The organism is Hugenholtzia roseola DSM 9546, assembly GCF_000422585.1.
GTDB lineage: Bacteria > Bacteroidota > Bacteroidia > Cytophagales > Bernardetiaceae > Hugenholtzia > Hugenholtzia roseola.
The window spans coordinates 1-57,671 of record NZ_KE383884.1 but is presented as its reverse complement, the minus strand read 5'-3'; the positions used below and the strand labels follow the sequence as shown (position 1 = coordinate 57,671).

The 57,671-nt window shown below is 40.8% G+C and carries 45 protein-coding genes (1 of these 45 running past the window's edge); 13 read left to right on the top strand and 32 right to left on the bottom strand.

Annotation, left to right across the window (positions count from 1 at the left end):
• Positions 1-7,011, top strand: the 3' portion of a protein-coding gene (locus G500_RS0117035; RefSeq protein WP_027003436.1) for a lamin tail domain-containing protein. Its footprint begins 573 nt before the window's first position; 7,011 of the gene's 7,584 nt are visible here — the last part of the coding sequence; the start codon falls outside the window, past its left edge; the stop codon is at positions 7,009-7,011.
• Between the two features lie 127 nt (positions 7,012-7,138).
• Here the strand turns inward: G500_RS0117035 and meaB are convergent, their stop codons facing one another.
• From meaB to G500_RS0117010, 4 genes are all read right to left on the bottom strand, one after another.
• Positions 7,139-8,125, bottom strand: coding sequence for a methylmalonyl Co-A mutase-associated GTPase MeaB (meaB, locus tag G500_RS0117025; RefSeq protein ID WP_027003435.1), 987 nt, complete (start codon positions 8,123-8,125; stop codon positions 7,139-7,141).
• Positions 8,126-8,184: 59 nt separating this feature from the next.
• Positions 8,185-9,501 (bottom strand): UDP-N-acetylglucosamine 1-carboxyvinyltransferase, encoded by a 1,317-nt coding sequence (murA, locus tag G500_RS0117020; RefSeq protein ID WP_027003434.1) that lies wholly within the window; start codon positions 9,499-9,501, stop codon positions 8,185-8,187.
• 77 nt (positions 9,502-9,578) lie between these two features.
• Positions 9,579-10,367, bottom strand: a complete 789-nt coding sequence (locus tag G500_RS0117015) for an alpha/beta fold hydrolase (protein WP_027003433.1) — start codon at positions 10,365-10,367, stop codon at positions 9,579-9,581.
• A 22-nt stretch (positions 10,368-10,389) separates the two neighbouring features.
• Complete coding sequence (locus G500_RS0117010) at positions 10,390-11,910, bottom strand: BatD family protein (RefSeq protein ID WP_161626152.1); 1,521 nt, start codon at positions 11,908-11,910, stop codon at positions 10,390-10,392.
• Positions 11,911-12,075: 165 nt separating this feature from the next.
• On the opposite strand from G500_RS0117010, the gene G500_RS0117005 reads away from it, so the two are divergent.
• Positions 12,076-12,285 (top strand): hypothetical protein, encoded by a 210-nt coding sequence (locus tag G500_RS0117005; RefSeq protein WP_035757871.1) that lies wholly within the window; start codon positions 12,076-12,078, stop codon positions 12,283-12,285.
• On the opposite strand, the gene queG is transcribed toward G500_RS0117005, so the two are convergent.
• The 3 genes from queG to G500_RS0116990 all read right to left on the bottom strand — a co-directional run bounded on the left by queG (position 12,248) and on the right by G500_RS0116990 (position 14,341).
• Positions 12,248-13,240 (bottom strand): tRNA epoxyqueuosine(34) reductase QueG, encoded by a 993-nt coding sequence (queG, locus tag G500_RS23945; protein WP_051203781.1) that lies wholly within the window; start codon positions 13,238-13,240, stop codon positions 12,248-12,250. The genes G500_RS0117005 and queG overlap by 38 nt on opposite strands.
• A 47-nt stretch (positions 13,241-13,287) precedes the next feature.
• Complete coding sequence (locus G500_RS0116995; RefSeq protein WP_027003430.1) at positions 13,288-13,683, bottom strand: hypothetical protein; 396 nt, start codon at positions 13,681-13,683, stop codon at positions 13,288-13,290.
• Positions 13,684-13,765: 82 nt separating this feature from the next.
• Positions 13,766-14,341, bottom strand: coding sequence for a hypothetical protein (locus tag G500_RS0116990; RefSeq protein WP_027003429.1), 576 nt, complete (start codon positions 14,339-14,341; stop codon positions 13,766-13,768).
• A gap of 345 nt (positions 14,342-14,686) precedes the next feature.
• Here G500_RS0116990 and G500_RS0116980 point away from each other — a divergent pair, with 345 nt between their 5' ends.
• Entirely contained in the window at positions 14,687-17,311 is a 2,625-nt protein-coding gene (locus tag G500_RS0116980) for a tetratricopeptide repeat protein (RefSeq protein WP_027003428.1), read from the top strand.
• Between the two features lie 129 nt (positions 17,312-17,440).
• Here G500_RS0116980 and G500_RS0116975 read toward each other — a convergent pair whose 3' ends face one another.
• The 22 genes from G500_RS0116975 to G500_RS0116855 form a co-directional block, all read right to left on the bottom strand.
• Entirely contained in the window at positions 17,441-18,160 is a 720-nt protein-coding gene (locus G500_RS0116975; RefSeq protein ID WP_027003427.1) for a hypothetical protein, read from the bottom strand.
• A 511-nt stretch (positions 18,161-18,671) separates the two neighbouring features.
• The gene (gene kbl / locus G500_RS0116970; protein ID WP_027003426.1) at positions 18,672-19,859 is read right to left on the bottom strand and encodes a glycine C-acetyltransferase; all 1,188 of its coding nucleotides are present in this window, start codon (positions 19,857-19,859) and stop codon (positions 18,672-18,674) included.
• Positions 19,860-20,014: 155 nt separating this feature from the next.
• Positions 20,015-20,404: a CRISPR-associated protein Csx20 gene (csx20, locus tag G500_RS0116960; RefSeq protein ID WP_027003425.1), complete on the bottom strand. Its 390-nt coding sequence runs from the start codon at positions 20,402-20,404 to the stop codon at positions 20,015-20,017.
• A 46-nt stretch (positions 20,405-20,450) separates the two neighbouring features.
• Positions 20,451-21,551, bottom strand: a complete 1,101-nt coding sequence (gene cmr6, locus G500_RS0116955; RefSeq protein WP_027003424.1) for a type III-B CRISPR module RAMP protein Cmr6 — start codon at positions 21,549-21,551, stop codon at positions 20,451-20,453.
• Between the two features lie 12 nt (positions 21,552-21,563).
• On the bottom strand, positions 21,564-21,944 hold the full coding sequence (locus G500_RS0116950) for a type III-B CRISPR module-associated protein Cmr5 (protein ID WP_027003423.1): 381 nt from the start codon (positions 21,942-21,944) through the stop codon (positions 21,564-21,566).
• 6 nt (positions 21,945-21,950) lie between these two features.
• Positions 21,951-22,916 (bottom strand): type III-B CRISPR module RAMP protein Cmr4, encoded by a 966-nt coding sequence (gene cmr4, locus G500_RS0116945; protein WP_027003422.1) that lies wholly within the window; start codon positions 22,914-22,916, stop codon positions 21,951-21,953.
• Between the two features lie 185 nt (positions 22,917-23,101).
• Positions 23,102-23,551: an IS200/IS605 family transposase gene (gene tnpA / locus G500_RS0116940; protein ID WP_027003421.1), complete on the bottom strand. Its 450-nt coding sequence runs from the start codon at positions 23,549-23,551 to the stop codon at positions 23,102-23,104.
• 129 nt (positions 23,552-23,680) lie between these two features.
• The gene (locus G500_RS0116935) at positions 23,681-24,781 is read right to left on the bottom strand and encodes a hypothetical protein (RefSeq protein ID WP_027003420.1); all 1,101 of its coding nucleotides are present in this window, start codon (positions 24,779-24,781) and stop codon (positions 23,681-23,683) included.
• Positions 24,781-25,944: a type III-B CRISPR module-associated protein Cmr3 gene (gene cmr3 / locus G500_RS0116930; RefSeq protein WP_027003419.1), complete on the bottom strand. Its 1,164-nt coding sequence runs from the start codon at positions 25,942-25,944 to the stop codon at positions 24,781-24,783. Before cmr3 (G500_RS0116930) ends, G500_RS0116935 begins: the two co-directional genes overlap by 1 nt.
• Positions 25,944-27,785, bottom strand: a complete 1,842-nt coding sequence (gene cas10, locus G500_RS0116925; protein ID WP_027003418.1) for a type III-B CRISPR-associated protein Cas10/Cmr2 — start codon at positions 27,783-27,785, stop codon at positions 25,944-25,946. Before cas10 (G500_RS0116925) ends, cmr3 (G500_RS0116930) begins: the two co-directional genes overlap by 1 nt.
• Before the next feature lie 125 nt (positions 27,786-27,910).
• On the bottom strand, positions 27,911-29,020 hold the full coding sequence (cmr1, locus tag G500_RS0116920; RefSeq protein WP_027003417.1) for a type III-B CRISPR module RAMP protein Cmr1: 1,110 nt from the start codon (positions 29,018-29,020) through the stop codon (positions 27,911-27,913).
• Positions 29,021-29,106: 86 nt separating this feature from the next.
• Positions 29,107-29,634, bottom strand: a complete 528-nt coding sequence (locus G500_RS0116915; RefSeq protein ID WP_154657206.1) for a hypothetical protein — start codon at positions 29,632-29,634, stop codon at positions 29,107-29,109.
• Between the two features lie 11 nt (positions 29,635-29,645).
• Positions 29,646-30,827: a type III-B CRISPR module RAMP protein Cmr6 gene (cmr6, locus tag G500_RS0116910; RefSeq protein ID WP_027003415.1), complete on the bottom strand. Its 1,182-nt coding sequence runs from the start codon at positions 30,825-30,827 to the stop codon at positions 29,646-29,648.
• Positions 30,824-31,195 carry a type III-B CRISPR module-associated protein Cmr5 gene (gene cmr5, locus G500_RS0116905; protein ID WP_027003414.1) on the bottom strand — a complete coding sequence of 124 codons (372 nt, stop codon included), beginning with the start codon at positions 31,193-31,195 and terminating at the stop codon, positions 30,824-30,826. The genes cmr6 (G500_RS0116910) and cmr5 overlap by 4 nt, the downstream gene beginning before the upstream one ends.
• 4 nt (positions 31,196-31,199) lie before the next feature.
• Complete coding sequence (cmr4, locus tag G500_RS0116900; protein ID WP_027003413.1) at positions 31,200-32,228, bottom strand: type III-B CRISPR module RAMP protein Cmr4; 1,029 nt, start codon at positions 32,226-32,228, stop codon at positions 31,200-31,202.
• An 89-nt stretch (positions 32,229-32,317) separates the two neighbouring features.
• On the bottom strand, positions 32,318-33,508 hold the full coding sequence (locus G500_RS0116895) for a hypothetical protein (RefSeq protein WP_027003412.1): 1,191 nt from the start codon (positions 33,506-33,508) through the stop codon (positions 32,318-32,320).
• A 24-nt stretch (positions 33,509-33,532) separates the two neighbouring features.
• Positions 33,533-34,633, bottom strand: a complete 1,101-nt coding sequence (cmr3, locus tag G500_RS0116890) for a type III-B CRISPR module-associated protein Cmr3 (RefSeq protein ID WP_027003411.1) — start codon at positions 34,631-34,633, stop codon at positions 33,533-33,535.
• Positions 34,630-36,621, bottom strand: coding sequence for a type III-B CRISPR-associated protein Cas10/Cmr2 (gene cas10, locus G500_RS0116885; protein WP_027003410.1), 1,992 nt, complete (start codon positions 36,619-36,621; stop codon positions 34,630-34,632). The genes cmr3 (G500_RS0116890) and cas10 (G500_RS0116885) overlap by 4 nt, the downstream gene beginning before the upstream one ends.
• Before the next feature lie 8 nt (positions 36,622-36,629).
• The gene (gene cmr1 / locus G500_RS0116880; protein ID WP_086047948.1) at positions 36,630-37,703 is read right to left on the bottom strand and encodes a type III-B CRISPR module RAMP protein Cmr1; all 1,074 of its coding nucleotides are present in this window, start codon (positions 37,701-37,703) and stop codon (positions 36,630-36,632) included.
• Between the two features lie 123 nt (positions 37,704-37,826).
• Positions 37,827-38,501: a CRISPR-associated endonuclease Cas6 gene (locus G500_RS0116870; protein ID WP_027003407.1), complete on the bottom strand. Its 675-nt coding sequence runs from the start codon at positions 38,499-38,501 to the stop codon at positions 37,827-37,829.
• A 228-nt stretch (positions 38,502-38,729) separates the two neighbouring features.
• On the bottom strand, positions 38,730-39,341 hold the full coding sequence (locus G500_RS0116860; RefSeq protein WP_154657205.1) for a hypothetical protein: 612 nt from the start codon (positions 39,339-39,341) through the stop codon (positions 38,730-38,732).
• Between the two features lie 318 nt (positions 39,342-39,659).
• Positions 39,660-41,777: an OmpA family protein gene (locus tag G500_RS0116855; RefSeq protein ID WP_051203777.1), complete on the bottom strand. Its 2,118-nt coding sequence runs from the start codon at positions 41,775-41,777 to the stop codon at positions 39,660-39,662.
• Between the two features lie 319 nt (positions 41,778-42,096).
• Between G500_RS0116855 and G500_RS23940 the strand changes: the two genes are divergently transcribed.
• From G500_RS23940 to G500_RS0116805, 7 genes are all read left to right on the top strand, one after another.
• Entirely contained in the window at positions 42,097-42,348 is a 252-nt protein-coding gene (locus G500_RS23940; protein ID WP_035757862.1) for a hypothetical protein, read from the top strand.
• A 4-nt stretch (positions 42,349-42,352) separates the two neighbouring features.
• Entirely contained in the window at positions 42,353-44,806 is a 2,454-nt protein-coding gene (gene lon / locus G500_RS0116840) for an endopeptidase La (protein ID WP_027003404.1), read from the top strand.
• Positions 44,807-45,206: 400 nt separating this feature from the next.
• The gene (locus G500_RS0116830) at positions 45,207-46,781 is read left to right on the top strand and encodes a BamA/TamA family outer membrane protein (RefSeq protein WP_027003403.1); all 1,575 of its coding nucleotides are present in this window, start codon (positions 45,207-45,209) and stop codon (positions 46,779-46,781) included.
• A gap of 88 nt (positions 46,782-46,869) precedes the next feature.
• Positions 46,870-49,191, top strand: a complete 2,322-nt coding sequence (locus G500_RS0116825; RefSeq protein WP_027003402.1) for a T9SS type A sorting domain-containing protein — start codon at positions 46,870-46,872, stop codon at positions 49,189-49,191.
• Between the two features lie 267 nt (positions 49,192-49,458).
• Positions 49,459-50,235 (top strand): MotA/TolQ/ExbB proton channel family protein, encoded by a 777-nt coding sequence (locus G500_RS25215; RefSeq protein ID WP_161626151.1) that lies wholly within the window; start codon positions 49,459-49,461, stop codon positions 50,233-50,235.
• A gap of 98 nt (positions 50,236-50,333) precedes the next feature.
• Complete coding sequence (locus tag G500_RS0116810; protein ID WP_027003400.1) at positions 50,334-50,732, top strand: ExbD/TolR family protein; 399 nt, start codon at positions 50,334-50,336, stop codon at positions 50,730-50,732.
• Positions 50,733-50,801: 69 nt separating this feature from the next.
• On the top strand, positions 50,802-51,416 hold the full coding sequence (locus G500_RS0116805) for an IMPACT family protein (RefSeq protein WP_027003399.1): 615 nt from the start codon (positions 50,802-50,804) through the stop codon (positions 51,414-51,416).
• Between the two features lie 101 nt (positions 51,417-51,517).
• Here the strand turns inward: G500_RS0116805 and G500_RS0116800 are convergent, their stop codons facing one another.
• Together G500_RS0116800 and G500_RS0116795 are read right to left on the bottom strand one after the other, a co-directional pair.
• Entirely contained in the window at positions 51,518-52,459 is a 942-nt protein-coding gene (locus G500_RS0116800) for a class I SAM-dependent methyltransferase (RefSeq protein WP_086047946.1), read from the bottom strand.
• Positions 52,460-52,541: 82 nt separating this feature from the next.
• Positions 52,542-54,860 (bottom strand): peptidylprolyl isomerase, encoded by a 2,319-nt coding sequence (locus G500_RS0116795; protein WP_027003397.1) that lies wholly within the window; start codon positions 54,858-54,860, stop codon positions 52,542-52,544.
• Positions 54,861-55,160: 300 nt separating this feature from the next.
• Here G500_RS0116795 and cas1 point away from each other — a divergent pair, with 300 nt between their 5' ends.
• From cas1 to cas2, 3 genes are read left to right on the top strand one after another with little or no spacing between them, the layout of a single operon-like run.
• On the top strand, positions 55,161-56,180 hold the full coding sequence (cas1, locus tag G500_RS0116785; protein WP_086047945.1) for a CRISPR-associated endonuclease Cas1: 1,020 nt from the start codon (positions 55,161-55,163) through the stop codon (positions 56,178-56,180).
• 16 nt (positions 56,181-56,196) lie between these two features.
• Positions 56,197-56,670 (top strand): hypothetical protein, encoded by a 474-nt coding sequence (locus tag G500_RS0116780; protein ID WP_027003395.1) that lies wholly within the window; start codon positions 56,197-56,199, stop codon positions 56,668-56,670.
• Between the two features lie 12 nt (positions 56,671-56,682).
• Positions 56,683-56,979, top strand: a complete 297-nt coding sequence (cas2, locus tag G500_RS0116775; RefSeq protein WP_027003394.1) for a CRISPR-associated endonuclease Cas2 — start codon at positions 56,683-56,685, stop codon at positions 56,977-56,979.
• Positions 56,980-56,994: 15 nt separating this feature from the next.
• Here the strand turns inward: cas2 and G500_RS0116770 are convergent, their stop codons facing one another.
• Entirely contained in the window at positions 56,995-57,564 is a 570-nt protein-coding gene (locus tag G500_RS0116770; RefSeq protein ID WP_027003393.1) for a DUF3109 family protein, read from the bottom strand.
• Positions 57,565-57,671: the final 107 nt, after the last annotated feature.

Below are 57,671 nucleotides of genomic sequence, written 5' to 3'. Positions count from 1 at the left end.
AAAATTTATGCCAACGGCGTTTTGCAAGGTAGCGTTACGGAAAATACTTACACAAATAGTAGTTTTTTTGGGGTTAATTATCGTTATTCTGCCAACGCAAGAAGAAATGATTTTATACTTGATTTTGTTACGATTCAGCCTTATATCGACAATACGCCTCCTACGCTTTTGAACGTGCAGGGAGCTTCGCCCAATCAAATTGTACTGACTTTTGATGAAGATATTGAACCTAATTCTATACAAGTTTCAGATTTTTCTGTGAATTTGGGACTGGGGACACCCCTAACAGCAACGTTGGAAGTGGGAAGCACTGATAAAATTAGGCTTACATTTGCAAATAATTTTACGACGGCTACAAACTATACTATTACGGTTCAGAATGTAAATGACATTTTTGGTAATACAATTCTTACTACAAATCAAAATTTTAGTTTTAATGACAATTTGCCTCCTATCATAAGCGAACTAACAGTTACCTCGCCTTCGAGTTTAGATGTACTTTTTTCGGAAAATGTAGAACTACTTTCGGCACAAAATGTAGGAAATTATACCAAAAATTTGGGTGTCCCTAATCCCGTTTCAGCGGTTCGAGATGCTGCCAATCAGCGTTTGGTGCATCTGGTTTTTTCCGATAATTTTGCAGCCAATATTACCCACACTTTGACGGTCAATAATGTAGCCGACCAAAATACAAATGCGATAACGATTCCCGTAAATGCAAATTTTGTTTATGATACCCAACGCCCTGATGTCTGTGTTTCTGGTTGTGTGATACCACTTTCTAATAACCAAATTTTAGTACAATTTTCCGAACCTGTGGAGCTTATCTCTGCCCAAATTGTCAATCATTATGAATGGCTGGGCTTTGGTTTTCCTACTTCGGCGATACGAAATCCCAACAATTTTTCCCAAGTAACGCTCTCATTTTCAGGGACTTTCGTACCGCAAACGCCTTACGAATTGCGCATCAGAAACGTAACAGACTTTTTGGGCAATGTCATGACAACGCGCACACGTGCCTTTGTTTATGACCCATTGCCGCCTTCGGTATTGAATCTAACTATTTTAAATAACAATACGTTAGAATTACAATTTTCTGAACTATTAACACAGGCTACGGCTGAAAATATTGCCAATTATACCCTCAATAACGCCATTGGAAACCCCACTACGGCGACGCTTTTGCCGTTTGATGCAACACGTGTGCGGCTCTTTTTTGCAGGGGGCTTGGCTGATGTTGGCAACTACATTCTAACAGTAGAAAATGTAACAGATTTAACTAATAATCCGCTCTCGCCTGCCCAAAACCTACCTTTTTCTACCCAAATCCCAAGCATTGCCAAGGCAGAGCCGCTGGCAAATAACCTATTAAGGGTTACTTTTTCAGAACCGATTACCAACGCAACGGCTCAAAATGCAGCAAATTACAATGTTAGTGGAATAGGGATTGCGATAAATGCAGTACAAGTAAGCCCTGCCGTTGTAGAACTTACTTTTAGTAACAATTTTGCTATTGGTACAAGTTACAGCCTAACGGTGCAAAATATTCAAGATTTATTTTCAAATACTTTAATAAGCCAAACTAAAAATTTTGTCTATCAACCGCGTATTGTGTCGGTTACGCCTATCACGCCTACTCTAATAGATGTACTTTTTAACTATCCTCCTGTTCCTATTTCGGTTCAGAATGCGGCTCTATATGAAATTGACAATGCCATTGGCACTGCGCTTGCGGCAAATCTTGATGCGAACAACAACCAACTTGTGCATGTGGCGTTGGGGGCTGCGCTTGCACCGAACACAAATTACACCTTAGATGCGGGCTATTTTGATTTACAAAATGAAGAAATTGCGCCGCGTTCCACACACACTTTCAACCTCGACAACGCGCCGCCTACGGTTACACAGGTGCGGGTACTTTCTGATAATAGTTTAGAAATTACTTTTTCAGAAGGTGTAGAAAATACAACGGCTTTGGCTTTCAATCACTATCAGGTAGCAGGCTTTGGCTTGCCTACTGCCACTACTTTTTTAGCAAGCAATAGGATAAGAGTAGTTTTTAATCAAAATTTTGGTTTCGGAATTACTTATAGTATTACCATTTCTAACGTGCGCGATTTGGAAGGCAATCCGATGGTAGCACAGACAATAGCTTTTAGCCGTCCGCCCGTACCACCTGCCAACTCGCTCATTATCACAGAGTTAATGGCTGACGAAGTGCCACAAGTTGGGCTTCCTGCCACTGAATATCTCGAAATTTATAACGCCTCTAATACCGCTCAAAACCTTTTTGGGGTGCAGGTTGGTACAAGTTCGCTTTCTACCATTCAAGCCGATTTTGTTTTACAACCTAATCAATATGTTGTACTTTGCCCTCAAACTGCCCTCGATAGTTTTGCCGTTTATGGCAATGCCATCGCACTTTCGCCTTGGCGTGCCTTGACTAATACCAGCGGAACAGTTCGCATAGTAGGGGCTGATAATAGTTTGATTTCACAACTAAATTATTCCGATTCTTGGTATCAAGATGCGACAAAAGAAAATGGCGGCTGGTCTTTGGAAATGATAGACCTCACGCCTCCTTGTTATACACGCGAAAATTGGCGTGCCTCTCTCGACCCTTTGGGTGGAACGCCTGCCACACAAAATTCCGTTTTTGGCGACAACCCCGATAATATTGCGCCCCAACTATCGGAATTGGTTATTATCCCAAATGATACCCTGCTTCTTACCTTTTCTGAAAGCATAGATAGTTTGCTTTTGGTCAATACGGCTTTTTATAGTCTAAATAATGGACTTTCTGTAAGTCAAATTTTTTATCTTTCGCCTACACAGGTGCGCCTCAAACTCAATGCGACTCTTAACTCCGACTTAGTTTATACACTGACTATCAATAACTTAGCCGACTGTGCAGGCAACGCGCAGCCGATTGTACGCGAATTTGGGATAGGTGCAACTCCGCAGTTATACGATATTATTATCACTGAAATTATGGCGGACGAAGACCCCCAAGTAGAGCTTCCGAGAGCAGAATATTTGGAAATTTTGAACAAAAGTTCAAATCCTATCAATTTAGCTACAATTCGCCTCTTTGATGCTACCTCATCTGTTATTTTACCAAACTATCTTATCTTACCAAATCAATACCTAACCCTAACAGCCACAAGCCGCGTAGATAGCTTTTTGGTACAAAACATCAATGCAATAGGCGTATCTAACTTTCCTTCTCTTAATAATTCGGGTGAGTTATTGCGCCTTATGCGAACTAATGATAGTGCTTTGGTTTTTAAAGTGGATTACAAGTCTTCGTGGTATCAAGATGCGACAAAGGCAAATGGCGGTTGGTCGTTAGAGATGATTGATATAAATAACCTTTGTGGCGAAGCCCAAAATTGGCGTGCCTCGATTGACGCGCGAGGTGGCACGCCTTCGCAAGTCAATTCCGTAGCGGCTTCTAATCCCGACACAGAAGCTCCGCTTTTGGTTGAATTTTCCTTTGAAACAGAGGTAAGATTACGCCTTGTTTTCAACGAAAATGTGGATAGCTTGGCTTTCATGACACTTTCAAATTATAGCTTTAATCCAAATTTGAATATTAGCGGATTAGAATATCAAAATCCGAAAGAAATTGTATTGCTATTGGGCGCAGCACCGAATAGCAGTACAATTTATACCCTGACTATCAATAACTTAGTAGATTGTGCAGGAAATAGTTTGTCCCAAACGCTGCAAGTAGGGCGAGGACGAAGCCCCCAACGCTATGAAATTTTGATAACGGAACTTATGGCAAGGGAAACGCCGCCTGTGGGCTTGCCAGCAGTTAAATACATTGAAATTCACAACGTTACGGACGATTTACTTTCGCTTGATGGCGTTACGATACGCGATAATAGCAGTGTGGGCAGGTTGCCGAATCGAGTTTTGTTGCCAAATAGTTACATTATTCTAACTACTACTACGCGCGTGGATAGCTTTGCAGTGCGTGGCATAGAAGCGGTAGGTGTACCGAGCCTTCCTACGCTTACTTTTTCGGGCAAAACGATTGCGCTTTACAATTCACAAAATGCTCTTATTCAAGAAGTTAGCTATTCAGACACTTGGTATAGAGATGCAAATAAGGCGAATGGCGGTTGGTCTTTGGAAATGATAGACTTGAACAATGTCTGTGAGGGAGCGCAAAATTGGCGTGCTTCACAAGACCCTTTGGGCGGAACGCCTGCACGTGCTAATTCGGTGGCTGCACCCAATCCCGATACAACGCTACCTTTTGCAGAGCGTTTTGTGTTGGTTTCGGATACTGAACTTGATGTAATATTTTCCGAAAAAATAGACAGTTTGAGTTTGGTAAATTCCGCTCACTATCAGATTCAAACAGGTATTAGTATTAACCAATTAGTTTGGATAAATAACAATACGGTGCGCCTACGATTTTCGCCTGCTTTGGCAGAAAACATACTTTATAGGCTTGTGATAAGCGCGGAAATTGCGGATTGTGCAGGTAATAGGGCGGCTTCGGAAAAGGTCTTCGAGTTTGGAAAAGGGGTAGTGCCTGCTGCCTACGAACTTTTGATAACTGAAATTATGGCAGACCCTACGCCTACTGTGGGGCTTCCTGCGCGTGAGTATCTCGAAATTTACAATCCTACGGATAAAATTCTTGCTTTGGGGCAGGTGATGATAGTAGATGGGAGCAATACTACACTACTTCCTGACGAAATTTTGATGCCCAACGAATACTTAACCATTTGTGCCACTTCTTCGGCTGCCGAATTGCGCGATTTTGGGCGCGTTTTAGGGGTGAGCCGTTTTCCTTCTCTGACCATTGCAGGCAAGTTATTAAAACTACAAACTATCTCTGGTGCTTATTTGTATGAAGTTTTTTATTCTGATACTTGGTATGGCGATGTGGCGAAAGAAGAGGGGGGCTGGTCTTTGGAAATGATAGACCCTACTAATTTTTGTGGGGAAGCTCAAAATTGGCGTGCTTCAATAGACCCTTCGGGCGGTACGCCTTCGCGCCAAAATTCGGTCTTTGCGCCTAATCCTGATACAGAAGCTCCTCAAATACAGTCGCTTACGCTTAGTGAAGATAGAAATGCGCTGCTGATTGTGTTCAATGAAAAAGTAGATTCGCTCTCTGCCCTTAATCCTGCCCATTATAGCATAGACAACAACCTAAGCGTTTTGCAGATAGAATGGCTTTCTGCCAAATCGGTACGCCTATTTTTAAGTCCAGCGGCGGCAGCAGAAGTGTTATATACCCTAACTATACAAAATATACGCGATTGTGCCGAAAATACACAAATGCAGAGCCTTGTTTTTGGCGCAGGTGCAAGTCCTTCTTTTGGGGAACTCTTGATTACAGAAATTCTACCTGACCCCTCGCCTGTGGTAAGTTTGCCTGAAAGTGAATACATAGAACTTTACAATCCTACAAATAAAATTATTTCTTTGAATGGTGTTAGTCTTTTTGATGGAAATAATAAAATTGTATTGCCTCCTTTGGTTTTGTTGCCACAGGAATATTTGCTACTTGTACCCAACTCTGTTCGCAATCAGTTCCTATCTTATGGAAAAGTGGCAGGGCTTACTACTTGGCTTTCGCTGACCAATTCGGGCAAACTATTGCGCCTTTCAAATGCAGCCGAAGCGTTAGTATTTGAAGTTACCTATTCTGATGCTTGGTATGGAGATGCGGAAAAAAAGGAAGGCGGTTGGTCTTTGGAAATGATAGACCCCTCGCAGTTCTGCATAGAGCGCGAAAACTGGACGGCTTCGCGTGATGCAAGAGGTGGTACGCCTGCTCAAAGAAATTCGGTGTATGCCCTTTCGGGTGATAGGATTCAGCCCAAACTTTTGCGTGCAGAAGCGATTGATAATCAAAAGATTAGACTCATTTTTGACGAAAAATTAGATAGTCTACAAATTGCTTTTGCACAAATAGAAATCGCGCCTTTGATGCCTATTTCGGCGCAGTATGTAGAAAATGGAAACTGGAAAAATTTAATCATAGAACTATCTGCCCCCCTTCAAACGCGCACACGTTATGAGGTTCGGTTGCAAAATCTTACCGACTGTGCAGGCAATTTGGTGAGCGATTTGGCAAACTCCGCCTTTGTGGTTTTGCCCGAAGCGGCAGAAATTGGCGATTTGCTCATCAATGAAATTCTATTTAATCCGCCCACTTTTGGTGTTGATTTTGTAGAAATTTACAACCATAGCGATAAGTTTATAGATTTGAAGGGCTATAAAATCGCCAACACAAATTTAGATGGAAATGCGACAAATCCGAGTTCGCTCAATACCATTCGCAATCTTAGCAGCGAAACGCTTATTTTAGCTCCGCAGGCTTATATTGCCCTTACTTCGGATTCTTTACAACTTTTAAATCAATACCCGAATGGAAATAGGGCAGGTTTTTGGCAAATGTCCTCGCTTCCGTCTTATTCCGACGAAGAAGGCGAAGTTGTTTTATTAGATTTTCAAGACAAGGAGTTAGATAGATTTCGCTACCATGAAGATTTCCATTTTGATTTAATACGCGACCAAAATGGCGTTTCTTTGGAGCGCATAGATTTTGAAGCTCCCACCAATGACCCCAATAATTGGCACTCTGCGGCTTCTACCGTAGGTTTTGGAACGCCAGCCTACCGCAATTCGCAGGCAAAAGAGCTTGAAAATCAAGGTATTTCACAAGATTGCTTTCGGGTAGAAGGGGAGGTCATTACCCCTGATGCTGATGGGGTGAATGATTTTGCTCAAATTTTTTACGATTGCAATGTGCAGGGTCAGATGGTAAATATTTCGATTTATGATGCCATGGGGCGCAAGGTTCGCGATTTGGTACAAAACCAATTAGCTGCCACCAGCGGTTTTATCACTTGGGACGGCACTGATAATCGAAGCCAAAAAGTGCGCGTTGGTTATTATCTTTTATTGATAGAATTGTACGATTTGAACGGTTCGGTGCAATATCTGAAAAAGAAAATTGCAGTGGCGGCAAAATTTTAGACCCAAAAAATCAGACCCAAATTTTAGACCCAAAAAATCAGACCCAAATTTTAGACCCAAAAAATCAGACCCAAATTTTAGAAAAATAAAATTAAAAAAGCAGAAAAGAAAAGCAAAAAAAAGTCAACTATTCAAAATATTTCCTTAGCAGTGTTTCGGCAGCAAGCATGGGAGGCGTTTTGCCAGCCCTTACCTGTTCCTCCACAATTTCGAGGCTATTTCTGATGCTTTCATTTTGATAAAAGTGGCGTTGTAGTTCCTCATTGATGGTAGCTTTAAACCATTGTAGGTTCTGATTCTGACGGTTGATGTGCCAAAATCCATTGTTTTGTGTAAGGGTCTGATAATTTTGGATATGCTGCCAAATGCTTTCGAGGTTGCTTTTTTCTAATGCCGAACAGGTGAGTGCCTCTGGAATCCAACTGCCTTGATGGGGGGGGAAAAGATGCAGGGCGCGTGCATAATCGGCACGTGCTTGCTCGGCGCGAAGTTGGTTTTCGCCATCGGCTTTGTTGATAACGACCAAATCTGCCATTTCCATAATGCCGCGTTTGATACCTTGCAATTCGTCGCCTGCGCCTGCCAACATAAGCAGCAGGAAAAAATCGGACATCTCTTTTACTGCCGTTTCCGACTGCCCCACGCCTACGGTTTCTATCAAGATGACCTCGAAGCCTGCCGCTTCGCAAAGTAAAAGCGTTTCGCGTGTCTTGTTGCTCACGCCGCCCAAAGAATCGCCTGCCGCCGAAGGGCGAATGTAGGCGTTGGGGTTTTGCGACAAGACCTGCATGCGCGTTTTATCGCCTAAAATGCTGCCGCCCGACCGCTGACTGCTGGGGTCTATTGCCAAAACCGCCACTTTTTTCTGTACCTTTTCTATCAAAAAACTCCCAAAACTTTCTATAAAGGTACTTTTTCCTACCCCCGGTACGCCTGTAATACCGACACGCAACGATTTGCCCGTATGGGGTAGCAGGGCTTGTAATATCTCTTTTGCTAAGAGTCTATCAGAAGTCAAGCGGCTTTCTACCAGCGTAATGGCACGACTTAGAATCGAAATATCAAAGGCTAAAATGCCTTCTATGTATTCTGTGGCGGTGAGGCGTTTTCTCATTGGGTTTAAAATCCTATGCAAAGGATAGGAAAAAGTGGTTTAGGTCTTTATTTTTAAAATTAGTCTTCTTCTATGCGTTTGATGTTTGCCCCCAAAGCGTTCAGACGCGCATCGATGCGTTCATAACCCCTATCAATTTGTTCGGCATTGCGGATAATGCTTTTTCCTTCCGCAGAAAGGGCAGCCATCAGAAGGGCTACGCCTGCCCGAATATCTGGCGAGGTCATTTGAATACCACGCAAGGCATGTCGCCTATCCAAGCCAATGACGGTGGCGCGATGGGGGTCGCATAGGATAATTTGCGCTCCCATGTCGATGAGTTTATCTACAAAGAAAAGGCGGCTTTCAAACATTTTTTGGTGTATCAAAACTGTACCCTTTGCCTGTGTCGCGACTACTAAGGCTATCGAAATCAAGTCGGGGGTGAAATTAGGCCAGGGCGCATCATAAATGGTCATGACCGAGTTATCGATAAAGGTTTCGATTTGATAGTGTGGCTGTGCAGGAACAAAAATGTCATCACCTTGAATTTGGGTCTGAATCCCCAACTTTTTAAAGACATCGACAATCATACCCAAGTGCGGCACACCTGCATTTTTTATCGTGAGTTCGGAAGCCGTAAGAGCTGCCATGCCAATAAAACTGCCTACTTCAATCATATCAGGAAGCATCGTATGGGTAGTGCCGCCCAGATATTCTACGCCCTCAATTTCCAAAAGGTTAGAACCTACGCCGCGAATGTTTGCTCCCATGCGATTGAGCATGCGGCAGAGTTGTTGTAAATAGGGTTCGCAAGCGGCATTGTAGAGTGTCGTTTTCCCTTTTGCCAAAACTGCCGCCATTAGCACATTGGCTGTGCCTGTAACAGAGGGTTCGTCTAAAAGGATATGCGTGCCTGTGAGTTCTTGCGCTTCTATTTGGTAGAATTGCGTGTCGGCGTGATAGGTAAACTTTGCCCCTAATTTTTCTAAGCCGCGAAAGTGTGTATCGAGCCTGCGTCTGCCGATTTTATCGCCGCCGGGTTGGGGTAGGCAGGCTTTTCCGAAACGCCCCAAAAGCGCACCAATAATCATGACCGAACCGCGCAAGGCACTGCCCTGTTTTTTGAAACTACTTTCTGAAAGGTAGTCTAAATTGATGTCTTTGGCTTCGAAGCGGTAACTATTGGGCGCAAGTTTTTCTACCAAGACCCCAAAACTTTGTAACAATTCTATGAGCTTTCGCACATCTAAAATGTCGGGAACGGCATGCACCGTTATCGGTTCGGGCGTGAGCAATACGGCGCACAAGATTTGTAGGGCTTCATTTTTTGCCCCCTGTGGCGTGATGCTGCCACTAAGTTTGGCGTTTCCTGTTACTTCAAAAGTGGTTTTCACAAAAGATAAGAGGTATAAAGTAGGGAAAAGTTGTTTTTATGATTTTGAGTACCATGTTGAGATTTTTAAGCCTCTTTTTAAGCCTTGTCGCCCTTCAAAAAAGGTATCAAAACTTCCAAAAAGGCTTGCGGGGCTTCGGCGTGAATCCAATGTCCTGCCTGCTCGATGGTCTTGATTTGCGCCTGTGGGAAAATTTCCTCGATAAGGGGGTAGTCGCGCTCCTGAATGTATTTGGATTTGCCGCCGCGCATAAAGAGGGTAGGTTGCTGCGCTCCTGTGTTCCTACCTACGCCTTCCGAAATGGCTTCTATGTAGGCAGTCAGGACGGGCAAATTGATGCGCCAAACGAAGCCTTCCTTGTTTCTATCTAAGTTTTTGAGCAAAAATTGGCGGGTATCGGCTTCCTCTACAAAGGCTGTCAAGATGTTTTCTGCCTCTTGGCGCGTTTCTATTTTTTTCAAATCTATCGCCGCCAGACCTTCCAAAATCCTATCGTGATGCACCGCATAGCCGCGCACAGAAATATCGACGACGACTAATTTTTGATAGGCTTGCGGATAAAAGGCGGCAAATTGAATCGCCACTTTGCCCCCCATAGAGTGTCCGACGATATAGGGATTTTCTATTTGATGCGCCTCTATAAAGTCCATCAGGTCGTGCGCCATGTCGTCATAGGTATGAGAGGGTGCGTGTGGTGAGCGTCCGTGATTGCGCAAGTCGAGGATAAAAACGCGAAAACCAGCCTCCGCTATTTTTTTGGCTAAGGTCTGCCAATTATCCAAAGAGCCAAAAAGCCCATGCAGAATCAGAACAGAGGGCGCGTCCTTTTCGCCAAAGACTTTGTAATTGAGGTCGAGTCGAGTCATGTATGAAAATAGAGTTTAAGGCTTATTCTTTTTTTCTTTTCCGAAGCCCCAACACAAGGGTCAGGAGCAGGAGCGAACCCAGCACGCCATGCACGACATAGCCTTCCCACTTAAAGCCTTCGCGCTCGCGAATTTGGCGGTCTGCGTCATGGATTTTGTCGTAAAAAGCACCTAAGTCGCTTGAAGCTATCGCCTTATTTTTGAGGCTCTCGCCTGTGATATTGAGCATCTTATTGGCGCGAAGGGTATCATAGACCTGCTTTTCGGGATTGAAGAAGACCCACTCAAAGTAGTCGCCTAACTGAAAAGTGCCTGCTTCTTGTGGTATGATATAATAATTAAATTCTTTACGCCCTACAATATTATTGCCTACCCTGCGCACCGATTGGGAAATATTGGGGTCATAAAATTCGAAGTAGGCTTGCGGCTTTACCGTTGGCTTGCTTACGGTTGCGATATTGCCTTCGCCTTCTATAATAAACTGATATTCAACACTTTCTCCTGTTTGGGCAGAGGTCTTGGAAATGTTCTCACGCAAGAAATAATTGCCTACCGCCACTTGTTCGCGCAAAGGGTGTGCAGGTAGGGGCTTGACTTTTACCTTTTTGGGCTGACTGGTGTAGGTCTTAAAATCTTCCTGCATCTTGATTCGCCCTCCCCAAGAGGCTTGATTGGCGACCTTGTATTTCATCATCTTGAAGTCTATGCTCGGAATTTCTATCGTTTCGGTATTGATAGGAAAGAAAGACGATTTGAGCAACTTATACTGACGGTAGCCTTTTCCATTGATTTCTACGGGTTCGGGTATGATTTGCGTGATTTGGAAGCTCTCTTCTAAGCAGCTTTTGGGAGTAATTTTTTGCTTGATTTGTTCTATTTGCTCGTTGAGTTCAAAAAATTGTAGGGGCGCGACGCTATTATTTGCCACATAAAAAGCAATGGTCATGACAAAGCCCTCGCCTACATACACTTCTTCTTTGTTGGTGGTGATGGCAAAAAAAGCATCATCTTTGACATCGAGGTACTCTATTTCTTCGGGTTCTTCTAAGCCAAAAAAAGCAGCAAAGGGGTCATAACCCTTGTTGGGAGCTTGCTTGGCAGGAGCTACGACATCAATGGTTGCCCCTGCAAAACGCACCTCCTCACCATTGACCGTTAGGGTAAAGGGTTTGAGAAAATAAGTGCCTACACGTGGCGCACGGTAGAGTTGTGTAAGGGTATTGCGCTGACTCACCTGCCCATTGATGATGTTCATAGAGGTAGAGCTGCTTGTGCCAGCTTTGTCTAAGCCGCCAATTTCAGGGAAATCGCTGCAACTTTTTATCTTTTCCCCATTTACTGTAACATTCAATTCCAAGTTCTCGTTTAAAGCAATGCGCGACTTTGTAACATTTACACTGATTTGCGCTGAAAGCCCTCCTATGCAAGAGAACCCTAAGCAAAGTAGCCAAAATCCTAACCTCCTGCTTTTTCCCAAAATAGAGAAAGGCAACACAAGGAAAAGGCTGCTAACAGTGCGGAAGCAAAAGGCTAAGGTCGTCATTTTCAACGCTATTTTTTTGAAGGCTTGTCTCATTTTTCTTTGTGATTCAATTTTTTTTACCTATATTGCGATTAGGCAAAGATACGAAAAAGTCGGTTCTCTGACATCTGTACCTTTTCCTAATATTTCATAAAAAACCAATACACACACTAAACAAAGATTGCTATGCTCGAGTACCAAATGATGATTTTAGAGAAGGTAAGTTTTGATAAACACCTCTTTGAAAAAGAACTACGCAAGAGTCTTAGCTTGCTCAATACCAACGATTTGCTCGAACTGCGCAAATGGGCTTCTGCTCGTTTTGAAAGGCAGTACCCCGAAATTTTGAGGAAGATTTTTATGCACCCGCTTCAGGTTTCCCGTCTGGAGGCGTAACCTGTGCAAAGGTATCAATAAAATCGAGATTGCGCTTCAAACCCGACCACTTCGTCCTTTTGAGGGCAGAACCCACAAACAGACGCTCGAAACTTTCTTCATGCCAAGCCTGCCATTCCTTGCGTGCCTGCACAGAAAGTGCCTGCACCCCTTCCGAAGGCAGAAAATCGGGTTCTTGATGCGGCTTACTGCGACGATTCCATGGACACACATCTTGGCAAATATCACAGCCGAATACCCAATTTTGAAACAATCCCCCCATATCGGCGGGGATTTCTTTTTTTAGCTCGATGGTGAAATAAGAGATACAACGGCTACCATCTACTACATAAGGCTCTACGATTGCCTCTGTTGGGCAGGCATCAATACAAAGGGTACAATTTCCACAATAATCGCGAATCGGACTATCATATTGAAAGGACAAATCGCAAATAATTTCGGCTAAGAAGAAAAAACTACCCTCTTTTTTGGCAATCAGGTTGCTATGCTTGCCCTGCCACCCAATACCTGCTTTTTTTGCCCAAATTTTATCCATGACGGGGGCAGAATCTACGAAGGCACGTCCTACAAAGTCGCCGAAACGCGCTTGTAGTGCCTGCATCAGGCTATTGAGCTTTTTTTTCACTACCTTATGATAATCCTTTCCGTAGGCGTACTTCGAAACGCGATAGGGCGATTGGGCATCAAAAAGTTCTTTTTCGGGGAAATAGTTGTAGGAAAGCGAAATGACCGTTTTTGCCCCTTCCACTAAAAGGCGTGGGTCTAAACGCTTCTCAAAATGATTTTCCATCCACTGCATTTCGCCCTGTTTTTGTTGGGCAAGCCACTTTTCTAAGCGTGGAGCTTCTTCTTCCAAAAAATCGGCTTGGGCAATGCCACAATGCAGGAAGCCCAATTCGCGTGCCTTTTCTTTGAGCCAATCGCTATCTGCTTGAAGTTTAATGGGGTTTGCCATTTAAAACATAAATTGAAGTAATAAATTAAAACACAAATGGAAGGCAGCTATTTCCAATTATTATTTTGCTTGCAGACTTCTTCGAGCGAGCCTTTGTAGGCTGTTAGCACCTCTTTGGGGTCTTTTGCCTCTATGAAATCTACCAAAATTTCGTCTGCTGCCTTATTGATGTATTTCCAACCTTGCTTGCAGATTTTTTGTAGCACCTTGTTCACGCCTTTTTTCTGACGAATTGTAAAAAGTAAGGTAAAATAAACTTCTTCTACCTCTATGTAAAGTCGAACCTGCTGCCCATAAGTGCCGTCAGGCAAGACGCTGGCTTGCAGGTAGGTAAAGCGGTTTGGTAGATGCTGCAACTCCATAAAATAGGCAAGACGCTGCTCCTGCGTGGCGAGGGCTTTGAGCGTGGCTTGGGTTTCGGTCAGATGGGCAAGTTTTGACATGGCTTGTGTCGTAATTTTTGGTTAAGATAAGATTAAAAACAAAGCGAATGAAATGTATTTAAAGTGCATTTCAGAAATTTGTCTAAAAATATTTCCTATTAAATACTTCCGAACCAATAAGGGCGCGTTTGGCATCATCTAAATTGCTAAAAATGCGCGTGTTGTGGCTCTTGTTTTTAGGCAAAGCATATTCTTTGAAACGCCTGCTTTTCTTGTTTTTGTTTAAATTTTTCACCACTTTTTTCAATACCTTTTCCTGACTGCCATCTTTATTGAGATTTTTAGGGATAGACTTGCTATTGTATTGATGTGGGTCGTTCATCTTTTCAATCGCAAACTGTTTGCGCAAAGGCAATTCTTTTCTATCTTCTACAATGGGTTTGGGGCGTTCAAAGGGTTTGAGCCATTCTCGTAATTTCACTTCGAGCTTCACAGGCTCTACTTCTTCCTCTTCGGGTAGGAGGTCGAAATCCTCTTGGGGGGCGAAATTGCGCATAGGGGCAGCCCTTTCCGTCGGTTGAGTGCGCTCGATGGCAGGACGCGGCAGGGCAATATTGCGCTCTGGCTTTTCTTCTAAGGCTTTGAATCTGCGATAAATTTGGATAATAAAGACAACGAAAATAACCAAAAAAGTAGTTAGAATCAGAAAAGGCAACATAAAAGAGCGGTTTTGAATCGGAAAATAAAGAAAGGTAGCGGCTGCCAAGCAAAATCAACCTAAAAATAGGCATTTCTGCTAAATCCTACAAACTTTGTGTGCAAAAAATACAGCGCGTCTTTTGATAATTTCCTAAAAAAATAAAAATACGGCTCCAATAGCAGCGGAAAGAGAAGTCAAAATAGGGGTAGGTGCAACATTTTTCGTCTTTTTTGCATCATGACAAGCAAAGCCTTGCCAAACTTCGACAAAGGCATTTGCAGGATAGGATTTTTTGTTTAAATTTGGTTTTCCAACCTATTGCCCCTCCTTATTTTTACCCTTCTACCAATAACACACCGCTGCATGAGGCGTTTTGAAAAGTTTTCTTGGGTGCAATTTTCGCCCTTCAAAACGAAATTTTTATCTAATCTTTTCACTCAAAAAGAGGACAACCGTTTTTTTACAACAACCGTAAAACGCTTGCCCCTTCTTTTTGCCTGCGTCCTTTTCTTTTTGGGGTCTGATTTGCAGGCACAAAAACAGAATCAGGCACAGAAAAGTTTGGATAGCCTGATGCGTATGGCGCGATACGAAAATAGCGAAGGGCAGCTTGTTGGGGCTTTGCGCGGCTATTTACAGGCTTTGCAGATGGCAAATAAAAGTCAAAATAAAGAACTTATTTTTGACCTTTACTATGAAATTGGCTTGGTTTATCAAAAGGGTAGATTGCACGAAAAAGCCATCGAGTATTTTACCAAAGCCCAAGAATATCTCCCCCGAAAAGAAGGCTCACAACAGGAAATTAGCCTAACACTTAATTTGGGGCAATCCCTTTTCCTGCAAAAGGACTATGAACGCGCTATCGCTGCCTACCAGCATGTTTTGGGTTTTCTGCCCGCCCAAGAAAAACCATACGCGCGTATCCAGACCCTGACTCAACTTATCAATTCCTATCAGGCGCAGGGCATTTATGAAAAAACACTGCCCTACAACGAAGAAATTTTAAACATCAATCGAAACTTGGGCGATTCGGTAGCCGTTTCAGTGTCTTTAAATAATTTGGGATATACACACAAATTTTTAGGCAATAATCAAGTCGCTTTGAATTATTTTTTGGAATGTGCCAAATTAGAAAGAAAACTTAAAAAAGGCGACGACCTGATTACGCTTACTAATATTGCAATTATCTACCAAAACCTGAACAATCAGGAAATGGCACTTAAATATGCCTCTGATGCCATGCGCATTGCAGAAAAAGGCAATCAGCAAATCGAATTGGCGCGTATCTACGACCTTTTGGCGGCGATTTATTTTCAGGTGGGCGATTTTTACAATGCCCGTCTTTACAACGAAATGGCGCAAAGTTTGGCTAAGGCACGCAAGCAAGACCTTATTTTGCAGAATACCTACCTGACGGCTTCGGAAATAGAGCAGGAAGCCGATAATTACGAAAAAGCCTTAGATTATTACAAATCTTATCTGACCCTGCGCGATTCGCTTCTTTTGCAGGAGCGTTTGAAGCAACAAGAACTTTTGCAGCAGCAATTTTTGATAGAGCGCACCGAAAAAGAGATGAGTTTGCTTTTAGTAGACCAAGAATTGAAAGATGCCGCTTTGCGCGAACAAGCACTGACCTTAGAGGCTCGCAATCAGGAATTGGCGCGTTTGCAGAGTGAGCAGAACCTACAAAAGGCTACCCTTGCCCAAGAGCGGCTTGAACAAGAACGCAACAAACAGGCACTTTTGATAGCCAATCAGCAGTTGCAGGCAGAAAAATCGGCGCGAGAGCTTGCCGACCTACAAAAGCAGAAAGAATTACAAGCCTTAGAATTAGCCAAAAGTAATTTAGAAAAACAGGCTAAAGATAAGGAAATTCAGATGATAGAATCGCAGAAAAAATTGGCAGAAGAAAATAGCCTACTTCAAACCGAAAAACTCAAAGAGCAGGAGGAGCGAAATTTTGTCGTGCGCGTCTTGCTTGCTTTGGCTCTTTTAGTGGTGATTTTGGTGGTATTGGGGCTTTTTTGGGTGCAAAGGAAAAACAAAGAGTTAGCCTATCAGAAGGAGCAAATTTTGTATAAAAACGTAGAATTGGAGCAGCAAACCGAAGAAATCCAAAGTCAGCGCGACTCTATTTCTAAAAAGAATGAAGAACTCAATGAACTTTATACCAAAGTAACTGATAGTATTAACTATGCAGAGCGGATTCAACGCTCAATTTTACTTCCCGAAAGCCAAATTATACAGCACTTCCATTCGGCTTTTATCTTTTTTCTGCCGCGCGATGTCGTTTCGGGCGATTTTTATTGGTTTGCCGAAGTACAAAAACAAAATATCAACTACAAAATCATTGCGGCGGTAGATTGCACAGGACATGGCGTACCCGGTGCGTTTATGTCTTTGATTGGCAATGATTTGCTCAATGAAATTGTCAATGTCCGCAAAATTACCGAAGCTGGCGAAATTCTGAACCGTTTAGATGCAGGTGTTAAATCTACGCTCAAACAGGAATACACTGCCAACCGCGATGGCATGGACTTAGCCCTTTGTGTGATAGAAAAAATAGTAGAAGAGGCTACCGAAACCGATTCAAAAACAAAAGAAAAATCCAAACCTATATTGCATTATGCAGGAGCAAAAAATCCGCTTTTTTATGTAAAAGAGGGCGCGTTGCACCAAATTAAGGCAGATAAAATGCCTATCGGTGGCGAAACGCAAATTTATGGCGACACCAATTTTACGACACATAGCTTAGAAATAGAAGGGGACGAAATTTTTTATATCTTTTCAGACGGTTATCAAGACCAATTCGGCGGGCAGGCAGGCAAAAAATTTATGGTCAAAAACTTTAAAGAGTTGCTCCTCGAAGTTTCCACTAAGCCTTTCTCTGCTCAAAAAGAGGAATTGGGCAAGCGTCTAAAAGAGTGGCAAGGAAAGAAACACGAACAAGTAGATGATATATTGGTTATCGGTTTTCGGGTAGGATAGTTTTGTTCTGATTTTTATAGGGCTTTGTTGGGGCTGTAGCGTTAAAAGTGCCACAATTAAATTCGTCGTGGGTTTTTCTCGGCTAACTGTCTAAATTCAATCCTATTTTTTACAAACTAATTATACATACTATTGCAAATTTATCCAGTTTGATATAATGTAAAACGAATCTATGTTAGATAAATTATTTATAAAATTTGAATCACATAAGCTATAATCATCTATACTAAAAAGACTGATACCTAAAAATGAGGTTCGTGTTGGTTTATTAGAGTCCAAAATTTTCAATTCATTCAAATTCGCATAATAGTATCTAAATCTAACTTTTTTAGATTTATTAGTTACCTTTAAATGTTTTTTATGAAAAAATAAGTTGTGTATTTTGCAAAATTTATTGTCTTTTTTAAATACTACAAATTGACAATTAGAAAATTCATAATTTGTTGGATATTTTGGTATTTTATTTGTAAAATTTTTACAAATATTATTATATATATATTTAAAGTTATTATTTTCGTCTTCTATAATTATGATTGGATAAAGTATATTTTTTAATATGATACTATCTAAATTTATATTGTCTTCAAACGTGTATTTAATATAATCTTCTGGATAAGCAAAGTAGTCTATATTCTCACTGTTTACTAAAGAGCTAGAGTAATGAGCAGATAAAGTTCGCAAGTCAAAAAAAATAGTATCCTCTATATCAGAGCTTAGATTACTTTTTATATGAAATATGTTTCTTTTATTATTGATTAAATTTAGTTCCCATTTTATATTATTTTGAGAGTATGCCGCATAGGTTGGCAGTAAAATAAAAATAAGCATGTATAATATATTTTTTTTCATTTTTTTGTGTTAAATAGTATATTGTTTTGTAATATTTTACTAAGGTTGCTTCGAGTGCATTTTTCTCAAGCGTTTCTAAGTTATCTAAACTATCGTAGAAACGCAAATGTAGGCTGCCTTTTAGTGTGATTTTATCTGAAATAGAGTCATTTTTGGGCGCATTTTTGCCTTTGGGGACTTTTATTGCTTCGGAAAAAGGTTATAGATACAAAAAAAACAAGCCTCCTCGATACGAGAAGGCTTGTTTGGTATTGGTTTATTGCTCCTTTTTCCAAAATATGTTGTATCTGATTTGAAACAAATCGACAAACATACTCACTACACAGCTTGCGAGAGGTTGCGCCTTTGGTGGTGCGCAGAACGCTAAAAGTGGGACTCTTGTCCGCTCTCTATGATACAAAGCTATTGAAAAAAGGAATCGGCATTTTTTGTTTTTTATGAAAAAGGCATTTGAGTTTGTGAAACCGCCTTTTGGCACAACGAAAGTTTTGAAAAAGCACAGAAATAGGCTTTATTGTATCACGCCCAACTCTTTTCCTACTTTTGTAAAGGCGGCGACGGCTTTTTCCAGATGGTGCTGCTCGTGTCCTGCCGAAATTTGTACCCTGATTCGCGCTCTGCCTTTGGGTACGACAGGATAGAAGAAACCGATAACATAGATGCCCTCTTCGAGGAGGCGGTCGGCAAACTGTTGTGCTAAGGGTGCTTCATAGAGCATAACAGGCACAATGGGGTGTTCGGCTTTTAGAATATCAAAACCTGCGGCAGTCATTTCTTTTCGAAAATACTTTGTATTTTGTTCTAATTTATCGCGCAAATCTGTACTTTCTTCTAAAAGGTCTAATACGGCAATAGAAGCACCAACGATAGCAGGGGCAAGGGTATTAGAGAAAAGATAAGGGCGTGAGCGTTGGCGCAAAATTTCTACAACTTCTTTTTTAGCAGCCGTAAAGCCACCCGAAGCCCCACCTAATGCCTTTCCGAAAGTGCCTGTAATGATGTCAATTTTGCCCATTACGTTGTGGTGTTGGTGCGTTCCTCTGCCTGTTTTTCCCATAAAACCAGAGGCATGACATTCGTCCATCATCACTAAGGCGTTGTATTTTTCGGCTAAGGCGGTAATTTTGTCTAATTGTGCAATCGTGCCGTCCATAGAAAATACGCCGTCAGTAACGATAACACGCTGTTTGGCACTTTGTGCGGCTTGGAGTTGGGCTTCCAAATCTGCCATATCGTTGTGTTTGTATCGGAAACGCTTGGCTTTACAAAGTCTGATGCCATCGATGATAGAGGCGTGGTTGAGTTCGTCGGAGATGATAGCGTCGTCTTCGCCAAAGAGAGGCTCAAAGAGTCCGCCGTTGGCATCGAAGGCGGCGGCGTAGAGAATGGCATCTTCCATACCCAAAAAGCGGGCGATACGGCTTTCGAGTTCTTTGTGAATATCCTGTGTGCCGCAGATAAAGCGCACGGAGGAAAGTCCGAATCCGTGTGTATCGAGGGCGCGGTGGGCGGCTTCGATGACTTTGGGGTGTGAGGAAAGCCCCAAATAGTTGTTTGCACAAAAATTGATAACTTCTTTGCCGTCGGTGGTCTTGATGTCGGCGGCTTGTGGGGTTGTGATGATGCGTTCTTTTTTGTAGAGTCCTGCTTGTTTGAGGTCTTCTATTTCTTGGGTTAGGAAAGGCTGTAAGGTATCCATAGGAAAGGTTTGGGCAAAGTGAGCAAATGATTTCTCTGGCTCAAAAATATTGAAAAAAAGCGATTTTGCCAAATGCCTCTTTTTTTTGCGCCCTTTGCGGCTAAAAAAGAAAAGCCTTTGTGCGGACAAAGACTTTTGATTTTGAATAGGCTTTTTTAAAAAGCCTCATATTTTCTAAACCTTTTGTGGCGGAAGATGCGTTGCGTCTTGATGCTGCCATCGGGTTGTACTTCATCTATCGACTGCCTTTCGGTGGTGGCATAAAGGGGGATTCTGCCATTTTTGAGGCAGTAGCTCACCAGCAGGGTTGTCATGCCGAAATCGCCTTGGATAAGTAGGTAGTCGCCTACTTGGGTGTGGTTTCGGATATGCGCCAAAAGCGGCTCGGCATAGGCTTGCAAACTTTCCAAATCGGGCGGGACATTGCTAAAAAGCACCTGCAAGTCGGCAGGCAGCGTTTCTATCTGCCCCACGCCCAAGCTATTTCGTGCGTCCGAAACCTGCTCGACAGTAAGGGCATGGGAAAAAAGGAGGTGGAGGGTCATGGGTTAGTTTTTAAAGCCCACGGTTAAAACCGTAGGCTAAGTTTTACTAAGTTTCTTTGGAGATAAATATAAAATAATCAAACTTTCCTTTTGCGTTCATCCTGCATTTAACCTTGACTTTATCTCCTACTTTTATGTCTGAAGGAGCTTTGTCAATTTTTCTATAATCCATTTTTTTAGGCAGCACAGCTAGTGGTACTCCTCCTGAAAGTTGTTCAACCCTTACAGTTAGTTCAGCTCCTTCTTGGGGTTCAAAGTTGTCTGATGTTGGCTCTTTTGGTCTTTCTTTTTCGATTTTTTCTACTTTTTGATAACCATAGCCAACGGCTGTCTTTGCGCCAATTCCTTTTTCGTTTAAAGCCTTTTCGAGCCAACTGCGAGTAGTGGTCACAAACTCTTTATTCGCTTCTTTTTTGACTCCAAAATACATTCTAAATACAGTTTTTTCAACGGTCAGAAAAGGAATTGGAGTGGGACTATAATAGTCAGCAGGTGGTTTTTTCCCTTCATTATCAGAATAATAAGGTTGATAATGTGGAGTCATGATGTCTAATTTGAGTTTCGGAGCGGTTAGAGGAAAAGCATCAAAGAAAATGATATTTCCTTCAAATTCACTACTTTCCCCTTTATGTTTCAAAATAGATTTGAAAGTCTTATCGCCAACTTTTAAGTCTTTGGGGCAGCCAAATGTCCTACAAAAAACCTCGTCTTCTTGAATGGCATAACCCTCCATTTCCTGTTTTTTATCATAGTAGTTATCCAAAAGATACCAACTTCTCACTACTCCTTTGATGGAAGTAGCGGGAATGTAAGGAATACCGTAGATATGATGCAGGGTGATACTCGTTTCATAGACTGAAGCACCTCCCAAACCAACGACAAAACGCCAATCGGGTTCAAAGTCTATAAAACCATATTTTTCACCGCAAAGGGATTTAACGGCACTTACTTGTTTCTTTTCGAGAGCAGCGAAATCAACACCTTGGAATGGGAAATTATCCAATTCCTTTTTGATTATTACACCGTTATTATCTTTTGTAAAAAATCTGTCACTGAGTTTTTTCAAATTCGCACCTTGCTGAATTGTCCAATTCTTGTGATTATCTCTATGTGGCTTATTCAAAGCCAAAGCGAAATTGATTGCCATGTTTTTATGGGGTTAGGATTGTTCAGTAGCTTTTTCATCATCGACAAATCGGCGTAACCAAGTGAAAAGGGCAAGGGTTTCCATAGTAATGAGCCTTATTTTCTCATCTTCAAGATTTATCAAAACGGGTAAAAAATTTCCTTTGCTTATCCCGTTCAGAGCAGGTAATTTCATTGTATTTTCCGATGAATTACAATGCCACTTCCAAATGGTTTCAAAGACTCCTTTGTCTTTTTCCGCTAAAAAAGCCATTGCATAGACAAAACCATTGGTTTGAACGTAAGCGGGCAACTTTTTCACCATTGCATCATAGTTTGAACTTAATTTGCTTGTTCTATGGTCAAAAGCAAACTTTGCCCTTTGTTGTTCAATGTTGAGTCTTGGGTTTTCCATAGTGTTTTAAAATTTGGTTTTTACAATTCCTTTACCAAGTGTAGAGTTTCCGCCTATTTGCATGAAAGAGTTGTTGACTTTTGAAGCAAAGTATTTCTGCACTTTTTGCTCTTCGCTTTCTTTTTCATCTTTTACAAAAGAACCTTTCCTTTCATCGTTGGCAGTGAAGATAGAATTGGCAAAGATGAGTGAATACAAGATGCTTTCGGCAGGCAGATACTCTTCCGTAAAAAGTGCGCCTTTGGCTACCGTGCCTTTGGCATTGTCTATCTTGTTTCGGGTGATGACTTCGGTATAGAGTTTTACAAAGTCGGAAAATACATTGTCGGGCAGAATCACAATTCTCTCATCGATATGAATTTCCAAGTGTTCGGATAAAGCGGCGGCTAATGCCTTTGTATTTTCATTTTCTGTGACCTCAAAGGCATATTCCTCTAAAATAACTTGAAGTTCATCTACACCGTTGTTAGTGCAAAGGTGGTTCTTATCAGCTACTGTATTTTCAATTCCTACCAACTTAAGGGCATCATGTAAGGCGTTGATGTTTGTATCTTGCCTTCCACAAATTTTCAAATCATTTTTAAATCTTGTCAAAACCTGCGGACAGGTTACATAAGCAAAAATGCCTTTGAAAGATTTTACAGGAAAGAATAGCAAACGAGCATCTGAAAAAGCTAAAGCACCAGAAAAATCACGGTCTTTGCTGTCCTTAAATTTGCTTTCTACATTGGGTGGAAGACTGTCTTTGTCGAAGCCAAAAGCTAACTGAATATCATACCAGTCGTTATCATTGGTAGCCTTTCCCTCAAAGTGTTCGCGAATAGCTCCCTTTAAAGAAGAGGCTTCGATTTTGGGAAAACCTGTATGGCTTTCACGTTGAATGGGCAAATCTACTAAGCCCAAATCTGAACCAGAGCCTACGTGCATCGGGCTTTGGCAATGTAAGAATAACGGTTTTGCGAGTTTGTACATATATTTATGATTTTGTTTCGTTTCTGTAATTTCCTACGATTAAAATCGTGTTGTCTTTTTTTCCCACGACTGAAGTCGTGGGTTTTGTTGTTCCGTTGTTTGGTTTTCCATCGGTTCGTTTGTGGTTGGATATAGCCCACGAATTTATTCGTGGGGCTGACGTATCCGCAGCCAACCAAACGGTTTTAACCGTTTGTATCTCCCTCAAAAATGAATCCGTGCAGCTCCACAAAACGCTTGTATTCTTCTTGAAAGGTTAGTTTTTGATGGTGCATCTCTTGATTTTTGATGTAGTCTTTCACCTTATCAATAACAGACTCGCTTACTGAAAATGCTCCGTAGCCCACTTGCCAAGCAAATTTTTCAGGAGTCAAGTCTTGTTGATTGATTCGATACGAACTTCCGCCTTTGACTTGTTTCATCACTTCAGCAATGTTTTTGTTTCGGTTTAACAAGAATAGAATGTGTACATGGTCAGGCATACTGTTGATAGCCATTAATGAACAACCTAAGCCCTTCAACTCGTCTATGATGATTTGATGGACTGTTTTTTTGATTTCGGGTACAATCAGGTTTTGCCTATACTTTGTGCCGAAAACCGCATGTACCCATATTTTGACGTAAGAATGTGCCATAACTCTCTGTTTTTGAAACCGTGAAAACGGTTTGGGGTTCGTCTATTCTTCCTATCCCCACGAATAAATTCGTGGGCTTTGTTGTTGCCGTCTGATGTAATCCACGATTTTAATGAAATGAATATAATTTTATTTATCATACTCATTTTCAAGTATTTCTGCAATTTTTTCAGTCTCTCGAAGATTTCTACCAGTAGTTTGAATTTTCATACCAAACCCTTCATCCTCCCAATACAGAAATACCTCTATCTGTCCATTGTTATCTTTTTTACCTATCAAACTTCTTGCATAACTATCCCAAGCGATAGAATTTACACAAGAAATTATATATTTAGATTTTCGTATTTTCTTCCAAAATTTTTCAAGTTTATTATTTCCGTGATGAGTATCAGCTAACTTAAAATCCTTGACCTCGGGTTCTAATTTAGTTTCAATAAGTTCTAACTTTTTGTTTTCTTCATAAGCTTTTTTGTAAATCTTTCCTATCTGGCTTTCACAGATTAAATCATCCTCTATTATAGTAAGGGTTTGTAGTAGTTTGCGGTCTTCAGGTAAAGGGATACTTTCTAAAAAAGATTTATACTCAGAAGATTCGATATTAATAAAACCCTCTTCTTGAATTTTTTTGAAGAACTCCTCAAATTTTTCAAATCTTTCTATTTGCCAATCGTAAGGAAATGGCGGAACTTCTATTAACATCTCTGAGTCCTCAAAATTGTAGAATAATGAAGCCTTTTTGAGTGATGCTATTAGTGTTGTGATAGGAATAATAGCTTTGTAACCACCAGAAATATTGTAGCCTTCCACGTAAGTTTCAATCAGGTATTTTACATAATTGTCAAACCCTCGTCTAATTTTAAATTTATCTTTACTCAAAACATCAAATTCTTCAATTTTTTTGAGTTCTTGAACTGTAATGTTTTTTTGAGCCAATGCTTTTTCCAAAATTTTACCTGCTAAGTAGCTCGTTATGGTATCTGACGTTACTAAGTAGGTACTAACAGTTTCATGTCTTTCTTGCAATTTTTTTAAGGTTTGCAACTCGGCACAAGAAAATCCATTCCACGCCTCAATAGTGGTTTGTACTTCCTCAATATCCTCCTCAAAATCGTCCCAATTTTTAAAAGGTTGGTCTTTGATTCTGTCCCAAGAGGTTTTGTAATGCTCACTTCCCTTGTAGTTCGTAAACATGGAAGTGCCAACTGTGGTAATGACTATAATATGCTTCATTAGTTTGTTTCGTTTAAAAATCCGACAATAGACAAACCGAATCCCTGTTCCGCATATTCATCAGAAAGAGGGGTATCAAGATTGCCGAAAACTTGATGTATATCCAAACTGTAAGAGTTTTCCAAAATTTCAAAATGATAAACTGTACCCGCAGGTACGGCTTTGTACATGGGTTTAGGCTGCTTTTCTTTAACGTCAAAGCCTCCCACAGCTACCGAGCCATTTACAAAACTGCGGAGAAGTTTGAGTTTTACTCCTTTCCACGTGCCAATGTAGGCTTTTTGAGTTTGGTCAAGCACAAAGCAATCAGGCAGCCATCCCCCTTCGCCTCGATGTTCTTTATCTTCTGACTTCTTAAAAATTGCAGGACTTAGGAAATAAAGTTTAAAGAACTTTCCTATTTCAGGCTGTTCTATTTTGATTGCCTTGTCATATTTAGAACACAAGGCTATTTTATTTTCGCCGCCCAGTTTCAAGAAATTAGGTTTAAAGTCTCCTCCCAAAACTTCAAGATTTATATCGACTAAAAAGTAGGTTTTATTGCGACGAATTTCCTTTCCTGCACGCTCTATGGTTTCCAAGTGATTGAGCTTGACCCGATAGAGTTTCCCTTCTTCTGTAGTTCGGGTAGCATTTTGCCTACCTATGCCTACTTTGTATTCGTCTGAAATGTAATTATTCAACTCATAGTAATCTTTGGTAGCTTCAAATTCATCTTTTAAGTATTTGTTTAGAAGTCCTCTCTCTATAAATCCATTAGCTCCCTCTACTTCGCCGTAGGGATTTAGAAACAAAGGGTTAGAACTAAAAACCACTTCATTTTGGATAGGATTGTTTTCGTAGAATGCTCGACTTTCCTTTTGCTCCATTCCTTCTTGCACCAAAAACTCTTTTTCCACCATTTCAGTAGGCATTGTGAAATGTGGTCTTGTACCCTTTAAAAGATATACACCCTTAATTTTCAACTTTTTGGTAGGGTCATTTTCGGTATTTACAAGAGATAGTTTTTCAGGATATTGTGAAAAATAAGTAGTACGGATTGCTCCATAAAAGACCGAAGGCAGAGGTGGGAAAATGCCATTTGCCCAAACTTCATCACCCATTTCAAAGGGTTTTCCATCGCGGAAAAACAGGGTATCTACGGCTTCAATTTGTAGTATCATTAGGCTTCTGTGGTTTCAAGTTGGGAAATAGGATTGATATGACGATGCAAAAAATCTACGACATCTAAGAGCTGGGTAAAATTCCTAATATCAATGTCTTTGGAAACTCTTGTAGCATTTTCGTTTGATACTAACTCAAAAGTTTTTGAAGTCAAATCTGAAAGGCTACCTTTGTATTTATCACTATTTTTTGCCCTAACCATGAGTCTTTGTAGCTCCCACTCCAATATAGGTTTATGAATAGTCGGGATTGTTCCATTTTCACCAATCAACTTCCTAAATTCTACATTCAGGCTCTTGATAAAAGTGCTTGAGAGTTCTTCATTGACTAATTTTTGCACTAATTCGCCAATAATATCAAGGGTAGCGGTTAGATTATTTTCCTCATAAGACCATTTCCAAGTAGATTGACGGATTTCACCCGAACCTTTTAGTACGGAGAGGCAAAAAGCATTTTTAGCAGGTTTTGCATAGTTGTATTTCTTCTTGGCTAATTTTTCCGAAGCTCTTGCCCAACTCAATACCTCGCTCAAAGGGGTTTTGTAGTGAGCTATGGCGACACCTGCCGAAAAGGTTAGTTTGGGGCTTTCATGTCCTTCGGTTTCCATTCCTTTGTTAATAGTGGTATCAAAACCTTCTCGGAGCCACTTCATTGCCTCGAAGAGATAATCCAAATTGATAAAGCCTAAGAAATCATCACCACCCGCATAAACGGTTTTGCCTTTTTGAACCTCACCTTTTTTACCATCAATATAGTCAGTAGCTTTTGCAGCAAAATTTCCTAAGCATTTAGAAAGAGCTTTTTGGTACTCTTTGGGTTTATTTTTTAGTTTATTACCCATACTATCAGCATCAAAAACGAGAATGGCGTAGTATTTTGAGAGTTGAAGGTTTAGTTTTTTAGCGGCTCTTGCTATGTTACCCTGTAACTCTTTGATGGATTCAAGATTTGCTTTCCCTTTTTGACTTGAGATTTCCATCACACGGTCAAACTCTTTTTGAGTTAGGGCATCTTCATAGAAAAATTGTTCATTGATGGCTGCTATCAACTTTATTGAACTCAGTACATCTGCTTCTCTTGTTTCTTTGAGTTGGTTGATGACATTCATCAAAGCAATTTCTGAAACAGAAGGGAATGAACTTTCTTTGATTTTCCAAACCCTTTTCAGAAAAGAAATAGCACAAAGCCCTTCACCTGCTTGTAGGTCTTCAAGGTTTATCTTTTTAGAGTCTTTATACCCCACCACACAGACCTCTTTGGTAAAAAGTTTTTTGTCTTCTTTTTTTACCTCACTTTCTTTTTCCTTATCTGTCAGGCGATAAAACTTGACATTCAATTCACCATTGAGGCTACATTTTCTACCCTTTTCTTCTAATTGCTTAAAAGGGCGATTTGCTTTTACTGCCCCTAAGAGTTGCTCAATGCGTTCGTGCTGAGGTTCATACGGTTCATTGTCTTTATACTCCTTAGCAACCCAAAAGATTTTGAAAAAATCCTCTAATTGGGCTTTGCAGTTTGCATAGAATCCTGTTTTAGACAAACACTGCTCCGCTTGTTCTAAAAAATGAGATTGAATTTTTTCTTTGAGTGTATCTCCAAAGACTTGCATTTTCTCTTCAGTCTCAATAATCGCCAAAAAGCGGTTTGGCTTGGATTGTACCGAACTATCTGGAAAAATCAATTCAAAACCTTCTTTTTTAGTGCTTCCTTCAACTTCTTTGATTGCAAAGTCAATCAAGTCTGAAAGTATCTGACTGCCTGCCCGAAGGTCTTGCGTTTTTCGTGCCTGTTCTATGAAAGACTGCACAGGGGATATGGTGAGTAAGAATAGGTATTTCATATTTGTATTTTGTTTGTGAAGCCCACGATTAAAATCGTGGGTTGTTTAATATCCCACGATTAAAACCGTGGATTAGATTTCGTTTTATATAGCCCACGAATTTATTCGTGGGAGGTTTTCGTGGATTATTTGTGCGAATTAGGTTCAATATTGTTTTTAATAAATTTATTGATAAGTTGATTATCAACATCTTGCCAATTAAAAGTCTGGTTATACGCGTTTGACTGAAAATTAATGTTGGTATTAGGCGGCATAAATTCACCTTGTAAATGTACCAAAGTCCAATAAAATTTATCTTTCAACCTTACTACTGAAATATAAAGAGGCGAAGAGCGGTGATTGAAATCAACTGGGTTATCAAACTCCACATTACTACCTTCATTCCTTACTGAAATGGGTAAGCCAAAGGCTGCTTTTTGATTCAGTGTTTTTTGGGTAAATCTTCTCTGTTTAGGATTTCTTTCTGTATCCGTTCGAAAGTCTTTCATCGATGCACCAATCTCATTCAAAGCCTCTTTCCAATTATTCTTTGAATTTTTAGCGATATAAATTTTATCGAGCTGAATGGTGCTATACTTTTTAGAAACGTTCCCACTTCCTTTTTTCAAAATAGCAGAAACTTGTTTCAAACCTTCGTTAAGAAAACTTCTTGAAGGATTATCAGGCATCATTTTGAGCTTGCCCTCTAAAATATTTTCTTTGTCTTCCACAAGATAAATCTCAAAACTACCTGCTCCACGCCTTGCTCTTGAACCCAAACCCCCGAAATAAGTCAAAAGCCAAAAACTGGCACATGCTTGTAGCAAGTCCTCTTCTTCATAAGCAGTGATGATGACATCAAATTTAGCTTTTGTGAAAGCCTGATTATTTTGAGTCATTTCAGCTGCAATTAGGTAAAAGAAGTATTCTAAACCTCCTTTTCCATCAAAATCTCTTTCTTGAATGGTTGTAGGAAAATCATAATGCACATTGCTTACTCTTACATTAAATTTACTTTTCAAGGCATCGGTTTTTTTGTCATTTGCCACAAAACCGCCTACACCGCCAAAGATATTTTGCTCTTCGTCTTTCAAATCTAAATAGATTTCATTTTGAGCTAACTCCCCATTCATCGCCCTCCACCAAAACCTCAACGCCCCTTTGATAGAGGGCGGACGCAATTCGGGGGTAGTGCCATCTGCTCCTGAAAGGAACATAGGCGTGATGGTTTCGCAGGTAAAAGTGATTGTTTTCATGGGAAAGAAATTAGATTTGAAAGACTACCCTGCAAGTATAAAATTTTTTTTTGATACTTGCAAGTAAATAATCAATATTTTTAGTTTTAAAAAGGCAGTTGAGAATCGTCGGAAGGTTTGAAATTTTCGAAGTCTTCGAGGTCGTGGTCGTAGAGTCCGATACATTCGCAGTATTCGCCCCAAAAACAAAGTTCGGTATTGTAACTACATAGACTTACCTGTGTCCAGCTATCCTTGTCTTGGGGCAGGAGTGCGAAAGAACCCTCTTTCCAGTAGTTGCATAAGGCTTTGTAAATCAGTTCCTTAGGAGGGTCTGTGTCGGGTGTAGAAATCTCAACTTGCCTTTGGTGGAAAAACTCAAATATGACCTCTACAAGCTGTTCTACCTGCGCTTCGGTTAGCTTTTCAGGTGGCGGAAATGCCTCGTGCGGAATACCGAAAAGCTCGACAATCGGGCTATATTTTGTATTTTCCCAAGCCACAATATAATCGAGTCCTTCATATTCTAAGGCGGGGTGGTCGGGGTGCAATGTCTTGTAATCGGGAATGGGCAGCGGTTTGTGAGCCGCTGCTTGCAGGTCTTCTATCAGTTGTGCAAGATATTTTTCCATCATAAAACTAAAAATTAAGTTTCCTTTGTCATATAACCATAGCCAACGGCTGTCTTTGCGCCGATGCCTTTTTGGGTGAGGGCAGCGGAGAGCCATTCAACAATATTCTTATTGTCGATTTTTAAAGGGGTATTTGCGTCAGTGCCATACAAATCACTTTCACGCTTTGCTCCGACTAAAAACTGAAAGTTCGTCTTTTGAACAGTCAAAAAGTTGATGATTGTCGGATTGCTCCAATCGGCAGGCGGCTTGACACTTCCTTTTTTATATGTTCCATCTTCGTTCTTATCCTGCGAATCATAATAATCCTTGTAATGCACATTCATGATGTCCAAACTGATATTGATTTTATCAATCGGAAAGGCATCAAAAAAGGTAATTTTACCTTCTCGGTCTGCCTTGTAATAGCTTGGATACTTTTTTTTCTTTTTGTTTTTGATAATTTCGTGGTCTTTGGAACAACCAAAAATATCGCAAAACTCTTGGGATTGGATTGCATCTTCTTCTTTATCATCAAACTTTTCTTGAATGATAAAACTCCTTACAATCCCTTTCACGGCACTTGCGGGAATATACGGAATGCCGTAGATGTGGTGCAGCGTGATAGAAGTTTCATAGACCGAAGCACCGCCAATACCCAAAGCCAAACGCCAATCGGGTTTTAGACAAATGGAGGTAGCCACGTTGTTTTCGCCTAAAAGGGTTTTTGCGTTGGAAATGTGGCGAGATTTTAGTTTCTCCAAAAAATCTGTTTCTTTCGCTTCCGTTGCAAAGAACTGAAACCCTTGTGGATTTTTAAGACCTTTCGTTTCAATTAGCTTTTTTCTTGGCTCTAATTTTGCGACACCATCAGAAAAAATGGAGCCAACCAAAGCGCGATGTGGCTTATTGAGCCATAAATTGTAATTGATGTCCAAGCTTTGTACTCGAAAGTTTTTGGCTAACTTTTGATTATCTTCGGATTGATTAAGTTTTCCTTGCTCAAACTTCCTGATAAAATTTTTAACCCTAAAACCTCCTTTATCGCTTGGTTCAATTTCAACCTCAAAATCTTTACCCTTCACAAAATCACTTTCAGAAAAGCCTACTCTTTTGGCTTGTGAGAGGTTAAAAAACAGGTCGCCTTCAGGACTTTCAAGAAAACCTGAAAGACCATTCTTAGTTAAGTTTTTGAATTTTCCTATGATTGGTGTCATGCGTCCTCCTCCTTTTCATCACTTACAAAGCGTTTTAGACATTTAAGCAAGTTGAGTGTTTCTAAGGTAAGCAATCTAACATCGCTGTCCGAAAATTCTTTCTCATCAAGAATTTTACTTAAAAAGTTATCATCTTTTTTTGCCTCTGTTTTTTCAAAACTGAAATTGTTGTGTTCTACAACATGCCATTTACGGATTGTTTCAAAAACATCAGGCTTTTCTTTTTTCAAATACGCCAAAGTATAGAGCAAACCGTTCGTTTGAATTAGTGCAGGTACTTTTTTAACCATTACACCATAAGGTTTATCTTTTTTTGCATTTGTCATTGCAAAAATCAACCTCTTTTGTTCTAAATTTTGTATAGCCATCGTCTTAGAGTTGGTTTTTAAAGAGTTTGACAATTCCTTTACCGAGTGTGCTGCTGCCACCGATTTGCATAACATCTTTGCATTTGTCTTTGAAAAAAGACATGACTTGTTCGTGAGAGGTCATAGGCAAATCTTGATTATCCTTTTTTACTTTCGGAAATAATGCTTTCCTTTTCTTGTCTTTGTCGTCATCTTTTTCAGATTTTTGAAAGACATTACTCGATGCCACAATCGTATAAAGGTAGCTTTCAGCAGGCAGGTATTCTTCGGTGAATAGAGCTGTTCCTTTTACTGTGCCTGTGGCATTATCTATTGCAATACGAGTAATTACTTCGGTAGAAAGACGAGTAAAGTCACGGAAAACTTCGTTGGGTAAAATGACTAAGCGGTTTGTGATGTCGGAATTGGCATCACAGCCCATTAGCGTATTGAGTTCATTGACTAACTTACCAATTTCAGCATTTTGAGATGTTTCAATTTCGAAAGCGTATTCTTCCAAGATTACTTTTTCTTTGTTCTTTTCACCTATTGACAAGAAATTTGCATTGGCAACAGCAATCTTGTCACTTGCCACATCTTTAATATTGGCAGTGATGGCATTACTAAGGTTACAAATGTGGTTCATTTCTCTCTTTAACTTGGTAATCACCTGCTCACAAGTCGCCAAAGCATAAACACCTTTAAAAGACTTGATGGGAAAAAAGAGCAAACGAGCATCGGTAAAAGCCAAAGAGCCTGAAAAATCATTGTCTTCGGGATTTTTGAAAAAGTTTTTTACTTCATTCGGAAAGTTGTCTTTCCCGTCGCCGTCGTAGCCAAAAACTAAATGAACACCGATTTTGTCCTCATCAGTTGTTACATTCTGCTCCAAGTTCTGCCTGAAAGCACCCTTGAGGCTTGAACTTTGGATATTGGGCAAGTCCGTATGTTTTTCACGCTGAATGGGCAAATCAATATGCCCTAAGTCGCTACCGCTCCCTGCGTGTAGGGGCGTTTCGGTGCGAAAGAATAAAGGTTTTGCGGTTTGATACATTGTTTTAAGGTTTTAATTTTTTTATTAAGAGTTAGTCTGTATCTGAGAAAATTTTAGGAAAACTTCTTGTCAAAGACGTTGCTTGATAGCTACTCGATTGTCACTTTTCTTGGTTTTGAATACTTAATTAGGCTTTCAAAATCAACAGTGGCATTTATGTATTTCCTTGCATCTACTTCACTTTCAAAAGTTTTGTAAATAACATATTTGCCGTCATTGGTTGTCAGGTTGTAAATTCTATTGTCATTATCACCATCGTCATAACACCATTTATCGCCCTTCTTTTCATTTTTTGAGCCTTTACGTACCTCTTCTTTTGATAACTTTTCTGCAATAATGCGTTGAATGTCTTTTTGTTTTTGTATTTCATTCCAAACCTCATCAGGTGCATAAAAGATAAAAAACTTACTTTTGTATCTTCCCCAAAGTGCCTCGCCGAGATAATTAAACATAAAATCGCCGTTTTTAGCCACATCAAAACAGCCGCCTAAATCTTGGATAAGTTGACGATGGTCTGCACTATTCAACATATCATTTTCTAACTTTGATAAAACTTCCCAATGCTTTTCAAATAGGTCTTCATTGAATTGAATGGGAATTTGCGGAATGGTAATCAGTACGCCTGTATTTTCAAAAATGTATTTGATAGGCGATTGATTGATTTGCCCTAAAATTGTGAGGTAAGGAATTATTCCTTTGTAGCCTCCCGTTACGTTGATAATCACATCATCAAATTGCCCACCCAAAATTGAATTTTGTGCAATTTGATAAAACCTTGTGTTTAGATTTACCAACCCTTTTTTAAAACGTTCACCATCTTCTACTTGTAATTCTTTGATAACATCTTGATTTGGATTGAATGTTACAGAAACATGGCGATTATCGTTTTCGTCGAACCAAGTACAAATTAGCTCCGCAGCTAAACGCGACAAAACCGTGTCCGTTGCCAAAAGATGCACCTCAACTTCTTCGCCTGCCTCTTTCTGAATTGCCAATATACTCTCAATCTCCGCCGAAGCATACTCATTCAAAGCATCAGACTCAAAAGTCCACTGCTTGTTTTTTTTAGTAATGCCTTTAAACCATTTGTTTTTAATAACTCGGATTATTTTTTCTTCTTCTGTTCCCTCCTCATCATACTCGCTTGCATCACTGCGTTTATCTCGAAGAGTTTCGTATTCGGTAAAAATAGTTTCATAGTTTCCATACTTATCTTCAACTTCTTTTTTGTTGTAGTTTTCAAAAAGCGATGTTCCAACGGTTGTGATGATGGTTTTCATGGTACTTATCTGTTTAAGAGTAAATTAAATTTTTGCAATATAAGCGATGCCAAAACCTTCTTTTTGGCTTTGTTCGGTTTCCGAAATACCCGTTTCTTGCAACTGTTTTACTAAGTCTTGAAAATTTCCTTTTTTCAAACGGAAATAATACACACTGCCCGCAGGCACTGCTTTTTGCATCGGCTTCGGTTCGCGCTTTTGCATATCAAAGCCGCCAACATTCAAATACTTTCCTACTGCGCAAGTCGTAAGTTCTACTTGTAAATTGGCGTTTTCAAATACTTTAGTTGGATAATAACCGTTGGTAAAAATAGCAGGGGTTGCCAAATATATTTTGAAATTTTCACCTAACTCTTTTGGAGTGTTTAAGACATGTATTTCAGTCTTTTCATAAACAGCTAACTTGTTTTCAGCTCCTAAACGTAGCAATCCTTTTGGTGCAAAATCATCTAAGCCTGTAAATTCAATACAAATTTTTACATCATTGGGACGTAACATATTCATTCGGTACAATTTCCCCTCGTCAGCAGTTCTCGTCGTATTTTGTCTTGCAATCCCAATTTTGGCTTCGGTCTTATACGCATCTGAAATTTTGGTAGCTTCAATTGAACCATTAATCTTTCCCTTTAAGTAGTTGTTAATAGCGGTATCAGTCAAAATTCCGTCTTCGATATTCTCAACCTCAACCTCTTTGTTGTAACTGAGTATTTTTTCGGTTTGAAGTGAAAGATGATTAAGATGACAATAGGGGCGGGCTACTTGCGTAGTTAGCCTTACATCATAGCTTTTATATTCTTTCTCATTGATTTTTGCAAGAGTATCAAAATCCTTTTCCATTACTAAATCTAACGGAATCGGATAAGATAAATAAGTTACATGTTTTCTGCTGTTTCTTGCAAGAGTTGTAACCTTATAAGCAATCTGCTTAATCCTCAAATTTTCAGTTTCTTTGATGATGTCATCAATGGCAATGTTTTTCTGCGCCATATAAGCGGTGCGAATAGCACCATATAAAACACTCGGCAAGGGCGGAAACATACTGTTTGCCCAAGCGTCATCGCCCATACTGAATGGTTTTCCGTCTCGGAAAAATAGCGTGTCTAAGGCTTCAATTTCTATGGTCATTGTGCAATGGCAGTTTTAGGTTGTGAATTATTTAGAGTTTCCTTTTGGTTTTTATTCAAATGCCTGCTAATAAACTCGCAAATGTGCAGGGCATTTAAAAAGTTTTGAACATTCAAATCAAAAGGAAGATGATTGGCGTAAAGCGTATTTAACTTGTCGCAGAAATCTTCCACATCGAGAGGCGCACCTTTGGTCTTGGCTCTTTTGGCAAAACGCTCTAATTCAAGTTTAAAAATAGCATTTAAGCTATCCTTTTGCTGTTCCGTAATCTGATTTTGCTTAACTTTATCAAACCACCAAGCCCCTTCTTTATTTAAAAGTTTGGCAAAGCTTTCAGATAAGTTTATTATAAATTTGTCTGAAATATCTTTGTTTTTAAGATGCTGAGTAGTCATTTGAAGTACTTCTGTACTCCAATACTCCCCCTCCTGCCAACGAAAGGTAGTATCGTGGATTTCTCCTGAATGTTTGAGTACGGCAATCGAAAAAGCGTCTTTTTTTATCTTTTCATCAGATTTATTTTCGACCTTTTTAGCCTTTTTTTCCATCGCACGTGCATAGTTCAAAGTTTCGGAAAGAGGCGTTTTGTAATGGGCGACAGCCACACCTGCGGAAAAGGTGAGTTTCAAATCGGTATAACCTAACTTATCAAGCTCGGAATTTACTTCTTTATCAAACATTTCCCTAAGTGCCTGCATTGCATCAAACAAGTGGTTGAGGTTCAAAAAGCCTAAAAAATCGTCTCCACCTGCGTAAATGGTTTTGCCTCTTTGTACTTTGGGGTATTGGGCATAATCGGTATCACCGTTGATAAAATCGGTTGCTTTTTTGCCGTAATCGCCCAAAAGTTTTGACAACTTTTGATGTTCTGCCTTGCTTTTGCATTTTTCTAATTTACTTCCCATGCCGTCGGCATCGAAGACGAGGATAGCGTAATATTTTGAAAGAGCGAGCTTATCATCTTTGACACTTTTTTTCATTCTGTCAAAGTTGTCTTTCAAATTTTTGTAGCCTAGTTCTGTTTGCAATTTTTTGTAGCCTTGCTTTTGTAAATACTTCTGAGTCAAGTTTTCTTCATAGTAAATCTGCTCATCTGCATAGCCTCTGTTTAGGCTTCTAATCAGGTCAATATAAGTTTGTGCAATCTGGTTTTTGTTTAAAGTGTCTAATAAGGCTACTTTTGCAGTTGAAGGAAAGTTTTTAGCATTTTCATCTTCAAATTCGAAGTGCCTTTTCAAAAGTGAAACTGCACAAAGTCCTTCCCCTTCTTGTAAGAGTTTCAAGGGCATTGTATCATCGTCATTTTCTAAAACTATGAAAACCTTTTTCTCCTCATCAACAAAGAGCTTATTTTTTATGATGTAAGTGTTGATTTCATCTTGTAGAGGTTCATATCCGACATCATTTTTTAGCTTTTGCAATTGAGCAGTGGCATTACGTCTATCAGAATCAGACAAACGATAAAACTTCACATTATACTCACCATTCAAAGCGCATTTACGCCCTTTTTCTTCTAATTGTGAGAAGTAGCGAATGTTTTTTGTGGCACCAAGTAGTTTTTCGGCTTGCTTGATTTCATTCGCATAGTTTACCACCTCGCCTTGGGCATCAAGCGTTACTTCGTGTGCCACCCAATACACTTTCAAAAAGTCGTTGAGTTGGTCAATGCTATCGGGCTGCAATTCCAAAACTTTTTTGCCTAAGGTTTTTACAAAATACTCTTCCGTTTTTTCCTTGACTTTGTTGCCTACGCTTTGAATATCTTTATCTGTTGATACAACAGCAGTGAAGCGGTTGGGTTTAGCATCAGAGTTTATATCTGTGGGAAAAACGAATTCGGTTTTAGGGCATTCTGTTAGTAGGGCTTTCATTGCCTGCGTAATCAACACAGACAAAATCCGACTCCCCGCATACAAATCTTGAGTCTTCCTTGCTTGTGCTATGAAAGACTGGACGGGTCCGATGGTGAAAAGGAAAAGATGTGTCATTATGGGTATTAAATTTGATTTGACAATGGTTTTATTTCTTCTAAAAACTTAGATATTAAAATCCTATTTTCTCTTTCCCACTCTTTTTCAAATTTTACTTTTTTACTCGAAAAAGTAATAAAATCGTCTTTGGGCATAAAATCACCTTCCAAAACAAAAATTGTCCAATGAAACTTATTGTTTATATTTTTCATTACTGAAATATAAACCGGAGAAGCTCTTCGTTCATTGTTTTTAAAGTTTACGCTGTTATCCTGAAAGACACTGATTGGCAAACCAAACGCCGCCTTTTGGTCAAGTGTATCCATAGTAAAAGTCCTTTTACTTTTTTCTTTGTGTGTCTGCCCTTTCCGAAGTTTTCGCATAACTGAGCCAATATTATCAAGACATAACTGCCATGAGTCGAAGCCTTGTTTACTTACATATAGCGATTGAGGAAACGTACTGTAGCTTTTTGTAATTGGTCTCTTGTGAACATTCGGATACCTGTTTCTAATTGATGACAAATTTGACTTTAAGTAACTTTGCAAATCTTGATTAGTAACTTGGATAAAATTCAAGAAATTAGCGAGAACGTTTCTTTTATCATCAACATTAACAATACCAAAAGCACCTGCGCCACGTCTTGCTCGTGTACCTATGCTTCCCAAATTAGCAAAAATCCAAAAAGCTGCGCAAAAGTCTTTTAAGTAATTTTCATCTTTGCAGGAAAACGTAATCTTAAACCTTGTGCCTTTATTGAAACCTTCGCGCTCTGATTGCTGATGAAAGAGAATATAGAGAAGATATTTTACGCCATCAAAAGGGTTACTAAGACCATAACCTAAAATGTTCGAACCTTTTACAACAGTTTCTCGCTCAGTACTTACCCTAATCAAAACCTTACTTCTCCCTTCCGTTCCCCCAAAAATCTCATCTTCTTTGGCTTTAAGTTCTTCTAACGAACGATGCCCATTCATCGCCCTCCACCAAAACCTCAACGCCCCTTTGATAGAGGGCGGACGCAATTCGGGGGTAGTGCCATCTGCTCCTGAAAGGAACATAGGCGTGATGGTTTCGCAGGTAAAAGTGATTGTTTTCATGGGAAAGAAATTGGATTTGAAAGACTACCCTGCAAGTATAAAAATTTTTTTTGATACTTGCAAGGGTAGTTACATTTTCTTGATTTTATTTTTGAAATAGGAATTGATGGTTTTTGTCGTTTTTTAGTCCAATACGCGCTTAATGGTGCCATAGCCTACACTTACCTTGCCTCCCAAACCGATATAATTGGGCATAAAAACGTTGGTTTCGAAGGCGGCTTGGAAGTCCATGAGCTTGTTTTGCTTGTACTTGGTGTGGTGGGGCATGCGCAGGTCTAAAATACGCGCTTCCACTTTTTCGGCGATAAACCAATTCAAGCCCTTTGCCATAGAAAGGATATTGCCTACTAATTTGCGCTCTAAATATTCGTAGCAAGCCTCCGTAGTGGGAAGCTGGTTAAATTCTTGATAGGAATTTTGGTTTAAAGCTATCCAATTAGAAATGTGGTAGCGAAAAACACGCGCTTCTACGCGCAAATCATAACTTTTGAGGTCTAATTTATGCACCCACATCTGCTCTGCCTGACGCGCCCCGATGCGCAACGCCCAATCAGGCTGCCCAAAAAACTTGTGAATTTCATCTACGCCCTCGTCCAAACAAAGTAGCGTCGCCCTTTCGTACAAACTTTTATACTGCACCAAAGGGTAGCGATAGGCATAGCGCGTATCGTCTAAATGATTGTGGAAAAGGTCGTGCTGCCTGCCCACTTTCGCCACTACTGCCCCACGAAAGGCAGGCACTTCATACGATTTCAGGGGAGCATCAAATTCTACTCGCAAAAGGCGTATCGTTTTCATTAAATTCAAATAGGAAAGTGTGAGAAGAAATTTTGAAATGACCCAATAATAAGAAATTTATAGAAAATTACAAAAAAAGCCTTCTTTCAAAAAAACTTTTTACCCCTTGAAGGGCTTGCGCCTCATCAAGGGTAAAAAGAAAAGAATTGTTGTAGCAAAAAAATATCAAATCACTAATTGATAGCCCAAATATCGTATTTTTAAGGATTGTTTGTAGTCAGAAGGCAATTATTCTGTTCCGCCTTTGGTTTTTGCCTTCGCCGTGATGTATTTGAGCGTCTTGACAACTTGGGCAGTATTTTTTACCTGCGATTTTGTCCAGAAATAGCGGTCTAAATAAGGGCGATTTGCAAATAGAACCTCGAAAATCTCTACTGTCTTATTGCCATCTCTTTCTACTTTTAAATTGATAACAACCTCTTCACTTTTGAATTTGTAGGTAACATAATTCTTTCTTTCCAAATCGCTATCTGTATTGGGTAAGACATACTTATCGAAAAATTCAATGAGTTGTTCTACTTCATTGATGTCGAGATACGCCGTTTCTGTCCAACTTTTAGAGCCGCCTTTATCACCTCCCAAGCCTCCTAATAGGGTTGCGCCCATGCCTTCCAAATCATATTGCGTTACAATTTTTAAGCCTTGCGCATATTCACCCGTTTTTAGGTTTGTAAAGGCAATAGGGTAAAACTCCACATACTCGCCCGTACCCGACTTAAATACGGCTTTTTCAGAGGCATCAATTTCTATTTTCGAGAAATTCGTTTCTTTGATAGCATTGCTCAACTTGGAAGCCTTCTTTGCCTCCTGATTTTGTTGTGCCTTAGATATTGAGGGCACAGCAAAGAATAATAAAATTCCGAGTAAGCATTTTGTAAAAAAAACTTGTGTCATTTTCATAATAAAAAGAATTGTTTGCAAGCCTACTCATTAGCTTTTCGGCAACCGCTATCTTGTCTATGTTTCAAGATGCTACAAAATTAAAGCAAGTATCTTAGCTTTCAAAATAATACAAATGAAAAACTGAATTGCATGCAATCCCATGCAATAGAATCGCGATATGGTAGAAAAAAAATAGACTTAAAAGTCTGATTTTCAAACTTTTAAGTCTAAATATGCTGCCTTGCATTTGCTTGCAAGCCTTTCTCGAAAAAGCTGCTACCCTTCTTCGTGTAGGCTAATTTTAAACTCCACACGCCGATTTGTCCGACGGTCTTCTTCCGTTACTTCGGGCGAAACCAGCGGCTGCGTCGAGCCTAAGCCTAAGGCTTTGATGCGGCTTTCCTCAATCCTACCATAAGAAAGAATGTAGTCGCGAATGGCATCTGCCCGCTCCTGCGAAAGTTTGAGGTTCTCTTCGGCTTTGCCTGCCGCGTCGGTGTGTCCGCGAATTTCCAAGTGGCTATTGGGGTGTTCTACCAAAAAATCGATGACCAAGTGCAAATCGTTTTCCATCGAGGGTAAAATTCGTGCGCTTGCCGTCTGAAATTCTATTGACTTAAATTGTATCGTTTCTATCTGTGTGCCATCACTGCTGGAGGCAGTGGCGCGTTTGGCTTCGATGTCTTTGTGCGTATCGCCATGTAGTTCGAAGATTTCTTCTATTCTAAAAAAGTTTTCTCCACTTACAATTAAAAGATATTTTCTTTCATCAATCAATTCAAACTCGAAAGTGCCATCTTCGCGCAGCTCACGTGGCGCAATCGGCGTTTTCTCCTCCAAATCATACACAATGACCATGCCCTCGAAGACCTCCCCCGTATAAGACTCCGTAACCCTACCTGTAAAGCGCACAATGGCACGCGCCTGTGCTTCCATCGGCAGTTGGAACGAAAAAAGGTCGGAATTTTCATATTTTCGTTTTTCAGATATGATTTTTTCGGAAGCAGGGTCTAAATTTTTCTTGGCAGCCTTTGCATAGAAAAGCAAGCGCGATTCGGAATCGATGGTAAAATACATTTCATGCCCTTCGGTATTGACAAAAGGTCCCAAGTTTTTGGGTTCGCACCATTGATTAGGGGCAATTTTGTAGGCTTTAAAAATATCAAAACCGCCAAAATTATTTAAGTGTCCATTCGAGCTAAAATAAAGTAAATCTTCTTTTTTGTGTATAAAAGGGCTTAATTCGCTAAATTGGGTGTTGATAATTGCCCCCAAATTCACTGCCTCACGCCAACGGTTGCGCTTGTCGCGCAAGGTAAAATAGATGTCTGTGCCACCAAAGCCGCCTTTTCTATCCGAAGCAAAATAAAGCGTATCGCCTGTGATAGAAAAAGAAGGGTGCGATTCCCAAGCATAACTATTGATGCCTTTGCCCATATTGACAGGCTCTGACCAAGCCGTATCCAACTTGTAGGAAATATACAAATCGCAGTTGCCAAAACCATCTGCCGCCTCACAACGCGCAAAAACTATCGTCTTTCCATCAGGACTAACGGTAGGCGAACCTTCGCTATGTGTAGAATTGAGAATGTCTAACCTTTCGGGTTCGCTCCAATAATCTTCTCCTATTTTAGTAGAGCGATACAAATTTTCATCAAATTTCATATTTATTTTCTTTACAATGTCGCTCGTATCTTCCACTAACCTTTTAGAAGTAAAATAAATCACGCTATCATTTTCGCCCATAGAAAGTCCGTAATCTTCAAAAGGCGAATTGATAGCACCCCCAATGGGCGAACCCAAATCTTCGGGCGGGCGCAGCGAATCTACTAATTGCCACCTTTCTATAAAATTGTAATACTTTTCTAAGGGTACATATACAATTTTTTCGCGAAAGGTCAGTGAATCGTAGGCTTTAAAAAGGCGCACTTTGTCGCCTCGATGGTGCTTGATTGCCAAGCGGAAAAGTTCCTTTGAAAGTGTGCTGTCCTTATTGATAAGGGCGGTTTCGGCATAAAGCCAAATGAGTTGGCTCTCTTGCAAAAAGTTTTGGATACCGAAATTGCTCACGTATTGGTGCAGGGCTTTTTGTAGGTTGAGGTTATCATTTTCGCGTTTGAGTTTCGTAATTTGCATATAAAGCGAAGGATTTTGATAATAATCCAAATAGCCTACATTTGGAAATACCAGCGTCGGACACTGCACTGCCGAGGATTTGGCTATCGGTGCAAAAGTTTCGGTAGCTAATTTGTTGCGGTCTTTTTCGCGCTTTTGGGCAAAAAGCGAAGCAGAAAGGAAAAAAGAAAGACACAGCCCCAGCAGGCTTATCCAGCGTGCAAAAGGAATCGTAAAAGCAGCAATGGGCGCGAAGACGAAGGAAAAATAGGCTTTCATAAAGCGTTTAAAAAGGGGTAGGCAAAAGGGAGGAAGTGGCGTTTCGGTAATTTTGTCAGTTTTTTGACAAAAAAACAGAAATAACACAAAGGAAAACTACAAAGGTATCGTAAAATAGTCATAAAAAATACCAAAACTCGACGAAAGGCACTTTTGCTGCGCTAAAAAGCCGCCAACAAAGGACTTTCCCTTTCTTTCAAACAAGTTGGCACAAGGGTTGTTTTGCTTTTGCACTTCTTAGCAAGCAAAGACTACCCAAAGGGATTGCCCAAAGGCGAAAAAAGCATCTATTATAGTAGTCAGACGTAGGTCTTGATAGATGCGTTGCGTACAAATCACGTGCCTTTTTCATTTAGAAACCGACGCTTTCCCCAAAGTCAGACGACTTTCAATCTTGCCCTTTTCTGACCTGCCCTGCACCAGAGAAGAAGAATTGGTACGCCTCCTGCTGACATTTTGTCAGGAAATAGCGGCAATACAACCAAATAAAAGGCAGGGTTTGAATTTTGTGAAAGCGAAAAGGGCTACTTCTACCACTTCTTACTACCCCGTTTGTGAAGGATATGTTTAAAAATATGATATTTTCAGAAGTTATAGAATCGGATTCTATGCCACAAGATTCCGAAGAGGCAAGCCAAGACACTGCGCCTAAGGAAATCCTGATACTTCCTATCCGAAATACGGTACTCTTTCCGCAGGTGATTATGCCAATTACGGTTGGGCGTGAAAAGTCGGCAAATTTGGTGCAACACGCCAATAAAAACAACCTCCATATCGGTATCGTTACCCAAAAAGATGCGCAAGCAGAAGACCCCCACATCGAGCATTTGCAGGGCGTTGGGGTGGCGGCGCGTATTCTCAAAAAAATCACCCTCCCTGATGGCAACCTGACCATTATCGTACAGGGCTTGCACCGTTTTGCCATCGAGGAGCAAGTTGCTTTCGAGCCTTTTTTGAAGGTGCGCTATACAAAACTTGCCGATTTAAGCATCAATTTAGAAAATAAGAAAGACAAGGCTTTGCTTTCTACCATCAAAGACAATGTCAAGAAGATGGTAGAATTGAGTCCTGATATTCCTTCCGAAGCCCAAGATGCGATAGAAAACATCGACCGCCCCGAATTTCTGGTCAATTTTATCTGTACGCACATCAATCTGGATTCGAAAGAAAAACAGCAACTTTTAGAACAGACTACCTTTGCCGAGCGCGGTAAAAAATTGCTCAAATTTTTGAGTCGTGAGCTACAACTTTTAGAACTCAAACACGACATCAGCACCAAAACGCACAACGATTTGGAGCAGCAGCAGCGCGATTATTTTATCCGCCAACAAATCAAGACCCTACAAGACGAACTTTCCGACAATAGCGGACAAGATTCAGAACGCCTTGCCAAGCGAGGGGCAGAAAAAAATTGGGGCAACCCCAAAGTAGAAGCTACTTTTCAGAAGGAACTCGAAAAATTTGCCCGCCAAAACCCACAATCACCCGAATATGGCATTGCCCTCAATTATTTAGAATTGATGCTCGACCTGCCCTGGGCTACTTATTCCGAAGTGGAGTTCGATTTGAAGAAAGCACAAGAAATTTTAGACCAAGACCATTACGGTCTGCAAAAGGTAAAGGAGCGCATTTTAGAATTTTTGGCAGTTTTGAAGCTCAAAGGTTCGCATAGCGGTTCTATTTTGTGTCTGCATGGCGCACCGGGTGTGGGCAAAACTTCTTTGGGCAAGTCCATTGCAAAGGCGTTGGGGCGCGAATATGTCCGCCTTTCTTTGGGGGGTATGAAAGATGAGTCGGAAATTCGAGGGCATCGCCGCACTTATATTGGGGCTATGCCGGGGCGCATTATCCAAAACCTGAAAAAGGCAGGAACATCTAACCCCGTTTTTGTTCTCGATGAAATTGATAAGGTCGGCAATGATTTTAGAGGCGACCCTGCTTCTGCACTCTTGGAGGTTTTAGACCCTGAACAAAATCACGCCTTCAACGACCACTATTTAGAAGTGGATTACGACCTCTCTAAGGTCTTTTTTATCGCCACAGCGAATGATTTAAGCACGCTGCACCCTGCCTTGCGCGATAGAATGGAAATCATAGACCTTAGCGGCTATACCACCGAAGAAAAACTCGAAATCGGAAAAAGACACCTTTTCCCAAAACAGCGCACCGAAAACGGTTTGAAGGCGAAAGACCTTAAAATTACCGACGAGGCACTTCTGACCCTAATAGAAGGCTACACGCGCGAGGCGGGCGTGCGCAATTTCGAGCAAAAGATAGCCGCTTTGTGCAGAAAAATTGCCAAATCGGTAGCCTTAGAAGAAAAATACAGCAAAACCATTAGCCCTGCACAGGTAGAAAAACTCTTGGGCGCACCCATTTTCGAGCGCGAAAATCATCAGCCCTACACCACAGCAGGGATTGCGATGGGGCTTGCCTGGACGCAGGTAGGCGGCGAGGTGCTTTACATCGAAAGCCTTTTGAGTAAGGGGCGTGGCAAACTCACCCTTTCGGGGCGTTTGGGCGAAGTGATGAAAGAATCTGCCATGACTGCGCTCTCTTTTCTAAGGGCGCATGCGGAAAAGTTTGGTATTGAAGCGCAAATTTTCGAGCAATACGACCTACACATCCACATTCCTGCGGGTGCAGTGCCAAAAGATGGTCCTTCGGCGGGCATTACGCTGCTTACGGCTATGGTTTCTGCCTACACAAGGCGAAAGGTCAAGAGTACGATTGCCATGACGGGCGAAATTACTTTGCAGGGAAAGGTGCTGCCTGTGGGGGGTATCAAAGAAAAAATCTTGGCTGCCAAACGTTTGGGCGTGTATGAATTGATTTTGTGTCAGAAAAACAAAAAAGAGGTAGATGAAATCGAGAATTTTTACAAAGAAAAGCTAAACTTTCACTTTGTAGAAAATGCCCATCAGGTCATAGAACTTGCCCTTTCCGACCAAATGGCAGACGATTTGAAGATAGAAGTCCGCAAAAATACGTCGGAAAACAAGAAGCGCAGACCTAAAAGAACTTCGTAGGCTTGCTTTCCTAATTTAGCTCGCCTTCGAATTTTGCTAAGAATTTTCCTAACCCTAAGCCTTTTGAAAAGGCTTAGGGTTTTCGGTTTGGTTTTTTGTTAAACTTTTCAAAAAAACGTACCTTTGCCCTTCTTTTCGCCCTTAGTTTGCAACCGAAAATCTTATCTTTGGGTCAGGTTTGAAGAAGCCTTGTTTTTTTGGCTTATTTTGGACTTATTGTGGGCTTGTTGTCGCTTTGTTGTCGGCGGCTAAATTGGGCGTTGCTTGTGTTCTCACAAATGACTATCTATAAAACCTTGCCGAAGGCTCAATATTTATCGGTTGTAAAACCTCGGCGACGGGCAACGCCCTCGCCGACGGTTTAAAATTTTGCTTTAACTTTTGACTTTATTTCTTGTCTATGATGCGTCTTTTAGCTTGTTTGTGGCTTTCTTTGGGGTTTTGTGTGGGGGTGATGATGGCAGAAAAGGGGCTTCGGGCGCAAGACAACCCAAGTAAGGAGGTCATCGAGCAGGACAGTTTAAAATCAGAACCTAATAAAGACAAAAAGAACGATTTTTTTAAAAATAGAAAAAATGAGCGCGAAAGTAGAAAAGAAGGTTTTGAAAACCGTTCTGCGCTCGATACAGTAGAGTTTGATGCACAGGATAGTTTGAAGATTGTCAAGATTTTTTTAGAATGTCATTACAAAACAAAAGACCGCATTATTTTGCGTGAGTTAGCCATTGCACAGGGCGATAAAATCCATCGTGCCGATTTAGAAGCCATTTTAGAGCGCGAAAAAAATAAAATCTTTAATACCAATCTTTTTATCAATGTGGCTATCCACTGGTGGGAAGTGGCTGAAAATGAGATAGAAATTAGCATCAGCCTAACGGAACAGTGGTATCTTTTTCCCATGCCTTTGATAGAACTTTCGGATAGGAATTTCAACGTTTGGTGGCAGCAGTTCCGTTGGGATTTGAGCAGAATAGACTGGGGATTGCGATTCCGTCAGCGCAATTTTAGAGGGCGCAATGAAGATTTGTTACTACATTTTCAATTAGGTTTTACCCATAAATTTGAATTAGCTTATCAAGTTCCTTACATCAACAAAAAACAGACGGTAGGCTTGCGCTTTCATGTGGGTTATACCGAAAACAATACCGTTGCCTACAATACCATTGCCGATAATTGGGTCTTTGTGGGCAAACCTGCGGGCGAAATTTTGCAACGCCGTTTCTACGCCGTTGGGCAGGCGCAAATCAGAAGCCGCTTTTTTGATAGACATAGCTTCGGGCTGGCGTATCGCGGCTCTTCGGTTGCCGATACGATTGCGACTCTCAACGCCAACTTTTTTGGGGAAGGGCAGACCCAACAACGTTTTTTTGAACTTAGCTATCAGTTTGCACGCGATAGGCGCGATAGAGTGGCGTATCCGCTCAAAGGCTATTTGGTGGTCTTGCAGGCACAAAAATTGGGCTTGGGCGTTTTCAATGAGGTAGATATTTTCAACGTCAAGACGGAATTTTCACACTTTTTACCGATTACGAAAAAAATAAATTTGAGTAATAGCATTTTTACAAAACTTTCTTTTCCAAACGAAAATCAACCCTATACACTTTTGCGTGGCTTTGGTCTGAACAAAGAGGCGGTGCGCGGCTTCGAGCAATTTGTGGTAGAAAGCCAGCAGTTTTTTATCTCTAAAAATACCCTTCGCTACAAACTTTTCGATAAAGTTCTCACTTTTTGGGAAAAGCTACCTTCACAATTCAATAAAATGCCGATTGCACTCTATCCAAAGGCATTTTTCGACATAGGATACGCACAAAATACCGAGCCGCAACCTTTTAATTCTCTCCACAATCGTTGGCTTTGGGGGGCAGGTGTCGGCTTCGATGTCGTAACGTACTACAATATGGTTTTTAGATGGGAATATTCTTTTACCAATACAGGCGTGCGCGGCGCAAACTTTGCCTTCAAAGCCGAGTTTTAAGGTATAACACCGAATCGCTGCTTTCCCTTCGTAGGGAAAAGGCATTGCGCTATTTAGATTGAAATGAAATTTTTTAAGCCCAAAGAAAATGAAAACCAAATTTTATTCTGTTTTCAATGCGAAAACAAAGTTAATTTTGCAGAATCTAACCCCATTGAGGTTTTTTGTGGGGTGCTTTTGTGCCTTTCTGATAAGCCTTTTTTTTATTTTACCCAAAAACATAGCAGCGCAAAATCCAGACCCGCTGCCTGATTTGGAAACAGAACGGCTTTGGAAGTTTCAGGATTCTATTCCAATTTTAAAAGCAAACGGTGAAGCCTACCCAATGGCTTGGGCAGGAGGGTTGAATGCACCGCAGTTTTCTACCCTCGACCTCAACGGAGACGGCACAGAAGACCTTTTTGTCTTCGATAGAACCAGCAGAAAAATTACCACTTTTCTTGCCCGACAAAATCCTAATACCCAAAATTGGGAATGGGACTACGCGCCTGATTACGCGCATTTTTTTCCTAATGGTTCAGATTGGTACTTATTAGAAGATTTTAATTGTGATGGAAAGCCTGATATTTTTATGGCTGTCCCTTTCGGAATTGCCGTCTATAAAAATATTTCTACGACACAAAGGCTTGATTTTGAGCTATTTAGCCCCCTTCTTTTTACACAAGGACTTACGGGCAGAACCAATTTAGACATAGACCGAACCGACATTCCTGCCTTAGTGGATATAGATGACGACGGCGATTTAGACCTGCTCAATTTTCAGCCTGCGGTAGGCGGTCTGGTAGAATTGCAGCTCAATGAAAGCCGAGAGCGCGGTTTTGGTTGTGATAGTTTATTGTTTCGTAAAATAATTAAATGGGGAGATTTTGTAGAGTGTGATTGTGAAACGTTTGTTTTGGGGGGAAGCTCGAATTGTAGAACCGAACAACTTGCCCATGCAGGCTCTACGCTTTTGGTCTTTGATGCCAATGGGGACGGCAAAAAAGACCTTCTCACAGGCGATGTCGGTTGTCCTAATTTGTCTTTGCTTTTGAATGAGGGCGAAAATGTGCAAGCGCAGATGCGGCGCGTTATTCCTAATTTTCCACAAACAAATCCCGTAAATCTTAGCTTTTTTCCTGCTGCTTTCTACCAAGATGTAACTTTTGATGGCAAAAAGGATTTACTGGTCAGCCCCAATTTATACATCAATGAGCTAAATTTGGTAGATTTTGAGCGTTCTATTTGGCTGTATGAAAATCAGAGTACAAGCCCAAATCCTAACCAAAATCCACAATTTTCCTTTATTTCTACCCAATTCTTACAAGAAAAAATGCTCGATTTGGGTGAAGATACGCGCCCTTTTTTAGTGGATATAGACGGAGATGGCGATAAGGATTTGTTTGTCGGCGTGCGCGGCAAACTTCAAAATCAGAACTATCGTGCAAGGCTTTATTTTTTCGAAAACACGCCGCAGGGCTTTTGGCTCAAAGAGGAAGACTTTGCCGCCCTTTCTACCCAAAATCTACAATTTTTAAAACCCACCTTCGCCGACATAGACCAAGACGGACGGGCAGACCTTTTTTTCACTGCTTTTGATACAGAAAGTAGGCGCAGTTTTTTGTATTATCTAAATGCTAACTTTTTTAATCAAACCCAAAATATTAGCCAAAATCTCATCAAAATAGAAAATTCGGTAGTAGAAATTCGCATCTTAGATGAACCTTTTTTGTATGATACCGACCAAGATGGCGACTTAGATTTGCTTATCGGACGTTTTCAGGGGGGGATTCAAGTATTTGAAAATCAAGGTGTTGGCTCTAATTCATTGCCCCAGTGGAGGGCGCAAACTACTGCCTTTGTTAGTTTGCTTTTAGGGCGTAGGACGGCTCTTGCGATTGGCGATTTAGATGGCGACTTGTCAGATGATTTATTAGTGGCAGATGCCGAAAATGGATTGGTTTTGTATAAAAATTTAAAATCAATTTTAGAAAATCCTTTGGCAGATGCCCAAACTTGGCGCGAGGCAGCGGTGAAAAATTGGCTTTTTCATGCCCCTACGCAAAGTGCAGTCGCACCTTTTTTTGGCGAGGGCGTTTTTCCTGCTCTTTTTGGAAATGATATATTTTTAGGTACGATTGGGGGAGGTTTGCTGCATTTGCAAAGTAGTCAAGCGGCTTTCCCACCGCCTTTGCCCGAAGGGGAACTTCGTATTTTTCCAAATCCCAGCTCTGATGTTTTCAGAATCCTAAGCCCAAAGGCGGCTTCGGTGCGTGTCTTTAACGTATTGGGACAAGAAATAACAACTTTTGAACTATTGCCCAACGTCGCCTTTGACTTGCAGGCACAAAGTTGGGCAAGGGGCTTGTATCTGATGGAGGTTTTGAGTCAGGAAGGGGTGAAAAAAAGTCATAAAATCTTACGTTGGTGAGAAAGGTGAAAAAAGTGAGCGAAAAGCACAAAATAAAATTTGGCGAACTCTCGTTATTTTTAAGGCGTTTTTGCTTTTTCGATAGAAAAACTACCTACTTAAAAAAGGCTACAAAAATTCCTATTCAATCGGCTTTAAGTCAAATAAAAGATGTATCTTAGCCCAACATTTTAGGTTGGCTCTCTTATTTGTATGCTTCTGTGCGTTTTTTCTGTGCGTTTCCCTTTCCAAAATATCCTTTCCAAAAAAAACTGCCCCCTCTACCCTATGCAATCCCCACTTTCTTTTATTTTGCTGCAAACAGACCCACAATTACAACAAACACTGACCGAGCCGCGTGATATTTCTTTTACTGAAATGTTTGGATACGGCTCTTGGATTTCTTGGGTCTTACTTTTCGAAACTTTGCTTGTCTTAGTGGCTTCTCTGCTGATGATGCGTCGCTACCTGATGGCTACAAAAGGCAACCCCGATAAGCTACACAAAGAGGTTACCAACGCGCTCAATACGGCTTTGGGCTGCAATCCGCGCCAATCTTTTACGAAGGCAAAAGAGGACGCAATGCACAAAATAGACTTCAAAGAAGGGGCTGTTTATTACCACATTCTTTGGAGCGAAGCCCTCACTTTTTTCACCTCGCGTATTCAGTCGGCACAGGCGCGTGAGCAAGATGCAAGCAGCCTGCGCGAATCCTTAGAAAGGCGCGTGGAATTGGAGTATAGAAAAATGACGGCTTCTTTTTGGTATGGGACTTTTGCCTTTGTCATCAAAACTGCCACCGCTTTTGGGCTTTTCGGCACACTATTGGGCATCATGGACATCTTTCAGGGCATCACACAAAGTCAGGGCGGATTGGATTTGAAGAACATCTCTGGCGGCATGTTCGAAGCGATTGTTACAACATTAGGGGGACTTTTTGTGATGATTTTGACTTCTTTTCTAAACTATTTCGTGCAGCAAAATATGAAAAAATACGAAATTAAGCTCAAAACTTTTGCACACGAAATTATCAAATATTGCACCTCGCCTACAAAGGCGCAATAAAACGAATCTTAATCAACCCAAAAAATAATAAAAAACAACAAAAAAACTAAAAATATCTTAAAAATCCTAAAAAATCCTAAAAAATCTTAAAAAATAATATGAAGTCCCTACACAACGAAGAAGACCTCGACATGGACATGAGCGCGATGAGCGACCTTATCTTCCTGCTTCTGCTCTTTTTTATCTTGGCTTCCACCTTAGCCGTAACCTCGTCCATCGACATCAACCTGCCCAAAACGGCAGAGGCGCAAACTGCCAAACGCCCCACATTAACCCTAACCGTAGATGCAGAAGGGCAATATTTTTTAGACGATAAAGCCATCGAACTTACTGAAATAGAGAAAAAATTTGCTATCGCCAAGACAACAAGCGAGTCGCATCTGGTTCATCTCAAAGCCGATGCCGCTACGCCTGTGCAGGCAATCCTTCACATTCAATCTTTGGCAAGTAAGTACAAAGTGCCAATTTCTATTTTGGTAAAACAAGAAACAGAGTAATAGCAAATAAGGGCGGGGCTTCAAGTCTATGCCTTTTGGTTTTAAAAAAGCACACGCTTATCAATTTTAATGCAAAACGATTTATTTCAACCCCAAGCCGACACCTATCTGACCATAGCAGAGCCTACTAATGCTACTTTTCGCGACAAAGGCAGCAAGTTTTTGGCTTATGCCTATCCTATCCAAACCGAAACAGAGGTAAAAAGCTATTTAGAAGGGCTTAAAAAGCAATATTACGACGCAACGCATCACTGTTACGCCTATCTTTTGGGCAGGAATGGTGAAAATTGGCGTGCTAATGATGACGGCGAACCCAATCACACCGCAGGCACGCCTATTCTCAATCAGATTCGAAGCCAAAACTTAACACAAGTTTTGGTAGTGGTAGTACGTTATTATGGTGGTACCAAGTTGGGCGTTAGTGGTCTAATTCACGCCTACAAAACCGTTACTGCCTTAGCTTTGGAAAAGGCGCAGGTGGTGGAAAGGGTTGTCCGCACGCCCTTTGCCTTTCACTTCGATTATCTACAAATGAACGACATCATGCGATTGGTAAAGGAATATGATTTGCCAATTTTAGCACAAACTTTTGAAAATACTTGTTTTATCAAATTAGGCGTGCGCTTGAAAGATGAGGTATCGGTACGTCGGAAGTTAGAAGATTTGGGTATAGAAACGCTTTGAAAAACAGGTCTTTAAAGCAACTAAAAATATCAGACTAAAAAATAAACAATTTTTCAATCTAACCCAAATGGCGTATAAATTACCCTTATCGCCTTCGCGCTCTATTTCTTTTCAAAATAGCCCTTCATGGCGTGTCCTGTGCGCGTAAGATTTAGCAGCTCATCTGCCACTTCTTTGGCAAAGCCTAAAAGCGGATTGCCTTCTATTTTTTGGCGCAGTTTTTCATCTGCCGATTCTGGATTGAGTGCGTCCTTGTACTTTTTTGGAGCGTCGGCAGTGTTAGGCGCAACGCTTTTTTGTGGGGTAGTGGGCTTGGGTTGTGCTTTCTTTTGGGCGGCTTTGCTGGTCTGTAAGCGCGTAAAACTAATGCCTGTGGTTAGCACTTTTTTTGTACTAAATCCTTCTTTTTCAAGCAGTTGGCTTAATGTTTTAGGGGTAAAATAGCCCAAGTGTTCGGGATAGTTGATGACATTAAAATCGGCTTTTAAGTAATGGCGCATCAAAGAATTGAAGTTGGGGGTAGTGCAATAGAAAAGCCCGCCTTTGCGCAATAGGGTATGAATTTGGGCTACCTCTTCTCTGGGGTAGTTTATATGTTCAATTACTTCAATGGAGGTGATGACATCAAAACTTTCCGCAGGGTATAATTTTGCATCTAATCTCCCTTCCTGCATCTCGATTCCTTTTTTGCGTGCTACCTCGCAGGCTGCCTGTCCAAATTCTACGCCATAGACCTCCCAACCGCGTTCTTTTGCGACACTCAAAAGGTGTCCTACGCCGCAGCCTACATCTAAAATTCTATTGGTCTTGCGGTATTTCTCAAATTGGTCTAAAAGCTGGTGGTAGCGTTTGATGGTAATGGGTGAAAGAAAATGCTCGCTGCCATAGCCGCTATAAAAGCGGGTGAGTTCTTCCAAAGTTGGGATTTTGCGAATAAAGACAAAGCCGCATTGGTTACACTTTACCAAATGGTGTCGTTCGTATCCTTTCTTGGCTTTGAGTGCGTCCGAGCCGCAGAGTAGGCAATGTTGGTGTTCTTGCATGGCAGATGAAAAAGATAAGATGGAAAGACCTCGCCTTAGAAAAGGGGCGAGGTCGAGACCCTTTGCGTACTTATTTTTGTACCTATTTTTGTTTTTGTTTGAGTAGTTTTTTCAAAACCTTTTCATCAATTTTGAAGGGATAGGTTTGGCGCAAAGTCTTGACCCATTCGCGCTCCAAATGGTTTTGGTAGTCGGAAATCACCACGCCGCGTGTTTCGCTCAAATCCTTCTGACGTTCAGGCTCGATGCGCTCGATATGCACGCAATAGTGTCTGCCTGCTTCCTCGAAAGTGTAAATGCCGCTTGCCCATTCCACCAAATTGATTTTTTCCTGTGTGCCGCGCTCGAATTTGCCCTTGCTGATTTTGAGCTGAAGCGGATTTTTTTGGTTGTATTTTTTTTCTAAAAAAGACTTGTCGTCAAGATTGATGCTAAGGGTCATGACCGACTTATCGGGGTTTTCGCCCGTTTCGCCACCAATTTCCAAAATACCCAATGGCACATTTTTTTTCCGCAAGAGGTCTAAAATCTTGCTTTGGCGCACCTTGCTACTACTTTTGTCTTCCGAAGGCGAAGAAAAATCGCGAATCCTGATGCCATATTCAGGGTACTGCTTGCGCCAATTATCCAAAAAGGCATCGACCATGAGTTCGGTTTTTTCATCAAGTTCGCGCTCATCGAGTTTGAAGGTGAGGACGGCGTTGGCGTAGCCATCTTTGCGCACTTCATTGTCGCGCTTGATTTGGGCGACAACCGCTTGCAGCGTTTCGGCATCAGCGGCATCATAAATGGTTGCAATGGCACGCTCTTTCCACTTGTAGTTTTGGCGGTTTTGCTCGAAAAAGGCTTGCAAACCTGCCTCGTCGGTTAGGGCTTTGCTCCATACTTTTTCCTCCATGATTTTGAAAATCAAGATGCCATCGTGATATTCGCGTGTCAGGAAGCGAAATTCAGGATATTTATATTCCAACTGCGATTTTTCATATTCTAATACGGCTTCTTTTACAAAAAGTTCGTATTGTTTGTAAATAAAAATATGTTTATCGGGGGCAGTTTTGAGGCTTTCTGCATCTTCGCCTTGCTCGTCTAAAAAGGCTTTGAAGTCTGAAAGCGAATAGGATTGGTCTGCTATCTGAAAAAGTTTATCTTGGGCTTGGGCTGCAAAAATGGCGGCAGCGGCGGTGCTATCTTCTTGATTTTGAGCCGCTTGTGCGATTTTGTCTAAAAGGGCGGCGGTCTGTGGCAGGGTTGAGAAGCGGTTTTCCTTTTTCAACTTTTCTATCAAGGCATTTTCCTGCAATTCTGCACGAGAGTCGCGTGCTACCTTTTCTTCCAAAAGGCTATAAATCTCCTCTAAGGGTTCTAAGGGCTTGCGCTCCAAAAGTTTGAGAATATACCAACCGAAGGGGGTGCGTAGGGGCGGCGAAATTTGATTTGGCTCTAAGTCTGCCAAAGCGTCCTCGAAAACGGGCTGCATTTTAGCAGGCGACTGCCAAGGGAGTTCTCCGCCCTGATTGCGTGTGCGCACGTCGTCGGAAAATTGTTTCACTAAGGTATCCCAATCGTCGCCTGCTTGTAAGCGGCGATAGATTTCTTCGGTTTTTTTGCGAGCTGCCAATGTATCTTCGGTAGCCATGCCTTCCGAAGAGCGCACATATAAGTAGCTTATCCTAACCGAACCGCGCGTTGGTTTTCTTTTAAAGACCTTCAAGATATGGTAGCCATATTTGGTACGGAAGACCTCTGAAACTTTGCCTTCGGGGGTTTGATATGCCTGATTTTCAAAAGGATAAATCATTTGTAGGGCAGTGAAGTAGCCCAAATCGCCGCCTATGCGTGCCGAGCCTGTGTCTTCGGAATATTCCATCGCTGCCTGATTGAAGTCCATGCCTGCCACTATTTTTTTGCGGATGTCGCTTATTTTCTGATAGGCGGCTAAGGTGTCGGCGGCTGTGGCGTAGGGGTCTATGCGTATCAAGATGTGCGAAGCCCTGATTTGCTCTTGCAAGCGGGTGTAGGCTTCCTTTACTAACTGGTCGGAAACGTTTTTAAGGGTCAGGTAGGGCTGTGCTAATTGTTCGCGATAGGAAAGGTATTCATTTTTGAAATCGGCAGCGGTATCTAATTGCTGTGCTTGGGCGGCTAAAACTTTGAGTTTGAAGTTGATGTAAAGCTCTAAGTAGTTGCGCACTTCGGCTTCCTGCCAAAGATTTTTTTCTTTGCCCAAAGGGTTGTTTTTTTCAAAAGCATAGCTAAACTCTTGGGTAGATACTTTTTCTTTGCCTACCTCAAGTAGGGTTTCTTCTTTTTGGGTAGGCTTCTTTTGCGCAATCGCCTCCGAAAAGGCTGCGGTTAGGGCAAGCAACAAGCCGAAAATCCAAAATAAAGGGGATAATTTCATAGATTGTATTTTTTTCTGGAAATAGAAACAGTAAGATGCGTTAGGGAAAAGGGAAGATAAAAGCCAAGAGGCACGATTTCAAACCGTAAAAGTACAACAAAGACCTTACATGAAAAAACACAAATTTCATTCTTGGCGTGGCAGCGGCTTTTTTGTCGCTATTTTTTCGTCTTTTGGTCGTACTGACCTCAATGCAGGAAAGGAGAGTTTGAGAAAATATTTTTAAAAATTTAATAGAAAGCTATTGCTATCTATTTTATTCTTTTGTATCTTGCCAGCATTATAAAAGCTACAAACTTCATGCAACTTATTATACACACAAAGGGCGCGTATTTGAAACGTCACCAAAATATGTTTGAGGTGCGAATAGAAGAGGTTACACGCCGAATTGCGCCCCAAGAAGTGGAGATTATTTTTTTATCCACAGGCACGTTAGTAACCACAGATGCGCTTATGCTTGCCCTCCAAAAAGAAATTGAAGTAGTTTTTATCGACCATGCTGGAACAGCAAAAGGGCGCGTTTGGAACAATACTTTTGGTTCTACGCCAAAAATTAGACGCAATCAAGCATTTTTTCATAACCACCACAAGATAATAGAGTGGCTGCGTCAGACGCTTTGTGAAAAAATAACGAACCAAAAAAACTTACTTATTCAGATTGCTTATTCGGGAAATCTAATCAACGGCGATACCACTTTTTCGCGCTTGCAAGATTCTATCAAACAATTAGAGGAAAGTTTGGTAGCATTTGAAAATATCAATACTTGGAAAATGCCTCGAAAAGACCAAACTTGGAAAGACCAATTTAGGGGTTTAGAAGGCAATGCTTCTCGTATCTACTTTTCTGCTTTGGGATATGTTCTACCACATAAATATCAGTTTAGGGAGCGTACTCGCCCTGCGCTTGATAAGTTTAATTGCTTGCTTAATTACGGCTATGGTATGTTGTACCCGATAGTGCAGGGGGCTTTGATACAAGTGGGTTTAGACCCTGCTTTGGGTATTTTGCATGCTGACCAGTATGGGCAAGTTCCTACCCTTGCGTTTGATTTAATAGAGCGGTATCGCATTTGGGTAGATACCGTAGTTGTTCGCTTATGTATACGTGATGCCTTTGATGAAGGACATTTTCGCCCTAACCCCGAAGGTGAAGGGATTTGGTTACAAACAGATGGAAAACGCATTTTAGTACAACAACTACATGAATATTTCCAAGAAATTGTACCTAAAAATAAAGTCAATAGAACGCGCTTGGCACACATTCGTTTGGAGGCGCAGGCTTTGGCACAACTTTTTTTGAAGCTATCCGAAAAAAAATAATCATTTATTAAACAATATGAAAAATACTAATAATTTAAAAACTGTTTTATTCGTTCTTTTCTTCTTGCTTCTACCTCTTTCGCTTTTAGCAGAGGATTTGCACGATAAAAAACGTGTTGGCTGTATATGTAGAGATGGTGTGAAGCGAAATACGACAGGCGCAGGTAGTTGTGCAGGTCATAAAGGCGTGAAGTATTGGCTTTATGCAGATGTGAGCGTATATGAGGCTTATGGCGATAACCTGCCTGCCATTCCACCCTCTGAATTGATAGAAATTACTCCCGAAGAAGCTGAAAAAATAGCCAAAGAGGTTGTCAATGGAATTGCAGATGAGGTAGAAAAGCCCAAACGAAAACGCAAATCTTACGAAACCGAAGACGGAATAGAAAAACGTTTTAGCTACTCCGATATTTTAATGCCCGTAGTTGTTATTTTAACAATAATTTTGTTGTTTCTGATTATTATTGTCATTGTAAGAAAACTTTTGTAAAAAATAACCTTTATGCGCTATCTCATTTTGTACGACATTACCCAAGACCGAACACGCACCCATATTGCCAAATATTTGGAGGAAAAGGGTTGTCAGCGGATTCAGAAGTCTGTATTTTTAGCCCAAAGCTCCGTTTCTATTTTTACCGAAATTCAAACTTATTTAGAATCCTTACAGGAGGAGTTTCAAAAAAATGACACCATTTTACTAATCCCTATCGGGAAAAAAAGTGTCGAGCAAGCGCGGTTAATAGGTACGAACGAAGCTTTTACAGAAAAAGTAAAAGATAAAAAAATATTATTTTTCTAAAAATTATTAAATAAACTACTTCTCTGCCTCAATTTTTTCCACCAATTCCTGATACCAAGCCGCGCCGTATTTCTGTATCAAGGGTTCTTTTAAAAACTTGTATAATTCCACACCCAATTCTTTACCCAAACTGCAAGCGGCACTGCAAATATCCCATTTGTCGTAATTAACGGCTTCATAGCTCGAATAGACCGTAATGCGCACAGGGTAGAGATAGCAAGAAATGGGCTTGCGAAAATTGATTTTGCCTGCCAAAAAAGCACGCTCGATGCCGCAAAGAGCCGTTCCCTTTTCATCAAAAACAACATAGGCGCACTTGCCTCCTTCGCCAACTAAGGGCGTACTCCAATCGCCTTCCTCGTCGTGTAGGTACAAGCCTTGTTCGGCAATCGCCTCCAAGCCTTCGGGTGAAAGCTCGTCTTTGAAGTGGGGAAAAGCCGCTTCCAACTCTGCCAATTCCGATTCGGTTAGGGGCGCACCCATGTCGCCTTGCACACAACAAGCACCTTTGCATTTTTTCAAATCACAGACAAAGTGCTTTTCTGCCAAATCGTCGCTGACTAAGGTATTCTGAACTGCTATCATGGCGTTTGATTTTAAAATTTTTCAAATAAAAACCTGTTTTTTTTCTGTAAAATCCTTTAAATCCGCGTTCTCTATTTTTCAGAACACAGACGACACAGATTAGACAG

Coding starts and splice junctions, on each gene's coding strand:
- meaB (WP_027003435.1), bottom strand. CDS start 8,125: ATGAGAAAACGCCTCACCGCCACAGAATACATAGAAGGCATTTTAGCC.
- G500_RS0117015 (WP_027003433.1), bottom strand. CDS start 10,367: ATGACTCGACTCGACCTCAATTACAAAGTCTTTGGCGAAAAGGACGCG.
- G500_RS0117010 (WP_161626152.1), bottom strand. CDS start 11,910: ATGACGACCTTAGCCTTTTGCTTCCGCACTGTTAGCAGCCTTTTCCTT.
- G500_RS0117005 (WP_035757871.1), top strand. CDS start 12,076: ATGCTCGAGTACCAAATGATGATTTTAGAGAAGGTAAGTTTTGATAAA.
- queG (WP_051203781.1), bottom strand. CDS start 13,240: ATGGCAAACCCCATTAAACTTCAAGCAGATAGCGATTGGCTCAAAGAA.
- G500_RS0116995 (WP_027003430.1), bottom strand. CDS start 13,683: ATGTCAAAACTTGCCCATCTGACCGAAACCCAAGCCACGCTCAAAGCC.
- G500_RS0116990 (WP_027003429.1), bottom strand. CDS start 14,341: ATGTTGCCTTTTCTGATTCTAACTACTTTTTTGGTTATTTTCGTTGTC.
- G500_RS0116980 (WP_027003428.1), top strand. CDS start 14,687: ATGAGGCGTTTTGAAAAGTTTTCTTGGGTGCAATTTTCGCCCTTCAAA.
- G500_RS0116975 (WP_027003427.1), bottom strand. CDS start 18,160: ATGAAAAAAAATATATTATACATGCTTATTTTTATTTTACTGCCAACC.
- kbl (WP_027003426.1), bottom strand. CDS start 19,859: ATGGATACCTTACAGCCTTTCCTAACCCAAGAAATAGAAGACCTCAAA.
- csx20 (WP_027003425.1), bottom strand. CDS start 20,404: ATGACCCTCCACCTCCTTTTTTCCCATGCCCTTACTGTCGAGCAGGTT.
- cmr6 (WP_027003424.1), bottom strand. CDS start 21,551: ATGGCAATCAATTTCGCTTTGGCTTTGAATAAGCCACATAGAGATAAT.
- G500_RS0116950 (WP_027003423.1), bottom strand. CDS start 21,944: ATGGAAAACCCAAGACTCAACATTGAACAACAAAGGGCAAAGTTTGCT.
- cmr4 (WP_027003422.1), bottom strand. CDS start 22,916: ATGTACAAACTCGCAAAACCGTTATTCTTACATTGCCAAAGCCCGATG.
- tnpA (WP_027003421.1), bottom strand. CDS start 23,551: ATGGCACATTCTTACGTCAAAATATGGGTACATGCGGTTTTCGGCACA.
- G500_RS0116935 (WP_027003420.1), bottom strand. CDS start 24,781: ATGAAGCATATTATAGTCATTACCACAGTTGGCACTTCCATGTTTACG.
- cmr3 (WP_027003419.1), bottom strand. CDS start 25,944: ATGATACTACAAATTGAAGCCGTAGATACCCTGTTTTTCCGCGATGGA.
- cas10 (WP_027003418.1), bottom strand. CDS start 27,785: ATGAAATACCTATTCTTACTCACCATATCCCCTGTGCAGTCTTTCATA.
- cmr1 (WP_027003417.1), bottom strand. CDS start 29,020: ATGAAAACAATCACTTTTACCTGCGAAACCATCACGCCTATGTTCCTT.
- G500_RS0116915 (WP_154657206.1), bottom strand. CDS start 29,634: ATGATGGAAAAATATCTTGCACAACTGATAGAAGACCTGCAAGCAGCG.
- cmr6 (WP_027003415.1), bottom strand. CDS start 30,827: ATGACACCAATCATAGGAAAATTCAAAAACTTAACTAAGAATGGTCTT.
- cmr5 (WP_027003414.1), bottom strand. CDS start 31,195: ATGGCTATACAAAATTTAGAACAAAAGAGGTTGATTTTTGCAATGACA.
- cmr4 (WP_027003413.1), bottom strand. CDS start 32,228: ATGTATCAAACCGCAAAACCTTTATTCTTTCGCACCGAAACGCCCCTA.
- G500_RS0116895 (WP_027003412.1), bottom strand. CDS start 33,508: ATGAAAACCATCATCACAACCGTTGGAACATCGCTTTTTGAAAACTAC.
- cmr3 (WP_027003411.1), bottom strand. CDS start 34,633: ATGACCATAGAAATTGAAGCCTTAGACACGCTATTTTTCCGAGACGGA.
- cas10 (WP_027003410.1), bottom strand. CDS start 36,621: ATGACACATCTTTTCCTTTTCACCATCGGACCCGTCCAGTCTTTCATA.
- cmr1 (WP_086047948.1), bottom strand. CDS start 37,703: ATGAAAACAATCACTTTTACCTGCGAAACCATCACGCCTATGTTCCTT.
- G500_RS0116870 (WP_027003407.1), bottom strand. CDS start 38,501: ATGAAAACGATACGCCTTTTGCGAGTAGAATTTGATGCTCCCCTGAAA.
- G500_RS0116855 (WP_051203777.1), bottom strand. CDS start 41,777: ATGAAAGCCTATTTTTCCTTCGTCTTCGCGCCCATTGCTGCTTTTACG.
- G500_RS23940 (WP_035757862.1), top strand. CDS start 42,097: ATGCGTTGCGTACAAATCACGTGCCTTTTTCATTTAGAAACCGACGCT.
- lon (WP_027003404.1), top strand. CDS start 42,353: ATGATATTTTCAGAAGTTATAGAATCGGATTCTATGCCACAAGATTCC.
- G500_RS0116830 (WP_027003403.1), top strand. CDS start 45,207: ATGATGCGTCTTTTAGCTTGTTTGTGGCTTTCTTTGGGGTTTTGTGTG.
- G500_RS0116825 (WP_027003402.1), top strand. CDS start 46,870: ATGAAAACCAAATTTTATTCTGTTTTCAATGCGAAAACAAAGTTAATT.
- G500_RS25215 (WP_161626151.1), top strand. CDS start 49,459: ATGCAATCCCCACTTTCTTTTATTTTGCTGCAAACAGACCCACAATTA.
- G500_RS0116810 (WP_027003400.1), top strand. CDS start 50,334: ATGAAGTCCCTACACAACGAAGAAGACCTCGACATGGACATGAGCGCG.
- G500_RS0116805 (WP_027003399.1), top strand. CDS start 50,802: ATGCAAAACGATTTATTTCAACCCCAAGCCGACACCTATCTGACCATA.
- G500_RS0116800 (WP_086047946.1), bottom strand. CDS start 52,459: ATGCAAGAACACCAACATTGCCTACTCTGCGGCTCGGACGCACTCAAA.
- G500_RS0116795 (WP_027003397.1), bottom strand. CDS start 54,860: ATGAAATTATCCCCTTTATTTTGGATTTTCGGCTTGTTGCTTGCCCTA.
- cas1 (WP_086047945.1), top strand. CDS start 55,161: ATGCAACTTATTATACACACAAAGGGCGCGTATTTGAAACGTCACCAA.
- G500_RS0116780 (WP_027003395.1), top strand. CDS start 56,197: ATGAAAAATACTAATAATTTAAAAACTGTTTTATTCGTTCTTTTCTTC.
- cas2 (WP_027003394.1), top strand. CDS start 56,683: ATGCGCTATCTCATTTTGTACGACATTACCCAAGACCGAACACGCACC.
- G500_RS0116770 (WP_027003393.1), bottom strand. CDS start 57,564: ATGATAGCAGTTCAGAATACCTTAGTCAGCGACGATTTGGCAGAAAAG.